Origin of the sequence: Pseudomonas abyssi (genome assembly GCF_003444685.1) — a bacterium.
Lineage (GTDB): Bacteria > Pseudomonadota > Gammaproteobacteria > Pseudomonadales > Pseudomonadaceae > Halopseudomonas > Halopseudomonas abyssi.
In genome coordinates, this window is record NZ_LMAZ01000001.1 from 569,256 (window position 1) to 618,715 (window position 49,460).

Annotated in this window: 47 protein-coding genes; 27 read left to right on the forward strand and 20 right to left on the reverse strand. The window is 62.4% G+C overall.

From position 1 onward, the window contains the following. From ASB58_RS20155 to ASB58_RS02650, 7 genes are all read left to right on the forward strand, one after another. On the forward strand, nucleotides 1-210 hold a 210-nt coding region (locus ASB58_RS20155; RefSeq protein ID WP_235827168.1), incomplete at its 5' end, for a hypothetical protein. Between the two features lie 16 nt (nucleotides 211-226). Then, nucleotides 227-655 (forward strand): 30S ribosomal protein S6, encoded by a 429-nt coding sequence (gene rpsF / locus ASB58_RS02625; protein WP_083723773.1) that lies wholly within the window; start codon nucleotides 227-229, stop codon nucleotides 653-655. A 40-nt stretch (nucleotides 656-695) separates the two neighbouring features. Continuing rightward, the gene (gene rpsR, locus ASB58_RS02630; RefSeq protein ID WP_083723771.1) at nucleotides 696-926 is read left to right on the forward strand and encodes a 30S ribosomal protein S18; all 231 of its coding nucleotides are present in this window, start codon (nucleotides 696-698) and stop codon (nucleotides 924-926) included. A 93-nt stretch (nucleotides 927-1,019) separates the two neighbouring features. After that, nucleotides 1,020-1,859 (forward strand): YybS family protein, encoded by an 840-nt coding sequence (locus ASB58_RS02635; protein ID WP_235827249.1) that lies wholly within the window; start codon nucleotides 1,020-1,022, stop codon nucleotides 1,857-1,859. 18 nt (nucleotides 1,860-1,877) lie between these two features. Beyond that, nucleotides 1,878-2,324, forward strand: coding sequence for a 50S ribosomal protein L9 (gene rplI / locus ASB58_RS02640; RefSeq protein WP_083723767.1), 447 nt, complete (start codon nucleotides 1,878-1,880; stop codon nucleotides 2,322-2,324). Nucleotides 2,325-2,457: 133 nt separating this feature from the next. After that, complete coding sequence (dnaB, locus tag ASB58_RS02645; protein ID WP_083723765.1) at nucleotides 2,458-3,861, forward strand: replicative DNA helicase; 1,404 nt, start codon at nucleotides 2,458-2,460, stop codon at nucleotides 3,859-3,861. A gap of 2 nt (nucleotides 3,862-3,863) precedes the next feature. After that, the gene (locus ASB58_RS02650; protein WP_118129254.1) at nucleotides 3,864-6,098 is read left to right on the forward strand and encodes a YgiQ family radical SAM protein; all 2,235 of its coding nucleotides are present in this window, start codon (nucleotides 3,864-3,866) and stop codon (nucleotides 6,096-6,098) included. A 211-nt stretch (nucleotides 6,099-6,309) separates the two neighbouring features. On the opposite strand, the gene ASB58_RS02655 is transcribed toward ASB58_RS02650, so the two are convergent. The 12 genes from ASB58_RS02655 to ASB58_RS19990 all read right to left on the reverse strand — a co-directional run bounded on the left by ASB58_RS02655 (nucleotide 6,310) and on the right by ASB58_RS19990 (nucleotide 22,742). Further along, a complete protein-coding gene (locus ASB58_RS02655) occupies nucleotides 6,310-9,060 on the reverse strand; it encodes a response regulator (RefSeq protein ID WP_118129255.1) in 2,751 nt (916 codons plus the stop codon). A 250-nt stretch (nucleotides 9,061-9,310) separates the two neighbouring features. Next, complete coding sequence (gene purD, locus ASB58_RS02660; protein WP_118129256.1) at nucleotides 9,311-10,591, reverse strand: phosphoribosylamine--glycine ligase; 1,281 nt, start codon at nucleotides 10,589-10,591, stop codon at nucleotides 9,311-9,313. 91 nt (nucleotides 10,592-10,682) lie between these two features. Further along, nucleotides 10,683-12,290: a bifunctional phosphoribosylaminoimidazolecarboxamide formyltransferase/IMP cyclohydrolase gene (gene purH, locus ASB58_RS02665; RefSeq protein ID WP_118129257.1), complete on the reverse strand. Its 1,608-nt coding sequence runs from the start codon at nucleotides 12,288-12,290 to the stop codon at nucleotides 10,683-10,685. Between the two features lie 169 nt (nucleotides 12,291-12,459). Further along, nucleotides 12,460-12,783, reverse strand: a complete 324-nt coding sequence (fis, locus tag ASB58_RS02670; RefSeq protein WP_096003448.1) for a DNA-binding transcriptional regulator Fis — start codon at nucleotides 12,781-12,783, stop codon at nucleotides 12,460-12,462. Further along, nucleotides 12,780-13,766: a tRNA dihydrouridine synthase DusB gene (gene dusB, locus ASB58_RS02675; protein ID WP_096003449.1), complete on the reverse strand. Its 987-nt coding sequence runs from the start codon at nucleotides 13,764-13,766 to the stop codon at nucleotides 12,780-12,782. The genes fis and dusB overlap by 4 nt, the downstream gene beginning before the upstream one ends. Before the next feature lie 229 nt (nucleotides 13,767-13,995). Then, a complete protein-coding gene (locus ASB58_RS02680) occupies nucleotides 13,996-15,270 on the reverse strand; it encodes a zinc-ribbon and DUF3426 domain-containing protein (protein ID WP_118129258.1) in 1,275 nt (424 codons plus the stop codon). A 71-nt stretch (nucleotides 15,271-15,341) separates the two neighbouring features. Next, nucleotides 15,342-16,220 carry a 50S ribosomal protein L11 methyltransferase gene (gene prmA / locus ASB58_RS02685; RefSeq protein ID WP_118129259.1) on the reverse strand — a complete coding sequence of 293 codons (879 nt, stop codon included), beginning with the start codon at nucleotides 16,218-16,220 and terminating at the stop codon, nucleotides 15,342-15,344. A gap of 155 nt (nucleotides 16,221-16,375) precedes the next feature. After that, nucleotides 16,376-17,716: an acetyl-CoA carboxylase biotin carboxylase subunit gene (gene accC, locus ASB58_RS02690; RefSeq protein WP_083723748.1), complete on the reverse strand. Its 1,341-nt coding sequence runs from the start codon at nucleotides 17,714-17,716 to the stop codon at nucleotides 16,376-16,378. Nucleotides 17,717-17,735: 19 nt separating this feature from the next. Next, entirely contained in the window at nucleotides 17,736-18,191 is a 456-nt protein-coding gene (gene accB, locus ASB58_RS02695; protein ID WP_096003452.1) for an acetyl-CoA carboxylase biotin carboxyl carrier protein, read from the reverse strand. 33 nt (nucleotides 18,192-18,224) lie between these two features. After that, on the reverse strand, nucleotides 18,225-18,668 hold the full coding sequence (gene aroQ, locus ASB58_RS02700; RefSeq protein ID WP_118129260.1) for a type II 3-dehydroquinate dehydratase: 444 nt from the start codon (nucleotides 18,666-18,668) through the stop codon (nucleotides 18,225-18,227). Nucleotides 18,669-18,804: 136 nt separating this feature from the next. Then, on the reverse strand, nucleotides 18,805-20,583 hold the full coding sequence (dsbD, locus tag ASB58_RS02705; RefSeq protein WP_118129261.1) for a protein-disulfide reductase DsbD: 1,779 nt from the start codon (nucleotides 20,581-20,583) through the stop codon (nucleotides 18,805-18,807). Nucleotides 20,584-20,729: 146 nt separating this feature from the next. Continuing rightward, nucleotides 20,730-22,742 (reverse strand): methyl-accepting chemotaxis protein, encoded by a 2,013-nt coding sequence (locus tag ASB58_RS19990; protein ID WP_118129262.1) that lies wholly within the window; start codon nucleotides 22,740-22,742, stop codon nucleotides 20,730-20,732. A gap of 137 nt (nucleotides 22,743-22,879) precedes the next feature. On the opposite strand from ASB58_RS19990, the gene ASB58_RS02715 reads away from it, so the two are divergent. Genes ASB58_RS02715 through ASB58_RS02735 form a run of 5 tightly spaced genes read left to right on the forward strand, consistent with a single transcriptional unit; the run spans nucleotide 22,880 to nucleotide 27,178 of the window. Next, nucleotides 22,880-23,836 (forward strand): DUF2333 family protein, encoded by a 957-nt coding sequence (locus tag ASB58_RS02715; protein WP_118129263.1) that lies wholly within the window; start codon nucleotides 22,880-22,882, stop codon nucleotides 23,834-23,836. A gap of 3 nt (nucleotides 23,837-23,839) precedes the next feature. Then, nucleotides 23,840-24,385, forward strand: a complete 546-nt coding sequence (locus tag ASB58_RS02720; protein WP_118129264.1) for an NUDIX hydrolase — start codon at nucleotides 23,840-23,842, stop codon at nucleotides 24,383-24,385. Beyond that, a complete protein-coding gene (locus ASB58_RS02725) occupies nucleotides 24,382-24,747 on the forward strand; it encodes a translation initiation factor Sui1 (protein WP_118129265.1) in 366 nt (121 codons plus the stop codon). The genes ASB58_RS02720 and ASB58_RS02725 overlap by 4 nt, the downstream gene beginning before the upstream one ends. A gap of 3 nt (nucleotides 24,748-24,750) precedes the next feature. Next, complete coding sequence (locus ASB58_RS02730; protein WP_235827172.1) at nucleotides 24,751-26,103, forward strand: MATE family efflux transporter; 1,353 nt, start codon at nucleotides 24,751-24,753, stop codon at nucleotides 26,101-26,103. 40 nt (nucleotides 26,104-26,143) lie between these two features. After that, nucleotides 26,144-27,178: a sensor domain-containing diguanylate cyclase gene (locus tag ASB58_RS02735; RefSeq protein ID WP_118129266.1), complete on the forward strand. Its 1,035-nt coding sequence runs from the start codon at nucleotides 26,144-26,146 to the stop codon at nucleotides 27,176-27,178. A gap of 10 nt (nucleotides 27,179-27,188) precedes the next feature. On the opposite strand, the gene ASB58_RS02740 is transcribed toward ASB58_RS02735, so the two are convergent. The 3 genes from ASB58_RS02740 to ASB58_RS02750 all read right to left on the reverse strand — a co-directional run bounded on the left by ASB58_RS02740 (nucleotide 27,189) and on the right by ASB58_RS02750 (nucleotide 29,260). Continuing rightward, a complete protein-coding gene (locus ASB58_RS02740) occupies nucleotides 27,189-27,998 on the reverse strand; it encodes a methyltransferase domain-containing protein (RefSeq protein WP_118129267.1) in 810 nt (269 codons plus the stop codon). A 68-nt stretch (nucleotides 27,999-28,066) separates the two neighbouring features. After that, complete coding sequence (ppa, locus tag ASB58_RS02745; protein ID WP_096003461.1) at nucleotides 28,067-28,594, reverse strand: inorganic diphosphatase; 528 nt, start codon at nucleotides 28,592-28,594, stop codon at nucleotides 28,067-28,069. 216 nt (nucleotides 28,595-28,810) lie between these two features. After that, a complete protein-coding gene (locus ASB58_RS02750) occupies nucleotides 28,811-29,260 on the reverse strand; it encodes a GNAT family N-acetyltransferase (RefSeq protein WP_118129268.1) in 450 nt (149 codons plus the stop codon). 517 nt (nucleotides 29,261-29,777) lie between these two features. Here ASB58_RS02750 and mpl point away from each other — a divergent pair. Both mpl and ASB58_RS02760 read left to right on the forward strand, forming a co-directional pair. Further along, entirely contained in the window at nucleotides 29,778-31,139 is a 1,362-nt protein-coding gene (gene mpl / locus ASB58_RS02755) for a UDP-N-acetylmuramate:L-alanyl-gamma-D-glutamyl-meso-diaminopimelate ligase (protein ID WP_118129269.1), read from the forward strand. Then, nucleotides 31,132-31,734: a flavin prenyltransferase UbiX gene (locus ASB58_RS02760; RefSeq protein WP_096003464.1), complete on the forward strand. Its 603-nt coding sequence runs from the start codon at nucleotides 31,132-31,134 to the stop codon at nucleotides 31,732-31,734. The genes mpl and ASB58_RS02760 overlap by 8 nt, the downstream gene beginning before the upstream one ends. A gap of 36 nt (nucleotides 31,735-31,770) precedes the next feature. On the opposite strand, the gene ASB58_RS02765 is transcribed toward ASB58_RS02760, so the two are convergent. Further along, complete coding sequence (locus ASB58_RS02765) at nucleotides 31,771-32,226, reverse strand: MaoC family dehydratase (protein ID WP_096003465.1); 456 nt, start codon at nucleotides 32,224-32,226, stop codon at nucleotides 31,771-31,773. A gap of 223 nt (nucleotides 32,227-32,449) precedes the next feature. Between ASB58_RS02765 and ASB58_RS02770 the strand changes: the two genes are divergently transcribed. Continuing rightward, complete coding sequence (locus ASB58_RS02770; RefSeq protein WP_096003466.1) at nucleotides 32,450-33,034, forward strand: LON peptidase substrate-binding domain-containing protein; 585 nt, start codon at nucleotides 32,450-32,452, stop codon at nucleotides 33,032-33,034. A 31-nt stretch (nucleotides 33,035-33,065) separates the two neighbouring features. Here ASB58_RS02770 and ASB58_RS02775 read toward each other — a convergent pair whose 3' ends face one another. Both ASB58_RS02775 and ASB58_RS02780 read right to left on the reverse strand, forming a co-directional pair. After that, complete coding sequence (locus ASB58_RS02775; RefSeq protein ID WP_118129270.1) at nucleotides 33,066-34,268, reverse strand: VTT domain-containing protein; 1,203 nt, start codon at nucleotides 34,266-34,268, stop codon at nucleotides 33,066-33,068. Continuing rightward, nucleotides 34,253-34,996, reverse strand: coding sequence for a DNA-3-methyladenine glycosylase (locus ASB58_RS02780; protein WP_118129979.1), 744 nt, complete (start codon nucleotides 34,994-34,996; stop codon nucleotides 34,253-34,255). The genes ASB58_RS02775 and ASB58_RS02780 overlap by 16 nt, the downstream gene beginning before the upstream one ends. A 122-nt stretch (nucleotides 34,997-35,118) precedes the next feature. Between ASB58_RS02780 and ASB58_RS02785 the strand changes: the two genes are divergently transcribed. From ASB58_RS02785 to lipB, 11 genes are read left to right on the forward strand one after another with little or no spacing between them, the layout of a single operon-like run. After that, complete coding sequence (locus ASB58_RS02785) at nucleotides 35,119-36,384, forward strand: glutamate-5-semialdehyde dehydrogenase (RefSeq protein ID WP_235827175.1); 1,266 nt, start codon at nucleotides 35,119-35,121, stop codon at nucleotides 36,382-36,384. Nucleotides 36,385-36,394: 10 nt separating this feature from the next. Then, on the forward strand, nucleotides 36,395-37,033 hold the full coding sequence (gene nadD, locus ASB58_RS02790) for a nicotinate-nucleotide adenylyltransferase (RefSeq protein WP_118129271.1): 639 nt from the start codon (nucleotides 36,395-36,397) through the stop codon (nucleotides 37,031-37,033). Between the two features lie 8 nt (nucleotides 37,034-37,041). After that, nucleotides 37,042-37,401 carry a ribosome silencing factor gene (gene rsfS, locus ASB58_RS02795; RefSeq protein ID WP_096003469.1) on the forward strand — a complete coding sequence of 120 codons (360 nt, stop codon included), beginning with the start codon at nucleotides 37,042-37,044 and terminating at the stop codon, nucleotides 37,399-37,401. Nucleotides 37,402-37,407: 6 nt separating this feature from the next. Continuing rightward, nucleotides 37,408-37,875: a 23S rRNA (pseudouridine(1915)-N(3))-methyltransferase RlmH gene (rlmH, locus tag ASB58_RS02800; RefSeq protein WP_083723711.1), complete on the forward strand. Its 468-nt coding sequence runs from the start codon at nucleotides 37,408-37,410 to the stop codon at nucleotides 37,873-37,875. A gap of 3 nt (nucleotides 37,876-37,878) precedes the next feature. Further along, nucleotides 37,879-39,759, forward strand: a complete 1,881-nt coding sequence (mrdA, locus tag ASB58_RS02805; RefSeq protein ID WP_096003470.1) for a penicillin-binding protein 2 — start codon at nucleotides 37,879-37,881, stop codon at nucleotides 39,757-39,759. Further along, nucleotides 39,756-40,889: a rod shape-determining protein RodA gene (gene rodA, locus ASB58_RS02810; RefSeq protein ID WP_096003471.1), complete on the forward strand. Its 1,134-nt coding sequence runs from the start codon at nucleotides 39,756-39,758 to the stop codon at nucleotides 40,887-40,889. Before mrdA ends, rodA begins: the two co-directional genes overlap by 4 nt. Next, on the forward strand, nucleotides 40,889-41,914 hold the full coding sequence (gene mltB, locus ASB58_RS02815) for a lytic murein transglycosylase B (protein ID WP_407920667.1): 1,026 nt from the start codon (nucleotides 40,889-40,891) through the stop codon (nucleotides 41,912-41,914). The genes rodA and mltB overlap by 1 nt, the downstream gene beginning before the upstream one ends. Then, entirely contained in the window at nucleotides 41,911-42,828 is a 918-nt protein-coding gene (locus ASB58_RS02820) for a septal ring lytic transglycosylase RlpA family protein (RefSeq protein WP_407920650.1), read from the forward strand. The genes mltB and ASB58_RS02820 overlap by 4 nt, the downstream gene beginning before the upstream one ends. 48 nt (nucleotides 42,829-42,876) lie before the next feature. Further along, nucleotides 42,877-44,076: a D-alanyl-D-alanine carboxypeptidase family protein gene (locus ASB58_RS02825; protein WP_118129274.1), complete on the forward strand. Its 1,200-nt coding sequence runs from the start codon at nucleotides 42,877-42,879 to the stop codon at nucleotides 44,074-44,076. 11 nt (nucleotides 44,077-44,087) lie between these two features. Beyond that, nucleotides 44,088-44,366: an HP0495 family protein gene (locus ASB58_RS02830; protein WP_096003475.1), complete on the forward strand. Its 279-nt coding sequence runs from the start codon at nucleotides 44,088-44,090 to the stop codon at nucleotides 44,364-44,366. Beyond that, complete coding sequence (gene lipB, locus ASB58_RS02835; RefSeq protein ID WP_118129275.1) at nucleotides 44,366-44,998, forward strand: lipoyl(octanoyl) transferase LipB; 633 nt, start codon at nucleotides 44,366-44,368, stop codon at nucleotides 44,996-44,998. The genes ASB58_RS02830 and lipB overlap by 1 nt, the downstream gene beginning before the upstream one ends. 50 nt (nucleotides 44,999-45,048) lie before the next feature. On the opposite strand, the gene lipA is transcribed toward lipB, so the two are convergent. Then, the gene (lipA, locus tag ASB58_RS02840; protein ID WP_118129276.1) at nucleotides 45,049-46,098 is read right to left on the reverse strand and encodes a lipoyl synthase; all 1,050 of its coding nucleotides are present in this window, start codon (nucleotides 46,096-46,098) and stop codon (nucleotides 45,049-45,051) included. A 128-nt stretch (nucleotides 46,099-46,226) separates the two neighbouring features. Continuing rightward, on the reverse strand, nucleotides 46,227-47,528 hold the full coding sequence (locus ASB58_RS02845) for a lytic murein transglycosylase (RefSeq protein WP_118129277.1): 1,302 nt from the start codon (nucleotides 47,526-47,528) through the stop codon (nucleotides 46,227-46,229). 352 nt (nucleotides 47,529-47,880) lie between these two features. On the opposite strand from ASB58_RS02845, the gene ASB58_RS02850 reads away from it, so the two are divergent. After that, nucleotides 47,881-49,374 (forward strand): SulP family inorganic anion transporter, encoded by a 1,494-nt coding sequence (locus ASB58_RS02850; RefSeq protein WP_407920651.1) that lies wholly within the window; start codon nucleotides 47,881-47,883, stop codon nucleotides 49,372-49,374. Nucleotides 49,375-49,460 lie beyond the last annotated feature (86 nt).

A 49,460-nucleotide genomic window follows, 5' to 3' on the forward strand; every position in this document is an offset into this window, starting at 1 on the left:
CAGCTTCCAGCTTCCAGCTTCCAGCTTCCAGCTTCCAGCTTCCAGCTTCCAGCTTCCAGCTTCCAGCTTCCAGCTTCCAGCTTCCAGGCTTTACCTGCCTACGGGCTGCTGCTGGCATTTCCCTTGCAAGCCGAGCGGCGCTTCACTAGAATGGCCGCCCCAAACCCTATGTTCCACTCCTTGCCAGACTGTTTGGGCAGCTGGCTATAACCCGTAAGGAGCTTATATGCGTCATTACGAAATCGTATTCCTGGTTCATCCGGACCAGAGCGAGCAGGTTAGCGCGATGGTTGAGCGCTACAGCAAAGTGATCGAAGAAGACGGCGGTAAAGTACACCGTCTGGAAGATTGGGGCCGCCGCCAGCTGGCTTACCCGATCGACAAGATCCACAAAGCTCACTACATCATGATGAACGTTGAGTGCAGCGCCAAGGCACTGGATGAGCTGAGCGAAAACTTCCGTTACAACGATGCCGTTATCCGTAACATGGTCATCCGCCGTGACGAAGCCGTTACCGAACAGTCTGACATGCTCAAGTCCGAGGAAAGTGGTCGTGGTGAGCGTCGCGAGCGTCGCGAGCGCAACGACGACAACGATTCCAACGACAATGCTGACAACAGCAACGACGCCGACGACAACGGTGACGACGAGTAAGTTTTTTCAGTTCCCATTCCAGAATTAAGGAGACGCTGCCATGGCACGTTTTTTCCGTCGCAGAAAGTTCTGCCGTTTTACCGCTGAAGGCGTAAAAGAGATCGATTACAAAGATCTCAACACTCTGAAGGCCTATGTCACCGAGACCGGCAAGATTGTCCCGAGCCGCATCACCGGTACCAAGGCCAAGTACCAGCGTCAGCTGGCCGTTGCTATCAAGCGCGCCCGCTACCTGGCTCTGCTGCCTTACACCGACGGCCACGGTCGTTGATTGGTAGCCAAAAGTAATTGATCGGGAAGCCGAATCGGCATGCAGGGGCTCGCTGAATTCATAATGCGCGGTCGCAGGCAAGCTACCCTGGTGGTGGGTTTGTCAGTCGCCGTCCCCCTGTTGTTCTGGTTTGGTGCAGTAGTGCTGGCGCTGGTGTTATTGCGCCGCGGCTGGTCGGAAGGCAAGTCGGTTGTGGTCTGGGGCGCGCTACCCGCGCTGGCCTGGGCCCTGATAGGCGATCCGACCCCGCTGCTGGTACTGCTGGGGAGTGCCGCGCTGGCGCTGTTGTTGCGTCAGCACAGCGAGTGGTCACTGGTGACCATGGCGGCCGCACCGCTGGGGCTGGTATTTGCCCTGGTGCTGATGGCGACACTGCAAGCCCCCTTACAGCAGTTGGCCGAGCAGATCCAGGCGGCTCTGCCGCAGATGCTCAGCGAGCTGGGCGAGGTTGACGAGGCTGCTCTGGCACGCCTTCAGACCATGCTGGTGCCGCTGTTGGCTGGACTGATGGGTGCCACCCATGCAGCCATGACGCTGGTCAGCTTGATGCTGGCGCGCGCTTGGCAAGCCAGGCTGTACAACCCGGGTGGTTTCCGCGAGGAGTTTCACCGCCTGCGGTTGGCGCCCTGGATGGGCCTGGTATTGCTTCTGGCCGTGTTTGGTGCGCCGCAGGTTGATGGCCTGGTGCTGTTGGCGCCGGTGGCCACCGTGCCGCTGCTGTTTGCTGGCCTGGCGCTGGTGCACGGTGTGGTCGGTATCAAGCGCCTGGGTATCGGGCCGCTGGTCGTGCTGTACGTAGCGTTACTGTTCGTGTGGCAAGTGCTGTACCCCCTGATCATGATTTTGGCGTTTATTGATAGTCTGTTTGATTTCCGTTCCCGCCTTCAGCCGGTTTCCGGCGGCGGCAACGATGACTCAAACGGTCAAGGTTGAATTAAAGAGGTCATCGCAATGGAAGTTATCCTGCTCGAAAAGATCGCGAACCTGGGTAACCTGGGCGACAAAGTCGCTGTTAAAGCTGGTTACGCTCGCAATTTCCTGCTGCCCTTCGGCAAGGCCACCCCGGCCACTGCTGATAACGTAGCTGCTTTTGAAGCACGCCGCGCCGAACTGGAAAAGATCGCTGCCGAGAAGAAAGCCGAGGCTGAAGCCCGCGCTGCCAAACTGGCTGATCTGACTGTCACCATCGCCGCTAACGCCGGTGAAGAGGGCAAGCTGTTCGGTTCCATCGGTACTCGTGACATCGCCGACGCTGTGACTGCAGCTGGCGTTGCCATCGAGAAGAGCGAAGTCCGTCTGCCCGACGGCGCGCTGCGTACCGTTGGCGAGTTCGACATCGACGTGCAGCTGCACACCGACGTTGACGCTACCGTCAAGCTGGTTGTTGTGGCCGGCTAATAACGATTGGCCTCGCGCTATCCGCCTTGAGCGGATGATTTGCCGGGGCTTTGTCGTTAGACTTCAACACGGCGCCTGTCTGCGGACAGGCGCCGTGTTGCATTTCTGATCAGGCTGTTTTGAGCGCACTCCCATGACCGAATCACTGTATACCGACCGTCCCGAGCTGGACCTGCAGACCGCAGCCTTGAAGGTGCCCCCGCACTCGATTGAGGCCGAGCAGGCAGTACTTGGCGGCGTGATGCTGGACAACATGGCCTGGGAGCGAGTCGCCGAACAGCTGACTGACAGCGATTTTTATCGCCACGACCATCGGTTGATCTTTCAGGCGCTGGTGCGTCTGGCCTCGCGCAATCTGCCGTTTGACGTGGTGACCCTGGCGGAAGAGCTGGACAAGGAAGGGCTGACCGACCAGGTCGGTGGCCTGGCCTACCTCGGGCAGCTGGCGAAGAACACCCCCTCGGTGGCCAACATCAGCGCCTACGCCCAGATCATCCGTGAGCGCTCCACCCTGCGCCAGCTGATCAGCGTCAGCACCGAGATAGCCGATACCGCCTTCAACCCCAAGGGTATGCAGGCGACCGAGGTGCTCGATGACGCCGAACGCAAGATTTTTTCGATTGCCGAAAGCCGCCCAAAGACCGGTGGGCCGGAAGGGGTCAATGCCCTGCTGACCAAGGCGATCGATCGTATCGACACGCTGTTCAACAGTGAGGGCTCGATTACCGGCCTGTCGACCGGCTTTACCGAGCTGGACAACATGACTTCCGGCCTGCAGCCAGCTGACCTGATTATCGTCGCGGGTCGTCCCTCCATGGGTAAGACCACCTTTGCCATGAACCTGGTAGAAAATGCGGTGATGCGCAGTGACAAGGCGGTACTGGTGTTCTCGCTGGAGATGCCAGGTGAATCGCTGATCATGCGTATGCTGTCTTCCCTCGGGCGTATCGACCAGACCAAGGTGCGCTCAGGTCGGCTGGATGACGAGGATTGGCCGCGCCTGACCTCGGCGGTCAATATGCTCAATGACCGCAAACTGTTTATCGACGACACCGCAGGTCTGTCGCCGATGGAGATGCGTACCCGCGCCCGCCGGATCGTGCGTGAGCACGGGGACCTCGGGTTGATCATGATCGACTACCTGCAGTTGATGCGTATCGGCGGCGCGGCGTCGGAAAACCGGACCAACGAGATCTCCGAGATTTCCCGCTCGCTCAAGGCGTTGGCGAAGGAGTTCAACGTGCCGGTCATCGCGCTATCGCAGCTCAACCGCTCGCTGGAGCAGCGCCCCAACAAGCGCCCGATCAACTCCGACTTGCGTGAGTCCGGTGCGATCGAGCAGGACGCCGACGTCATCATGTTTGTCTATCGTGATGAGGTCTATCATCCGGATACCCAGGACAAGGGGATCGCGGAGCTGATTATCGGCAAGCAGCGTAATGGCCCCATCGGCACGGCACGGATGGCGTTTCTGGGCAAATACACCCGTTTTGAAAACCTCGCGCCCGGCTCGTACTCCGGCTACGGGGAGGAGTGAAGATGGCCGTCTCTATTCCGGTCGCCAAGCATCAGCTGTTCGACTATCCACGTTACTGGGCCGAGTGTTTCGGTCCGGCGCCCTTTATGCCGGTCAGTCGTGAGGAAATGGATCAACTGGGCTGGGACAGCTGCGATGTGATCATCGTTACCGGTGACGCCTACGTGGATCATCCCTCGTTCGGTATGGCGGTGATCGGCCGCTTGCTGGAGGCGCAAGGGTATCGCGTTGGCATCATCAGCCAGCCGGACTGGCACAGCAAGCAGGACTTCATGAAGCTCGGCAAGCCCAACCTGTTCTTTGGGGTGGCTGCCGGCAACATGGACTCGATGATCAATCGCTATACGGCCGACCGCAAGGTGCGGTCCGATGACGCCTACACCGCCGGCGGGCAGGGTGGCAAACGCCCCGACCGCGCCAGCCTGGTTTACAGCCAGCGCTGCCGGGAGGCCTTCAAGGATGTGCCTATCGTGCTCGGTGGCATCGAGGCGTCGCTGCGCCGTATCGCCCATTACGACTACTGGCAGGACAAGGTGCGGCATTCGCTGCTGGTCGATGCCAAGGCCGATATCCTGCTCTACGGTAACGCCGAGCGTGCTGTCGTCGAAGTTGCTCATCGTCTGAGTCGCGGTGAGTCGGTTCAGGACATTACCGATGTGCGTGGTACGGCCTTTATTCGTCGTGACACGCCCGAAGGCTGGTTTGAGCTGGACTCCACCCGCATCGACCGCCCCGGCAAGATCGACAAGATCATCAACCCCTACGTCAACACCCAGGACACTGCCGCCTGCGCGGTGGAGCAGGCCAAGGGGCCGGAGCCCGAGTCGACGGCCGACGAGGTCCAGGTAATCGAGCTGTTGCCGCACCCGCGGCTTGAACGCGACCGTACCGTGATCCGGCTGCCTGCCTTTGAGAAGGTCAAGGGTGATCCGGTGCTCTATGCCCATGCCAACCGCGTGCTGCACCTGGAGACCAACCCGGGGAACGCCCGTGCGCTGGTGCAGCGCCATGGTGACCGCGATGTCTGGTTCAACCCGCCGCCGATTCCGCTGAGCACCGAGGAGATGGACTACGTCTTCGGCTTGCCCTATGCGCGCGTGCCGCACCCGGTCTATGGCGGGGAGCGCATCCCGGCCTACGAGATGATTCGCTTCTCGGTCAATATCATGCGCGGCTGCTTTGGTGGTTGTACCTTCTGTTCGATCACCGAGCATGAAGGGCGCATCATTCAGAACCGCTCGCATGATTCGATCATTCGCGAGATCGAGGATATGCGCGACAAGGTACCGGGCTTTACCGGAGTGGTGTCTGATCTGGGTGGTCCCACCGCCAACATGTACCGTATCGCCTGCAAAAGCCCGGAAATCGAGGCCGCTTGTCGCAAGCCGTCCTGCGTGTATCCGGGCATCTGCGACAACCTCAATACCGACCACTCCTCGCTGATTGAGCTGTACCGCAAGGCGCGCGCGCTGCCAGGGGTGAAGAAAATCCTGATTGCCTCGGGTTTGCGCTATGACCTGGCGGTAGAGTCGCCGGAATACGTGAAAGAGCTGGTGACCCACCATGTCGGCGGCTATCTGAAGATTGCGCCGGAGCACACCGAGGAAGGGCCGCTCAGCAAGATGATGAAGCCCGGCATCGGCAGCTATGACCGCTTCAAGCAGATGTTCGAGAAGTTCTCGAAAGAGGCGGGCAAGGAGCAGTACCTCATCCCGTACTTTATCGCCGCCCACCCGGGTACCACCGATGAAGACATGATGAACCTGGCGCTCTGGTTGAAACGTAACGGCTTCCGTGCGGATCAGGTGCAGGCATTCTATCCCTCGCCGATGGCGACTGCGACGGCCATGTACCACTCGGGCAAGAACCCGCTGCGTAAGGTGACCTACAAGAGCGATGCTGTCGGTACCGTCAAGGGCGAGCGCCAGCGTCGTTTGCACAAGGCGTTTCTGCGTTACCACGACCCGAACAACTGGCCATTGCTGCGTGAGGCGCTCAAAAGCATGGGACGCGCCGACTTGATCGGTAATGGCAAGCATCAGTTGATTCCCAGCTTCCAGCCGGCGGTAGGCAGCTACCAGAGTGCGCGGCGCAAAAACTCTACGCCAACCGGCAGCAAGAAGGCCGGCCGCATGCTGACTCAGCACACCGGCTTGCCTCCGCGTGAAACAGGTGCAGGCAAGAGCCAGAGCAAGCGCTCGCGCACCGGCAGCGGAGCAGGGCGCAAGAGCCGCTGAAGACCGCCGCTATTGCACCTATAGCGGCTTTCAAATGGCTCGAGTTGTCCTATGCTTCTAGAGTGGTGTCTGTAAAGCGTGGCCAGAGGGCCGTGCTGCAGACCTGGTCTGGAGGTGGCTTATGTGGAACGAAACCTGGCTGAACTGGTGGGCAGACTACGCTGGCGCAAGCGCCGCGTAGCGATCCTGTCGGTCTGTGCAGCCTGCTGCATTACAGCAGGCTGAGGGTGTCGTTTTTCAATGCGCGCCAATGCTGCAGTTGCTCGCGCAGCTGATTGAGCTCGACCGGCTTGGCCATGTGTCCGTTCATGCCGGCTTTGCGGGCGCGCTCGCGGTGCTCCGGCAGGATATGAGCCGTCAGCGCAATCACCGGAATGGGCTGAGCGCCGCTGCGTTGCTCCCAGCGACGTATCTGTTCCGCTGCAGTGAAACCATCCATCTCGGGCATCTCGCAGTCCATCAGCACCAGATCAAAGCTTTGCTGTTGCACGGCCTCGACCGCCCGGGCGCCGTTGTCTACTGCCGTTGCCGACACACCCAGCTTTGCCAGCATGCCGAGGATCACCTTGGTGGAAATGGCGTTGTCTTCGGCAATCAAAACCCGGTACTCCCCATCCATGCCGCTGTCCTGCTCGGTTTCCTGCTGATCGCGATCAGCAGTGTCGCCGGAGGCGGCGCGGCGCTGACTCCATTCGTCAATCAGGGTCGTGCGCAGGGTGTAGCCGGCGACCGGTTTGCTGAGAATGCGGCGGATGCCGGCATTTCGCGCAATCACGCGGCTGGGCACCTGATTGATGCCGGTCAGCATGATGATCAGCAGGTCGTTGCCCAGCACGGGGTCATCCTTGATGCGGCTGGCCAGCTCCACGCCACTCATACCTGGCATCGACTGATCCAGCAGAATGATGTCGAAGGGATTCCCCAGGTTGGCCTGGTTGCGCAGCGTCGCCAGTGCCTCACGGCCGCTTGACGCGCTCTGGGCGCGCATACCCCAGGCGGTGGTTTGCTGCTGCAGCACCTTGCGGCAGGTGGCGTTGTCGTCAACGATCAGAATGCTGCGGTCAACCAGACTGCGGCCCTCGGCGGAGGCTTCTTCTGCCGGGTTGTCCAGATGGGTTGCCGGCAGGGTAAACCAGACCGTGTTGCCCTGCTCACCGCTGGCCTTGATGCCGATCTGGCCCTGCATCATGCCGATCAACTGGCGGGTGATGACCAGCGGTAGCTTGCCGTCGGTGTCGGACTGGTCGAGGAAGCGGGTGACCTTGAAGTCGCTGTTGAGCAGGCTGTCTCGCGCCTCTTCCGGCATGTTCTCGCCGGTGTCCTGCACGGCAAAGCGCAGCTGCGGGGTGTTGTCGCGTTTCTCCAGTCCGACGACCAGCAGTACTTCACCTGAGTCGGTCTGATGCAAGGCGTTGGCCAGCAGGTTCATCAGCACCTGCCGCAGGCGGGTAGGATCGCCCTGCAGTGTGCGCGGAACCTCCGGATGCACGAAGCCGATCAGCTCGACGCCCTGCGCCTCGGCGCGTATGCGGTAGATGTCGAGGCAGTCGTTGACCAGTGCATGCAGGTCAAACTGTACGCGCTCCAGCGTCAGTTGACCTGACTCCAGTCTCGACATGTCGATAATTTCATTGATCAGGTTGAGCAGATCATTGCCCGAGCCGTGAATGGTTTGTACGTAGTCGCGTTGCTTGGCCGAGAGAGCGGTGTCCAGCAGCAGTTCACTCATGCCCAGCACGCCGTTCATAGGGGTGCGTATTTCATGGCTTATGCGGGCCAGAAACTCGGCCTTGGCGCGCTGTTCGGCGCGAGCCGTGGCGCTATCCTGCCGCTCGCGAATGCGGCGTGTGAGCTGCAGTTGCAGGCGGCGGTACAGGCTCCAGCTGAAGCTGACCAGCGCGCTCCAGAGCAGCAAATCAGCCAGGTAGGCGTGTGGCAGTTGCTTGCCAATGTACTCGGCAACCAGGCCCTGGCCGAGCAGTAGCACAGCGCCCAGGCTGAAGGGGCGGTCCCATTGCTGTTGCGTGGTATGCAGAAGGCCGAGAATGACCAGCATGCAGGCCGGCAGGCCGATCAGCATCAGGTTGGAGATAAAGCGGAACAGGGGCGGGAACGCAGCGGCGATGGCAACCAGCAGAGCGCTGGCGATGGCCAGGCCATACACAGCACGTTGCAGCCCCTTGGTCTGTCGGGCGTTGAGCTGGCTGAGCAGCAACAGGGCCAGTAACGGATAGGCGCTTAGCAGCAGTATCTGTCCGGGTTGGCCATGCAGTTGCGGCAGCAGACTGACGATCCAGTTCAGCGCCGTGACATTGCTGGCGGCAAGCACCAGGCCAGCGGCCGCCAGCAGCAGATGAAATGGGTCGCGACCAATCAGACCGTGCAGCATGCCATGCAGGAACAGGGCAAGCAGCAGCCCCACCAGAATCCCCTGTACGGTCTGCTGCATGGAGTGCTCTGCAGCGGCCGCCGCAATATCCTGCAACACGATGCGGGCAGCCAGTGGGTAGTCGTTCTTCAGGCGCAGCAGCAGGGTGTCGCCTGCAACGCTGCTGCCGTCGAGTGGGAACGCGTAGCCGTGAAAGGGTAGCGGACGGCTGCTGAAGGGTTGGCTGGTGCCGGTGCGGTAGAGCTGGCGCGGCTCGTTCTGGGTCAGGCGGTAGACTTCGATCAGGCCGATGGCCGGGTTGTCGATGGTCAGTAGTTTGTCCTGTACCGAGTCGAGGGTGAATTCGACCCACAGGGTGCCGTTGTTGCCGGGCAGACGCAAAGGACCTTCCGGTGCGGGGATAAAGCGGTTCGCGTAGCGATTGGAGAGAATGTCCTGCAGCGTCAGATTGCCACCGGGGTCGACGAAGGTACGGTAGGCAGGCGTGCTGCTTTCCACCGTATCAACCCAACTGGTGAACGTGAAGGCGATGCCGAGCAGCAGGGCGAGCAGCAGTGAACTGACTGGCTTCACGTGGGGTCCTGTCCTTGGTTTGGATATCCGGTTTCAACGATTCGTGGGCCAGTATAGCCCAGTGTGGACTCGCTCGAAACGGATCAAGCGGACAGTCTTCTGTCCGTCCGGACCCTGATGCCCGGGCGGATGAAGTTTTGCGGCTAATGCCCGCGCGCCGAGCCAAAATCCCGGCCTGGGCATCCTGTGTGCTTGCTTGTGGCCATGCCTGGGCTCCCTAGTGCGGGGCCCCAGGCATGCCCGATGACGCCTAGCTTTCGCGGGCAATGGCGCGGTAGCCGATATCCTTGCGGTAGAAACAGCCGTTCCAGCTGATCTGTTCGGCCAGTCGATAGGCACCCTGCTGGGCTTCGCGCACGCTGTTGCCTAGTGCGGTGGCGCACAGAACGCGGCCGCCGCTGGTGGTCACTTGACCGTCCTTCAGCGCGGTGCCGGCGTGGAAGACCTTGCCGCTGTCGCTGACAGCGACATCCAGGCCGTTGATGACGTCACCTTTGGCGTAGTCAGCCGGGTAGCCGCCGGCAGCCAATACGACGCCCAGGCTGCAACGCGGGTCCCACTTGGCGTCAACTTGATCCAAGGTGCCGGCGTTTGCTGCTTCGACCAGCGCAACCAGGCTGGATTGCAGGCGCAGCATGATCGGCTGGGTTTCCGGATCGCCGAAGCGGCAGTTGAATTCGATCACCTTGGGGTTGCCTGCGGCATCGATCATCAAACCGGCGTAGAGGAAGCCGGTGTAGACGTTGCCTTCGGCAGCCATGCCACGCACGGTTGGCCAGATGACCTGTTCCATGACGCGCTGATGAACCTCGTCGGTGACCACTGGAGCGGGAGAGTAGGCGCCCATGCCGCCGGTATTGGGGCCGGTGTCGCCGTCGCCAACGCGCTTGTGATCCTGGCTGGTGGCCATCGGCAGCACGTGTTCGCCGTCGACCATGACGATGAAGCTGGCTTCTTCGCCGTCGAGAAACTCCTCGATGACTACGCGTGAGCCTGCTTCGCCGAAGGCGTTGCCGGCCAGCATGTCGCGCACGGCATCCTCGGCTTCCTGCAACGTCATGGCAACGATCACGCCCTTGCCCGCAGCCAGGCCGTCGGCCTTGATGACGATCGGTGCGCCTTTCTCGCGCAGGTAAGCCAGCGCGGGCTCGATCTCGGTAAAGTTCTGGTACTCGGCGGTCGGAATCTGGTGACGGGCCAAAAAGTCCTTGGTGAAGGCCTTGGAACCTTCCAGCTGCGCGGCACCGGCGGTCGGGCCAAAGCAGGGCAGGCCGTGCTCGCGGAAGCGATCAACGACACCCGCTACCAGTGGTGCCTCGGGACCGACGATGGTCAGGCTGACGTTGTCCTTGGCAAATTCGACCAGCTTGTCCAGCTCCAGCACGTCGATGGCGACGTTTTCGCACTTGGCCTCGATCGCAGTGCCGGCGTTGCCCGGGGCGACAAAGACCTTCTCGACGCGCTCATCCTGCGCCACTTTCCACGCCAGCGCGTGCTCACGCCCGCCGCTGCCGATAATCAGTACATTCATGTAACTCTCCTGTGGAGAGAGCTTCAAGCTTCAAGCTGCAAGCGGCGCTGTGGGGCGCTCTGCTTGCGGTTTGCGGCTTGCGGCTCAGGGATTAGTGGCGGAAATGGCGCATGCCGGTGAAGACCATGGCCATGCCGGCTTCGTCGGCGGCGTCGATCACTTCCTGGTCGCGCATCGAACCGCCGGGCTGGATAACGGCGCTGATGCCGACCTTGGCGGCATTATCGATGCCGTCGCGGAACGGGAAGAACGCATCGGATGCCATGACTGCGCCGGCGACCTGCAGGCCGGCGTGCTCGGCCTTGATGGCGGCGATGCGGGCGGAGTTGACGCGGCTCATCTGGCCGGCGCCGACACCGATGGTCTGGCGGCCTTTGGCGTAGACGATGGCATTGGATTTGACGAACTTGGCGACTTTCCAGGCGAACACCAGGTCGTGGATTTCCTGTTCGGTCGGTGCGCGCTTGGTGACGATCTTCAGGTCGTCTGCGGTGATCATGCCGATGTCGCGGCTCTGCACCAGCAGACCGCCGTTGACGCGCTTGAAGTCCCAGTCGGCCTGGCGTTCACCGCTCAGCTCACCGCATTCGAGCAGGCGTACGTTGGCTTTGGCGGCGACTGCGGCGCGGGCTTCGGCGCTGATGCGCGGGGCGATGATGACTTCAACAAACTGACGCTCAACGATGGCGGCAGCGGTGGCGCCGTCCAGCTCGCGGTTGAAGGCGATGATGCCGCCGAAGGCGGATTCGCTGTCGGTGGCCCAGGCCAGATCGTAGGCCTTGCGGATACCGCCTTCGTCTTCCGGCACCACGGCCACGCCGCAGGGGTTGGCGTGCTTGACGATGACGCAGGCCGGCTTGGTGAAGCCCTTGACGCACTCCAGTGCAGCATCGGTATCGGCGACGTTGTTGTAGGACAGTTCCTTGCCCTGCAGCTGAATCGCGGTGGCGATGCTGGCCTCGCTCGGAGCGGCTTCCTTGTAGAAGGCGGCGGCCTGGTGCGGGTTCTCGCCGTAGCGCATGTCCTGCACCTTGATGAACTGGCTGTTGAAGGTGCGCGGGAAGGCGGCGCGGTCCTCGGTGCTCAGGGTGTCGCGGGTCTGCTCGATGGTGCCGAGGTAGTTGGCGATCATGCCGTCGTAGGCAGCGGTGTGCTCAAACGCCTTCAGGGCCAGGTCAAAGCGCTGGGCGTAGGTCAGGCCGCCGCTCTTCAGGGCTTGCGCGATGCTGCTGTAATCGCCGGCATTGACGACGATGGCAACGTCCTTGTGGTTCTTAGCGGCGCTGCGAACCATGGTCGGGCCGCCAATGTCGATGTTTTCAATGGCATCGGGCAGGGTGCAGCCGGGCTTGGCGACAGTGGCGGCGAAGGGGTAGAGGTTGACCACGACCATGTCGATGGGCTGGATGCCATGCTCGGCCATGACGTCACCGTCGATATCGCGACGACCGAGGATGCCGCCATGGATTTTCGGGTGCAGGGTCTTGACCCGGCCGTCCATCATTTCCGGGAAGCCGGTGTAGTCAGCGACTTCAACGGCCTTGATGCCCTGCTCGCAGAGCAGCTTGTAGGTGCCCCCGGTAGACAGGATTTCAACGCCTTGGGCGCTCAGCTCGCGGGCAAAATCGACGATACCGGTTTTGTCAGAAACGCTGATCAGCGCACGGCGTACCGGCAGGCGGGTAGTTTGGTCGGTCATCTTGGATCCAGGCTAGGAGGTTGTCGTGTCGAGTCATTCATGGTCGGGTTGGGCTGAACGCTTTAGGCTGGGAGGTCTGGCTCGTTGTGCCAAAAGAGGCCGGCTGCCCGGCTCACCTCTGACTGCTGCTAACTTCCAGCTTTCAGCTTCTAGCCTTCAGCCAGCTGTTTCAGAGCAATCCGTACTGCTTGAGCTTCTTGCGCAGGGTGCCGCGGTTCAGGCCCAGCACTTCGGAGGCGCGGGTCTGGTTGCCCTTGACGTAGTTCATCACGCTTTCGAGCAGCGGCGCTTCGACTTCGGACAGCACCATGTTGTAGACGTCGGTCACGTCCTGCCCCTCAAGGTGCTGAAAGTAGTTGTGCAGGGCGTCCTCGACGCTGTCGCGCAGCGTTCTTTGATCGCGGGTGTCGTTGATCCCGCTGGCGGGAAGGGTGGATTGACTGCTGTCGCTCACAGTGGGGTTTCCATCAGGTAGGGTTGTGTCGAAATTCATGCTGCCAGATCTCCGTCCAACAGGCGGCTGAAGTAGCCGGCAATGGCGCTTGCCTGCTGGTCAGCGTCGGTGATGCGGTTGAAGTCGCGGCGAAACTCGCCGGCACCTGGCAGGGTCTGCAGGTACCAGCTGACGTGCTTGCGGGCGATACGGGCGCCGTGTTCAGCGCCATAGAAAGTATGCAGGGCCTTGAGGTGCTGCATTAGTATTTGCTCCTGCTCGGCTAGCGGCGGCTCGGCCAGCAGCTCTCCGCTGCGCAGGTAGTGGTCGATTTCGCGGAAGATCCAGGGGCGGCCCTGGGCGGCGCGGCCGATCATCACCGCATCGGCTCCAGTATGCTGGAGTACCTCGGCGGCCTTTTGCGGGCTGTCGATGTCGCCGTTGGCAAACACCGGAATCGAGATGCTTTGCTTTACTGCGGCGATGGTGTCGTACTCGGCATGGCCGGTGTATAGCTCGGAGCGGGTTCGGCCATGCACGGCCAGCGCCTGAATGCCGCTGTCTTCGGCAATACGCGCGATGCGCAGGGCGTTGCGGTTCTCGGGGTCCCAGCCGGTGCGGATTTTCAGGGTGACGGGAATGTCCACCGCCTGCACCACTGCCGCACAGATGGCGGCCACCAGCGGTTCATCACGCAGCAGCGCGGAGCCGGCCGCCTTGTTGCAGACCTTCTTGGCCGGGCAGCCCATATTGATGTCAATGATCTGGGCGCCGAGCTGGGCGTTCATGCGCGCGGCCTCGGCCATCATCTCGGGATCGCCGCCGGCAATCTGTACCGAACGGGGTTCGGGTTCGCCGTCGTGCTGCAAGCGCAGGCGTGATTTGCGGCTGTTCCACAGACGGGTATCGCTGGTCACCATCTCGGATACCACCAGACCGGCACCCAGGCGGCGGCACAGCTGCCGGAAGGGCTGATCGGTAACCCCGGCCATAGGGGCCAGAATGACACGATTGGCTAACTGGTAAGGTCCGATACTGATCACTGCTGGTCCATCCCTGTAATGCCCGGTGGTCTGTGCTGTAACAACAGCACGGCAGCCCGTCCGGTGTCCCGGTCAGGGTGATGAAGTGCGAAAAGGGTCGCCATGATACCCGCAAAGTATGGCCGGTTAAAGACTGTGCTGGGCGTTTTTTGTACAGCCAGTTTAGGTCAGCTGCGCGCAAATGTGCTCGGGTACTCGACGAAAGGATGACGCTTTGACCGCGGAATCATCAGGGCGCCACAAAGTCCAGCTGGTAGCTGACGGCCGCGCTGCCTGGCGCGACCATGTTCAGGGCTATATGGATGGGCGTTTGTGACGGCATCAGGTTGCGCCCGGCCAGCTCGCCCGCCAGGTACTCTTCTGGGCGGAAGTCCTTGCTGCTGACCGTCTCGCCTCGGCTGTTGCTGAACTGCATGCGGATAACCGGGAAAGGTTGCGAGTAGTCTGCCCGGTTATAGATGATCACGTTGATATCCAGACTGTTGGGGAACTCCGGATGCGGCCTGACCAGCAGGTTGCTGCTGCGGATCTGGCTGATATCAACGCGAGCCGGCAACTGGCAGCCGGCAACCAGGCAGATGTCCTGCATGACTGGGCGCAGCTGGTTGTCGCGTGCCCAGGCGTCAAAGTTGTAGTACACGGCCTGCGCTGCCAGGCCGAGAACGGCGAGCAGGCATAGCGCGCCCCAGAGCAGGTTGCTGCGGGCTCGGCGGCGGCTCAGCGGGGCGGCCAGTTGCAGTGGCTCATCTTCCAGCTCAGGCAGAACACGGCGGGTGTCCAGGCGGGGTTCGGTGCGCCCGCGTTCGTCGTCGGTGTTTTCCTCCGACTCCGGCTGCTTGGCGGTATCGGTCGAGGCGTCATCGGCGTAGAGCGGGCCTTCGGGCTGGCCACGGCGGAAAATGGCGCTATTGTCCGTGTCCTGCAGCGGCACCTGATGGGCGCGCGCGGGTTTGGCGGGCGGCTCTGCTTCAGGCTCTGGCTCGTCTTCTGGCTCTGGGCGCGAGGCAAAAACCGGCGCAAAGTCGCGGGCCTTCGGTGTCGCCATAAAAGCCTCGTTCAGCTCCAGTTCGTCATCGCTGTCTAGGCTGCTGAAGCCGGGTTCGACGCGCTCGTCGTCCCGGCGGGCCGTCTCGGCCAGGGTCAGCTCGGACTCCTCATCATCAAGCAGTTCAAAACTGGCCGGCTTGGGCTCAGGGGTGGCTGGCTTGGGCGGGGCCTCGCGCGGCGTCAGCTCGTCCAGAATCGACTCATCCAGGCCGAGGGCTTCCAGGTCGAGCTCATCCAGTTCCAGATCGTCGTGGATCAGCAGGGTTTGCTGTTTGTCGACAGCTTGACTGGCAGCAGCGGGCTCGGCAGCGGACCGGGCCTGCCCGGCAGGCAGAGCGTTGAACACCTTCAGGCAGGCACCGCAGCGCACATTACCGGCAGCAGCCTGCAGCTGCTCCTGAGTGAGGCGAAAGTGGGTCTTGCAGAAGGGGCACTGGGTGACCTGCAGTTCGCTCATGTCTGGCCGGCTGTCCTGTTACGTGGAGTAAGTGGCGAAAGGGCTATTTTGCCCGTATTAGCGACGCGCTGTCATCGCCGCTTGCCGCTCACCCGGATCCAGCCATCCTGTTCTGCGACGGGGTCCAGCTCAAAGTCGCCCTGGTAGGCCTGCAGGATCTCCTCGGTCTGCTCTGCGAGGATGCCGGACAGCGCCAGCAGTCCGCCGGGTTTGACCAGGCTGGCGAGCTGCGGCGCCAGGCTCACCAGCGGACCGGCGAGGATATTGGCTACCAGCACATCCGCAGGAGCTGCGGGCATGTGCTCGGGCAGATAGAGGTCGAAGTGTTCATCGGCAATCTGGTTGCGCCGGGCATTGTCGCGTGAGGCTTCCAGCGCCTGAATGTCGATGTCGGTGCCCACCGCATGCTTTGCACCCAGCAGCAGGCCGGCGATGGCCAGGATGCCCGAGCCGCAGCCAAAATCGATCAGTGTCTTGCCCTGCAGCTGTTGGGCGTCGAGCCACTGTAGGCACAGGGAGGTCGTCGGATGCGTGCCGGTACCGAACGCCAGGCCCGGGTCCAGCAGCAGGTTGACTGCATCGGGGTCGGGCGCGGCGTGCCAGCTGGGAACAATCCACAGGCGCTGGCCAAAGCGCATGGGGTGGAAGTTGTCCATCCAGCTGCGTTCCCAGTCCTGATCCTCGATCTGTTCCAGCTCATGTGCCGGCAGCTCGGCCTGCCATAGCAGATGCAGGTGTTGTAACAGGGCCTCACCGTCGGTGTCGGCCTCGAACAGCGCCAGCAGGTGGGTGTTGGACCAGAGCGGCGTGGTGCCCAGGTCAGGTTCGAAAATCGGCTGATCTTCGGCGTCCATGAAGGTGACCGATACCGCACCCAGCGCCAGTAACTGGTCCTCCAGTGCAGGGGCCTGTTCGGGGGTAATGGCAAGACGCAGTTGCAGCCAGGACATAGGGGGGCTCCTTCGGAGCAGCTGCAAGCGACAAGCTTCAAGCTGCAAGATCAGCGGAAAAACAAAGGGAGCGATAATTCGCTCCCCGAATGGTGCAGATAATACGCTGTGAGCTTGCAGCTTGCAGCTTGCAGCTTGCAGCTTGCAGCTGGGGCTTACTTCAACCCCAGCTTGTGCTCAAGATAGTGAATGTTGACGCCGCCCTTGCAGAAGCCGGGGTCGCGTACCAGTTCACGGTGCAGCGGGGTGTTGGTCTTGATGCCGTCGACTACCAGTTCGTCGATTGCGTTGCGCATGCGCGCGAGCGCTTCGTCACGGCTGGCGCCGTAGGTGATCAGTTTGCCGACCAGCGAGTCGTAGTTCGGCGGGACCTTGTAGCCGCTGTACAGGTGCGAATCAACGCGTACGCCATTGCCGCCGGGTGCGTGATAGAAGGTCACGGTGCCAGGGCTGGGCATGAAGGTGCGTGGGTCTTCGGCGTTGATGCGGCACTCGATGGCGTGGCCACGGATGACAACGTCGTCCTGAGTGATGCTCAGCGGCTGGCCGGAGGCGACCAGGATTTGCTCTTTGACGATGTCGATGCCGGTGACCATTTCGGAGACCGGGTGCTCGACCTGAACGCGGGTGTTCATCTCGATGAAGTAGAACTCGCCGTTCTCGTACAGGAACTCGAAGGTGCCGGCGCCACGGTAGCCCAGGTCGATACAGGCCTGAACGCAGCGGGCCTGAACCTCGGCACGGGCCTTCTCGTCGATGCCGGGTGCAGGTGCTTCTTCAATGATCTTCTGGTGACGGCGCTGCAGCGAGCAGTCGCGATCGCCCAGATGAACAGCGTTGCCCTGACCGTCAGACAGTACCTGAACTTCCACGTGACGCGGGTTGGTCAGGAACTTCTCCAGGTACACCATCGGGTTGCCGAAGGCGGCGCCCGCTTCAACCTGGGTCAGCTTGATCGACTTGATCAGCTCGGACTCTTCATGCACGACGCGCATGCCGCGACCACCGCCGCCACCGGCGGCCTTGATGATCACCGGGTAGCCAACGCGCTGGGCAATCTTCAGGCATTCGGCTTCATCTTCGGGCAGCGGGCCGTCGGAGCCGGGCACTGTGGGCACGCCGGTTTCCTTCATGGCGGCAATGGCCGACACCTTGTCACCCATCAGGCGGATCACGGCGGCGCTGGGGCCGATAAAGGTGAAGCCGGAGTTCTCGACCTGCTCGGCGAAATCGGCGTTCTCGGCCAGGAAGCCGTAGCCAGGATGAATGCCGTCGGCGCCGGTCACTTCGGCGGCGCTGATGATCGCCGGAATATTCAGATAGGACAGCGTTGCGGGCGCCGGGCCGATACAGACGGATTCGTCAGCCATGGCCAGGTGCATGAGTTCACGGTCGGCGGTAGAGTGCACCGCCACGGTTTTCAGACCAAGTTCCTTGCACGCGCGGATAACCCGCAGGGCAATTTCACCTCGGTTGGCAATAAGTACTTTTTGCATCGCAGCCTCCAGGTTGGGCTCAGGCGATGCTGAACAGCGGTTGATCGAATTCGACCGGCTGGCCGTTGTCGACCAGAATCGATTGCACTACGCCGCTCTTGTCAGCTTCGATGTGGTTCATCATCTTCATGGCTTCGACGATGCACAGTACGTCGCCGGCCTTGACGCTCTGGCCAACTTCAACGAATACCGCGGCAGTCGGTGACGGCGAGCGGTAGAAGGTGCCGACCATCGGCGAGCGAACCAGGTGACCGCTGGGCTCGGCCGGGGCGGCCGGTGCATCGGCTGCAGCCGGGGCTGCCGCCGGTGCGGGGGCTGCGGCAACCGGAGCCGGAGCGACCTGATATTGCGGAGCGGCGACCTGCTTGCTGTGGCGGCTGATGCGCACAGACTCTTCGCCTTCATGAATTTCCAGTTCGTCGATACCGGACTCTTCCAGCAGTTCGATCAGCTTTTTGACTTTGCGAATGTCCATTGATGCATGCACTCCAGATCAGGTTTGCGTAATTCAGTGTTGTTCGATCTTCTCGATGGCGGCCTGCAGAGCCAGCTCATAGCCCTGGGCGCCGAGACCGCAAATCACTCCTTCGGCAACGTCCGAGAAATAGGAGTGATGACGGAAAGGTTCGCGCTTATACACGTTGGATAAGTGAACTTCGATGAATGGGATGCTCACTGCGAGCAATGCGTCACGTATTGCCACGCTGGTATGGGTAAAAGCGGCGGGATTAATGATGATGAAGTCGATGGCTTCATCGCCGGCAGCGTGAATGCGCTCGATCAGCTCGTGCTCGGCGTTGCTTTGCAGGCTCAGCAGGTGGTGACCACGCTGGCTTGCCCGCTCGCGCAGGTGCTGGTTGATCTGCTCCAGGGTGGCGGCGCCGTAAACACCGGGTTCGCGGCTGCCCAGGCGGTTCAGGTTAGGTCCGTGCAGAACCAGGATGCTGGCCATGGTACGTAAGTTCCGTTGTATGACGGGTGACCCGTCAGTCGCATTTTTTTGGCAGTTTGCCGCAATCCGTCCGGCCTGTCCATAAGTGGAATATTGACCTCAGATGTCAGCATGATGGCTGCATTATAGCGCAAACTTATTTTTGGCTGGCGCGTTCGGCGAGTGCGGCGAATTCGTCCTTTGAGACTTCGCCTTGAATGCGCAGGTCACGTTGTTCGTTGCCATCGGCGGCGAAAAACAGGTAGGCCGGTGGTCCGAACAGCTGCTGGCGTGTGAGCCACTCGCGCTGGGCGGGGGTATTGTCCGTCACGTCCAGCTTGAGCCGCAGGTGATTGCCCAGCAGCGTCTGGATCTCAGGCTGATTGAGGATGGTGCGCTCCATGACCTTGCAGCTGATACACCAGTCGGCATACAGGTCGACAATGGCGGGCTGGCCCTGTTTTGCTGCCTGGTTGAGCGCCTGTTGCAGTTGCGCGGGGTCGTCCACGGTGGTGAAAAATGCGCTGCTAGCGCTATTGCCTCCCCCGGTCAGTGGCTGCAGTGGGCGCAATGGATCCTCGCCTCCGGCCAGGGCGCCAAACAGCGCGGCGGCTGCATATAGGCCCAGCAGCAGAGCGATGGTCTGGCGCAGATAGTGACCGCTTTGCAGCGCCGCCAGGCGCACGGCCAGACCCGCGGCGAGGGCGGCCCACAGCGCCAGGCTGACGGGGCCGGGCAGTACCCGCTCCAATAGCCAGATGGCGACCGCCAGCAGACCAAAGCCGAACAGATGTTTGACCGTTTCCATCCAGGGGCCGGAGCCGGGCAGCAGGCTTTTGCCGAACAGGGTGATCAGCAGCAGCGGGGTGCCCATGCCCAGGCCCAGGGCAAACAGGTTGATGCCGCCGCCAAGGGTGTCGCCGGTACTGCTGATATACACCAGTGCACCGGCCAGCGGCGCGGAGATACAGGGCGATACCACCAGCGTAGAGAGGGCGCCCATGGCCGTGGCGCCCGGCAACGAGCCCCCGTGTGCGCGGCGATTCAGGCGTTCCAGCGGCTCGCGAACAAACTCGGGAAGGCGCAGCTCGAAGACGCCAAACATGGCCAGCGCGAACAGAACAAAGAACACCGCGAACGTGCCCAGCAGCCAGGGTGATTGCAGGCGCGCCTGCAGGTTCAGTGCGGCGCCAAAGCTGCCGATCAGGGCGCCGACAATCGCGAGTGTCACGGCCATGCCCAGCACATAGCCCAGGGCCAGGGTCATGGCGCGGCCGCGGCCGATCTGACTGCGACCTAGCACCATGCTGGAGAGGATCGGCAGCATCGGCAGCACGCAGGGGGTGAAGGTCAGGCCAAGGCCGGCGGCAAAGAACAGCAGCAATGCAACCAGCCAGCCACGCTCGCTTGCTGGCGTGCTGTCGGTGCTGGGGGCGGTCGGGGCGGCGGGCGCGACGCTGGCTGAGCTGCCTGGCGCTGAGGGCAGCTGCAGCGTGACGGTTTCGGGTGGATAGCACAGGCCGGCGTCGGCGCAGCCCTGAAAACCGAGACTCAGGCTGCGGGTGCCTGCGGGCAGCGTGGCGGGGTCGAGCTGAATCTGCAGCTGGTTGTAGTACACCTCGACATCGCCAAAATACTCGTCGGTCTTGTGGATGCCCTCAGGTAGTTGCATCTGCAGGACGCTGCCGTCGTCGGTGCCGACTTGCAGACGGTGGCGATAGAGGTAGTAGCCGGGGGCGATGTCAACGATCAGGGCCAAAGCGTCGGCGCTGGCGTCCAGAACGCCCGGCTTGAACGCCTGGTGCACCGGGAGAAAATCAGCCTGATTGCTGCTGCCTTGCAGCAGGCTGGCGCTGGCGCGGTTATCGGCGAACTGCGCGTGGGCACCGCCAGCGCACAGCAGGAGCAAAAGCAGGACGAGGCGAAACGCAGACATGGGGTGACCGGCCAGATAAACGGAGGGTCATCATAAAGGCTGGGGTCAGCAGGCGAAAGGGCGCGGTACCTTGGGCAGGTTGCAAGCTGTGTCAAACGCCCGGCACGCGTCAGCGCTGCGCCGGGCGTGCCAGAGCAGGGCTCAGCTCAGATACGAAATGCCGAGACGGCTGACAGCAAGGCGCGACTGCGCTGGCTGATTTGCTGGGTGTGCTGGCGCGTGTGGCCGACCATACTGAGGTTGGCGTCGCTGAGCTGATGGATCTGCTGGCTGTTTTCGCGGATGGTACGCACCCGGTCTGATTGCGCGTCGGTGTGGGTGGCGATGTGTTCGGCCAGTTCGGTAATGCGGTCGATGGCATTGACGATACGGCCCAGCGCCGCATCGGCCAGTTGGCCCTGCTCGGCGGTATGGCGTGCCTGCTTGACCTGTTCCTGCATCTGGCCGGCAGATTGGCGGGCAACCTCCTGCAAGCGTTCGATCAGTTGGCGAATCTCCTGGGTCGAGCCTGCGGTGCGCTGGGCCAGGCCGCGCACCTCATCGGCGACCACCGCAAAACCGCGCCCGGCTTCTCCGGCCCGCGCTGCCTCGATGGCGGCGTTGAGGGCCAGCAGGTTGGTCTGTTCGGCAATGCCCTGAATGACCTGCAATACGCCGCCGATGGTATCTGATTCGGCGACCATGCGGTCGATGGTGCGAGCGCTGGCCTGAACTTCCTGCACCAACTGTTGCATCTGCGCGATGGTGCCACCAATGACCTCCTGGCCGTCGCGCACCTCGCGATTGGCTTCGCGAGCCAGTTCGGCGCTTTCGCCGGCGTTGGTGGCGACCAGGCGGATCGCTTCGTCCATCCCGCCAATATCCTGATTGATCGACTGGGTGTCGCGCTGTTGTTGTGCCGCTCGGTCGTGGGTGTCTGCGGACAGTCGCTCCAAGTCGTCGCTGGTGCCGCTCAGCGCCTCGGCCTGCTGATTGATGGTGGTGACCAGTTCGATCAGGTATTGGCGCAGCTGGTTGGCCGCCAGCTCCAGCTGCTTGAGTTCGCTGATGCGCGAACTGGATTCCAGCGGCTGCGTGAAGTCGCCCTCAGCGTAGGTAGACAGTACCGGTGCAAAGCGGGCGATCGCCTTGGACAAGGCCCGTTGGGAGCGCTCGATCAGCAGCGCTATGACAATAATCAGACCGATGATGCCTAGCTGGACGTTGCGCACCTGATTGGTGATGCCGTCACGCGCGGCAGTCAGCGCCGGGCGCATCTGGGCAGCGCCGTGCTGCAGGCTGTCGATACGTTCGCCAGTGATGCTCTGCAACTGGGCGCGCTCGACGATCAGGGCGCTGGTGCGTTCCAGCTCGCCCGGGTAGCGGTTGAGCAGCGACAGCAGGCTGCGCTTGTAGTCGGCGCCGGGGTCAACGGCTTCGCTGCTGTTCCTGGTGGTCACTCCCAGCAGGGAGGCGAAGGGGTCGTTGCTGCTGTCCTGTTCCTCGACTACGCCGAGCAGGGGCAGGGCCTCCAGCGCCGCGGCGCGGTCCTGGGCACCCTTGACCAGGCGTTGCAGGTTGGCCAGCAGGGTCGGGTCGTTCTGGCTGAACAACTTGCCTCGCGCCAGGCTGATGCGCAGCAGGTCACCTTGCAGTTCATCGGTCAGGCGCACGTACTCCATCGCCTGACGGGCCCCCTGCTGCTGGCCGTCGCGCGCATAGCTGGCCAGATGGTCCAGCTCAGCCTGCATTTCACGCTCGGCCTGGGTCAGCAGCCCCTGCGGATCGCCCGACAGCTTGCCGACCGCCAGCAGATCGGTCTGCATAAATTCGATAAAGGTGGTCAGTGGTGCTGCCAGCGGCTGACGGATATCATCCGGAAAGGCCTGCAGGCTCTGCTGCAATCCCTCGGCAGTATGTTGCGCCTGCTGCAGGCGCACCGCGTCGCCGCTCAGCCGGTAGGCCTCGGTGTCGCGCTGCAAAGCCTGGGTCTGGCTGACAATATTGAGGTAGGCGTCCATCAGGGTATAGGGCACCTTCAGCGCCTGCTGTGCCCACCATAGACTCGCGGCCAGCGCGATGCCAACGGCAGCCAGCAGGCAGGTATTGAACAGGGTCAGGGTTTTCAGGCGCATGAGCGAGCCCTCGGCAGGACGAGACAGCAGTGATTTTAGTGTCATTTATGTGACAGCTTGATGAAGGGTGGCACTGTGCCTTTATCCTCAAGTCGCAAGATAGGCGCTTTGACTGGATCGGGCGGGCAGCCATGGGGCGGCGATGATATGCTGGTGCGCATGACAGCTACAGGAGTCTGGATATGGCATTTGGCAAAGGACGATCTTCGACACAAGGCACCGACCGCCGCTGGCTAAGCAGGCTGCTGCTGGTGCCGGTACTGCTGCTTGTGGTGATTCTGACGCTGGTGGGGTGGTACTGGAGCATGGAGCCAGGGCTGGAACCGGTGGCTGGTCCGCCCAAGGCTGAACAGGTCGCTGGTGAGTACACCGCCAGAACCCTGCGTGGGCTGGTGCTGACGCTGTTGGACAAGCCCGGCGGATACCTCAGTAATGACATCATGCCACCCGGTGTGCTGATGGATAACATGCCGCGCTGGGAGTATGGCGTGCTGGTTCAAGTGCGGGACATGACCCGTGCGCTGCGCCGTGACATGGCGCGCTCCCAGTCGCAATCGACCGAGGACCGTGATCTGGTCAAGGCCGAGCCGCGCTTCCACTTCGACAACGACAGCTGGGCCATGCCGGCGAGTGAGAGTGAGTACCGCGACGGCGTCAAGGCGCTGGATAGCTACATTGCTCGTCTGCGTCAGGGTGACGCCAACTTCTATTCGCGTGCCGACAACCTGTCCAGCTGGGTCAGCGATGTAAGCACCCGCCTGGGCTCGCTGTCACAGCGTTTGTCCGCCAGTGTCGGGCGTGCGCCGTTGACTGACGGTGGCAAGCTGGGTGAGACCACCCCTTGGCTGGAAATCGACAATGTCTTTTACGAATCCCGTGGTACTGCCTGGGCTCTGGTACAGCTGCTGCGCGCGGTTGAGCATGACTTTGGCGATGTGCTGGAGAAAAAGAATGCACTGGTGAGCCTGCAGCAGATCATTCGCGAGCTTGAAGCGACCCAGCAGACCCTGTGGAGCCCGATGGTGCTCAATGGCGACGGCTTCGGTGTGCTGGCCAACCATTCCCTGGTCATGGCCAATTACCTGTCGCGCGCCAACGCCGGCCTGATTGAGCTGCACCGTTTGCTGGAGCAGGGCTGATACGTGGATCAACAACAGGTTGAGGCTTATTTGCAGGCCTCCGGCGCCGAACGGGTGGTGCATGTCGACGAATATGACCGTCCGCTTGGCGAGGTAGCCCGCGCCGAGGCTCAGGCGCGCGGCCTGATTACCCGCTGTACCTTCATCTTTGTGTTCAACAGTCGTGGCGAGCTGTGCGTGCATCAGCGCACGGCGCATAAACGCCTCTACCCGGCCTTCTGGGATGTCGCCGCCGGTGGTGTGGTCGCCGCCGGCGAGAGCTACCTGCAGGGCGCAGAGCGTGAGTTGGCCGAAGAGCTGGGGGTCGAGGGCGTGCCGCTGACCGAGCACTTTCGGTTTTACTTTGACTCCCCCGACAGTCGTCTGTGGGCGGGGGTATTCAGCTGCTGCTGGGATGGTCCGCTGCGGTTGCAGCCCGAAGAGGTCCAGGCGGTACGCTGGGTGGATCTGCAGAGTGACTGGCAGCGCCCGGGTGAGCAGTATGCGCCTGACTCGCAGGAAGCACTGGCACGGCTGCTGAAGCACCCCTCATTGGAATCCTTTGCATGAAAAAGACCGGTTTGCAGGCCCTGGGTGGCCTGGTGTATTCGACCGATGCCGGGCGCCTGTGCCCGGGGTGTGAGCAGCCAGTGGCGCAATGCTGCTGTGCTGAGCAGGCGATACCCGAAGGCGACGGCATCGCACGGGTACGCCGCGAGACCAAGGGGCGCGGCGGCAAAACCGTGACCACGGTAACCGGCGTGCTACTGAGCGCGGATGATCTCAAAGCGTTGGCCAAACGTCTGAAGAACCGCTGTGGCTGCGGTGGGGCGGTCAAGGACGGGGTGATCGAGATTCAGGGAGACAAGGCTGAGCAGGTCTGTGAACTGCTGATTGCCGAAGGCTACAAGGTCAAGCGCGCAGGGGGCTGAACCTTGGCACATTCCCGGCGCTGGCTGGCTTACTGGCAGGATCGCGCCGCCCAGCGTCGCGTCTGGGCCATTGCCTTTCCGCTCATTCTGTCGAATATCAGCGTGCCGCTGGTCGGTCTGGTCGATACGGCGGTGATCGGCCATCTGGACGCGGCCTATCACCTTGGCGCGGTGGCCGTCGGCAGCACCCTGTTCACCTTCGTTGTCTGGTTGGCGGGCTTCCTGCGCATGGGCACCACCGGGTTTGCGGCGCAGGCCTGTGGCGAGGGAGATGGCGCCGAGCTGCGGCGTATCTTGCTGCAGTCGGCCTGGCTCGCCGTGTTGATCAGCCTGCTGGTGTGGCTGTTGCACGCGCCGCTGCTGGAGCTGGGGTTGCGCTACCTGGACAGCAGCGCCGAGTTGCTTGAGTACGCACGTGCCTATTTCCAGATACGCTTGAGCAGCTTGCCGGCTGCGCTGATCAACTTTGTGCTGATTGGCTGGTTTATCGGCGCCCAGAATAGTCGCGCGCCGTTCGCCATCTTGCTGATGGTGAATCTGGTCAACATAGCGCTGGATTTGCTGCTGGTCGCGTTGCTGGGCCTGGGTGTGGAGGGCGCCGCCTGGGCCAGCGTGTGTGGTGACCTGTGCGGGCTGTTGCTGGGGTTGACGCTGCTAGGCCCGATACTGCGTCAGTACCCCGGCCGTTTTGACTGGCTGCGGGCCGCGAAGCTCAAGGGCGCGGCGCCCTTGCTGCGGGTCAATCGGGATATTCTGATTCGTTCGCTGGCGCTGCAGTCCGTGTTTTATCTGCTGGTTGTGCAGGGCGCGCGCCTTGGTGATCAGGTGGTGGCTGCCAACGCCGTGTTGCTCAACTTTCTGCTGATTGCGTCCCACGGGCTCGATGGGCTAGCGCACGCTCTGGAGGCGCTCGGTGGTCATGCGCTGGGCAAGCGGGATAAGGATGCGCTACGCCGTGTGCTGGTTATCACGACCGGTTGGGCGGTGCTGCTGAGCCTGGTGTTCGTGCTGGTGTTTCTCGGCGCTGGGGACCTGGTGGTCAGAGTGCTGACTGATTTGCCTGAGGTGCGAGCTGAGGCAATCCGCTACCTGCCCTGGGTTGCGGTGATGCCGCTGGTGGCGGTGTGGAGTTATCTGCTGGACGGGCTGTTCATCGGCGCCTCGCGTGCGCTCGCGATGCGTAATGCCATGCTGCTGGCGCTGGCCTGTTATCTGCCCCTGGCCTGGGCCTTGCGGGGGCAGGGTAACCACTATCTCTGGTTTGCGTTCTTGATGTTCATGGCGTTGCGCTCGGTGTTTCTTGGTGGCTGGTTTGGTTGGCTCTGGCGCACTGGCCGCTGGATGAAAACGGATTAGACTGATCCGTGGGGTTAGCCCTGCGGCGTGAGGGGGAAATATGATCGAAGCAGCCATTCCGGTGAACGAGCAGCAGCGCCTGGCGGCGCTCAAGTCGATGCAGTTGCTTGACACGCCACCGGATCCGCACATTGATGCTTTGCTGCGGATCGCGCAGCGTCTGTTCGGCGTCGGCAGTGTGCTAATCAGTCTGATTGATGCGCAGCGACAATGGTTCAAGGGGCGCATCGGCGCCAACAATCTTGAGGGGCCGCGCAGCACCTCGTTCTGCGGCCATACGATTTTGTCCGATGAGATTCTCTATGTGCAGGACGCACTTCGTGATGAGCGTTTCTCCGACAACCCTGTCGTCACCGGATACCCCTTCGTGCGCTTCTACGCCGGGATCCCGCTGCGCGCACCGGACGGTAGCCGTATCGGCTCATTTTGTGTGCATGACAGCGCACCCAGGGAGCTGAGCAAGTCGGAACGCGAGGCGATGAGCGATTTTCGTCAGTTGTTCGAGGGGCTGTTTGTCGCGCATCAATTACGCATGCAGGCGGCCTGGTTGCAGGAGGCTCTGGGTGAAGCCGAGCGACGTGCGCTGATCGACCCGCTGACCCAGCTATGGAATCGCCAGGGGCTGCGCACCATGCTGCCGGCGACGGTGCGCCGTGCCCAGCGCGAAGGCTTGAAGGTCGCCTTTATTTACGGTGACCTGGATCACTTCAAGCGTATTAATGATAAATACGGCCACGCCGCTGGCGATCAGGTGCTGATTCAGGCCGGTCAGCGCATGGTGGCGGCGATTCGCCCGAATGATATGGCGCTGCGTCTGGGTGGGGAAGAGCTGGGGGTGCTGGCGCTGGTCGCTGATGAGCGGGAGCTCGAGCTGATGGCCGAGCGCTTGCGTCTGGCCTTCTGTCGTCAGCCGTTCGAGCTTGCTGCAGGGGCGCTGGATGTCACCATCAGCCTGGGTACTGCGCTGGCCGAGCCGGCTGAGGTTGGCGACGAAGGGCATACGCTGGTTGAGCGTGCCGACGCTGGCCTGTATCAGGCCAAGCGAGAAGGGCGCAATCGGGTCGCGCGCGGCTAGGAAGCACGGATCAACTGCACCCTCCTTTGCGAGCGCTTCCCTGGTTGTCGGCGCGGCGCAGCCACCAATGCAGGTAACGGCCCAGGTGCTGATAGGCTGGGTGCTGGCTGTATTGCAGCTCAAATGCGATCAGGTCCTCAATACTGCTGTTGCTGCAGAATGGCTCCGGCATGTAGTCGTAAAACACCCTGACGCCGCTGGTGTCCAGGCATTTCAGTCCGGCGGCCTGGGTCCAGAGCTGCACCTCGCGTGGGTCCAGTGGTTGCTGCGGTGTCAGGCCGCTCTTGCCCTGGCCGGACAGCGGTTTCTTGCGCAGCTTCTTGAACTGTCCCTTGACCAGATTCTTGTAGATCAGCGCATCGCGGTTGTAGAACGCCAACGACAGGGCGCCGTGCGGCAACAGTAGTGAGGTCAATTGCTGCAGCGCTGCTGCCGGTTCAGCCAGCCACTCCAGTACCGCATGAAAGACCACCAGGTCGTACTGGTCCCCTTGCTCGGCGAGCGCCTGCAGCGGTGCTTGCAGGTAGCGCACCGGCTGCGGGGGATTGCTCGCGTCGATACGCTCGCGGGCGCGAGCCAGCATCACGTCCGATGGCTCGGCGACGGTCAACTGATGCCCCAGCCCGGCCAGCCAGCCGCTGATTTGCCCAAGCCCGGCACCAATATCGAGAATGCGCAGCGGCGTGTCCGCTTGCATAAGTGCAGGCATCCATTGCTGCAGGTCGCGTTGCAGTACGGCAAGGCGGATGGCGCCCTTGGGGCTGTCATAGATGCGCTCGGCAAAGCGTGCGCCGAGGTGGTCGAAATAGCGATCAGTCATGCTCAGACTCTGCCGTGCAGGCATAAAAAAAGCCAGCTTGTGGCCGGCTTTTTAGCGGGGCGAAACGCTTATTTTTGGTAAGCGTTTACAGCCTTGACGATTTCCGCGCGGGCTTCATCAGCGCCGCCCCAGCGGTCAATCTTGACCCACTTGCCGGGTTCGAGATCCTTGTAGTTCTCGAAGAAGTGCTGGATTTGCTGGATCAGCAGTTCCGGCAGGTCGGTGTATTCCTTGATGTCGCGGTACAGCACGCTCAGCTTGTCGTGCGGTACGGCGATCAGTTTGGCATCTCCGCCGCCATCGTCGGTCATGTGCAGCACGCCAACCGGACGTGAGCGAATGACCGAGCCCGGAGCGACCGGGTGCGGGGTAACGACCAGCACGTCCAGCGGGTCGCCGTCGTCTGCCAGCGTGTTCGGGATGTAGCCGTAGTTGGCCGGATAGAACATCGGGGTAGCCATGAAGCGGTCAACAAACAGCGCGCTGCTGTCCTTGTCGATCTCGTACTTGATCGGCGCGTGGTTGGCTGGGATTTCGATGGCGACGTAGATGTCGTTGGGAATGTCTTTGCCGGCGGGGATCTTGTCGTAGCTCATGGGTTACCTGAGAGGCCGTAGTGGAAATTTGGCCGGCATTATAGGCGTATCGGGCCAGTGATACCAAGCAAAAACAGGGTGAACCTTGGTCGTAGTTCGGCAGGGGCGGGGCTGCCTGGCGTAACCCCCTTCAGATCTGCCAGCGCAGAGGCCGCTGGCATGTGAGGGTATTCTGAGGCAGGTCGCCGGCTTGCGGCGCCTGCCCGGGACGCAGGTTTACTTCAGCTTGAGCGCGAAGTACATGAAGTCGTGGTCGTTGCTGAAACCGAGCGAGCGATACAGGCTTTGTGCAGCCATGTTGTCTTCGCCGGTCATCACGGTCATACGCTCAATCCCTGCTTCGCGTGCCAGGTTCTTGGCGTGATTGATCAGTTTGTCGGCCACCAGCTGGCGGCGAGCTTCTTCAATCACATAGATGCCCTTGAGCACCCAGCTGGCTGACAGCGTCAACGCGGAAAAACTGGGGATGAACTGGCAGAAGCCCAGTGCCTTGCCGCTGTCGTCGTCTTCGGCGATCAGAATAATCGCCTGCTCGTGCACAAGACGCGCTTCAAGAAAGCGTCGGGAGGCTTCCGGCTTGGGCAGTTGTCCGTAGGTTTCGCGGTACTTGATGAACAGCGGGGTTACTTCGTCGAGGTGGTCCACATCGGCCTGTACTATGCGCATACGAATACCCTGATAGTGGTCATTAAATGGCTGGCAGGTTTTTGGAAGTCATTCTCTGCATCCTGCATCAGCGCTGTTCAATCTGCAATCGCAGGGCGCATAAAAAACCGCCGAGGCCTCGGGGGGCGGCGGTTTTTTATTGTCATTTGCTCTGAGTATGGAGGTGAGACCGAGAAGGCGGGGGCTTTTTCTCGACCGTCTGTCGCTTCAGGCTGCCTGCTGCGGCAGGCCCTGGTTCCGCAGCCGCGCTCTGTGTTGGGTATATGCGTTCTTGGCAGCAGGTGAACTCCCCCTTGCAAGACGTGATCTAAGTCAGCCGGGCTGCATCTCTCGCAATGGGCTGGCGGCGGATGGGGCGCAGAATAGCGGCATACCCGTTGCTCGGTTTCGAGTGCTTGGCATAATGACCGCCGCCCTCATCCTGTTTCAGCTTTCAGCTTTCAGCTTTCAGCTTTCAGCTTTCAGCTTTCAGCTTTCAGCGTAAGCTGTAGCCCTACGACCGTAACAAGGAATTTTCATGCACCTCCACATTCTCGGTATCTGCGGCACCTTCATGGGCTCGCTGGCCCTGCTGGCCCGTGAGCTGGGCCATGAGGTCAGCGGCTCCGATGCCAACGTCTACCCGCCCATGAGCACGCAACTGGCCGAGCAGGGGATCGTGCTGCAAGAAGGCTATGACCCGGCGCATCTTACGCCGGCGCCGGATATGGTCATCGTCGGCAATGCCATGGCCCGGGGTAACCCGGCGGTGGAGTTCATGCTGGATCAGGGGATGCCCTACATGTCCGGCCCCGAATGGCTGGCTCGGCATGTCCTGCAGGATCGCTGGGTGCTGGCGGTGGCCGGCACCCATGGCAAAACCTCGACGTCCAGCCTGCTGGCCTGGCTGCTGGAAGACGCGGGCATGTCGCCCGGCTTCCTGATCGGTGGTGTGCCACAGAACTTTGGTATTTCCGCGCGCCTGGGTGGCACGCCCTTCTTTGTGGTGGAAGCAGACGAATACGACAGCGCTTTCTTCGACAAGCGTTCCAAGTTTGTTCACTACCGTCCGCGCACCGCTGTGCTGAACAACCTGGAATTTGACCACGCGGACATCTTCTCTGATCTGGCAGCCATCGAGCGTCAGTTCCACCATCTGGTGCGCACCGTTCCCGCGTCCGGCTTGATCATCCACCCGGCTCAGGACGAGGCGCTGCAGCGCGTCATCAAGATGGGCTGCTGGACGCCCCGTCAGACCACCGGCGAGGGCGGCAACTGGCAGGCACGTCTGCTCAGTGACGACGGTTCGCGCTTTGAGGTCTGGCTCGACGGTGAGCTGCAGGGTGTGGCCGAATGGCAACAGACCGGCCAGCACAACGTGGCGAACGCACTGTCGGCGCTGGCGGCTGCGCGGCATGTGGGGGTGACCCCGGCGCAGGGTATTGCCTCGCTGGGCGGTTTCCGCAATGCCAAGCGGCGCATGGAGAAACTGGCCGAGGTCAACGGCATTACGGTGTACGACGACTTCGCCCATCACCCAACCGCCATTGCCACCACGCTGGCTGGCTTGCGCGCGCAGATCGGTGATGCGCCGCTGATTGCGGTGATTGAGCCGCGCTCCAACACCATGCGTCTGGGCAGCCACATGGCCGCGTTGCCCACCAGTGTTGCCGATGCATCGCAGGTGTTCTGGTATCAACCGGCCGGCTTGGACTGGTCGCTTGACGGGGTGGTGGCCGACAGCCCGGTCCCGGCGCAGGTGAGTGACGATCTGGACGCCATCGTCGAGCAGGTGGTGGGCTCGGCAACGCCGCAGACGCGCGTTGTGGTGATGAGCAACGGCGGCTTTGGCGGTATTCATCAGCGGTTGATTCAGGCACTGGAGGCGCGTCATGGTTGAGCGGGTCACGCTGGCGGTGACCGGCGCATCGGGCGTTCAGTACGCGATGCGGCTGCTTGGTTGCCTGGTCGAGGCTGGGGTAGAAGTGTCGTTTCTGATTTCTCAGGCGGCGCAGCTGGTGGTTGCAACCGAGACCGAATGGCAGTTGCCGCCCAAGCCGCAGGCGCTGGAGCAGTATCTGACCGAGCAGTTCAAGGCGGCAGAAGGGCAGATCAGGGTTTACGGCAAGCAGGACTGGATGGCGCCGGTGGCCTCAGGTAGCGGCGCGCCCGCTGCCATGGTGGTGTGTCCGTGTTCGACCGGCACCTTGTCTGCGATTGCGACCGGTGCCAGCAACAACCTGATCGAGCGGGCGGCCGATGTGGCGCTGAAGGAGCGTCGCAAGCTGATTCTGGTGCCACGCGAAACGCCGCTGTCCAGCATTCATCTGGAAAACATGCTGAAGCTCAGTCAGATGGGCGCGGTGATCATGCCGGCGAGCCCCGGCTTTTATCACAAGCCGCAGTCGATTGATGATCTGGTCGATTTTGTGGTGGCGCGGATTCTGGGGCAGTTGGGGATGGAGCAGGCGCTCATGCCGCGCTGGGGTGAGTAGCAGGCTGCGGCTATCCCGCCGCAGCCTGGCAGCCGGTCAGACGAAGTACAGCGACAGGCCTTCGGAGATGAACGCCGGCTTGTCGACACCTTCGATTTCCAGGGTGTTGCGGGCTTTCAGCAGCCACTGCCCCGGGTTCTTTTCGGTAACGTCAATGATGGTGCTGTGCAGGCGTACGCGCGAGCCGACGCGCACCGGCTGGATGAAGCGCAAGCTGTCCATGCCGTAGTTGACGGCCATTTTCAGACCTTCCGGGCGCGGCAGCAGGCCTGCGGACAGGGTTGGTACCAGTGACAGCGACAGGAAACCGTGGGCAATGGTGCCGCCGAACGGCGTCTGCTTGGCCTTTTCTTCGTCGATGTGAATGAACTGGTGGTCGCCAGTGCACTCGGCGAATTGATTGACGCGCTCCTGGTCGACCAGCAGCCAGTCAGAATGCCCCATGTCCTTGCCGATGAGGGAGGTAAGTTCCGATACGGGAATGGCTGTCATATTGCTCTCCGTGACTCTTATTGTGTGGGGTGCGCCCGGCAGTGTTACCCTGCGGCGCGAAGGTGTCTACGCCAGCATGTTTGCAAGGGGCGGGTGGAGGGTCAATGCGATGCAGGCTTTCATTGGTTTGCTGAATGATCCAACCACCTGTCGGCAGGCTATGTCGGGCGGGCGAGATTGACAAGGGGCGCCGAGCAAGTGTGGCGACCTCCGGGGGAAATGCATGAGCGAAGCAACAGCACTCTTTCCGTTGAAGTCCTTGCTGGTACCTGGCTGTCATCTGGATCTGCAGATTTTTGAGGCACGCTATCTGGATATGGTCAGTCGCTGTTTTCGCCAGCAGCAGGGGTTTGTGGTGGTCGGGCTGGAGTCCGGCTCGGAAGTGGGCTCGGGTAATCTGCGCTTTGGTGCCATCGGCTGCGAAGCGCGGATCGTCGACTGGCAGCAGCGTGATAACGGCTTGCTGGGTATTCGCGTGCTGGGCGGTCGGCGCGCTCGCCTGAGCGAGGTAGAGGTGGCCGAGGACGGGTTGGTGACCGCGCAGGCGCAGTGGATCCCCGAGCAGCTGGATGCAGCCCTGCTGGCTGATCACGACGAGCTGCTGAGTTTGCACCAGGCGTTGTTGCAGCATCCGCTGGTACAGCGCCTCGACCTGCCGCCGGTTGAGGATAGCCAGCAACGTCTGGCCTGGCAGTTGACCAGTCTGTTGCCGCTGCCGCTGGAACAGAAGAATCAGTTGCTCGCCATTGATCGTCCGGATGAGCGCTTGCAGCGCATTGGCGACTGGCTGCAGCAGGTGCAGGCCTGAGCGCTAATCGATAGCGCGCGGAATCAGCAACTCACCACAGTAGCCAGATAACCACCAGGTAAGGCCATAGCGCGCTGGCCCAGCGGGCCGCGCGGGGCGGCCTTGGCAGCGGGCCAAAGCGCTCGATCAGCCAGCAGGCCAGCAGGCTGGCGCTGGCGGCGCACAGCAGGGCACGCAGCAGCTCCAGCGGTTCCAGTGCCTGATACTGCAGCAGGTTACCCAGCAGCAAGGCCAGAAACGGCAGCGGATAGAGCAGCCAGCTGGCGCGCCACCAGAACGGGCGTTCGCGGTTACAGATCACCAGCAGGGCACCCAGCACTGCCAGCACCAGTGAGCTGGTGGCGGCGACCAGACTCAAGCCGATAATCCAGTCCAGCAGCAGTGCGAACGCCAGGGTCAGCAGCAACAGGCTGACGGCGCCCCACTGGCGCAACAGCAGCAGCAAGGCGGCAACAGGCAGGGTGACGATCAGCAGGCTGGGGTGCAGCGGGGCGAGTCGTTCGCTGCCGGGCAGTTGCAGGAACTGTCTGCTGTTGATCAGGGTGTCACTGAAAATGGCCAGCGCGCTTTGGTTGGCGGTGAGTACCAGCAAAGCCAGCAGGCAGAGTGCCGCTGCGGCCAGCGCGCTCCAGCGGCGCTGCAGACGCAGCAGATAGAGGCTGCCACCGACTACGATGACCGCACCCACGGCGATGCTCAGCGCCTGATTCCAGAACAGCGGCGGCACTGCCCAGCGCGCGGCACGTCCTGCCGAGTAGCCGGGTATCAGGTAGGCCGGGGCCCAGGCCAGGGCTGACAGCAGATTGATGACAACAAAGCGCCAGGCGGGCATATCGAACATGCCGGCTACCAGCGGGATGATCGGTCGGATCGGGCCGATGAAGCGACCCAGGACGACGCTGACCCAGCCGTAGCGGCGGAAAAAGCGTTCGCCGCGGTCGATCCATTGCGGGTGGCGGCGAAACAGGGACAGGCGGCGGATATCCTGGTGAAACCAGCGCCCCAGCGCAAAACTGAGCAGGTCGCCGATGACCGCGCCGCAGAACGCCCAGGCAATGGCTTCCAGCAGAGGCATGTCGGCACCGGCGGCCAGTGCAGCGAAGGCAAACAGAAGAAACACCCCAGGCACCACCAGACCGGCGACCGCCAGCGATTCGGTCAGCGACACCAGAAAGATTGCCAGCCCCAGCCACTGACTGTGGGCGCCCAGCCACTGAGTCAGGTCGCTGAGCATGTCTGGCTCTCCTGATACGCCTGTCGTTGTGCCGCTTCCAGTTCGAGGCTGTGGTAGTGCAGACCCTCAACCTGGCCACGCCTGGCCGGGTTGCGGGTGCAATGCCGGCTGTAGGCCGCGTCGACCCAGCGGTAGAACAGGTGCTCGTCGCGGCCGCTGGGAATGCCCAGGCGCGGGGCGCGCAGTACCTGATCTGGCTGGTAGCCGTCATCTTCGAGCAGCAACTGGTCAGCGGCAAAGCGCTGTGCATTCCAGTCCGGCACGCGAATCTGCAGCGAGCGGCACAGCAGCGTTTGCCCGGCGCACAGGCGCTCTGGCGCGCGAATGCCGCCGCTGGCGTTGGGGTTGAGTGCTTGCATCCGGGCCAGGCTGGCGGCCGGGCTGAGCGCGTCGACCACCGGATGCCCCGACTTGAGCAGCACGCCGCAACCCGCGCCCAGTGAACTGCAGTTCATCGAGTCGCCGCCCCGAGCGTAGTACATGTAGATGGTGCCGGGAGCCATAAACAGCGCGCGTCGGGCCTCGGTGTAGCCGAGGGAGGCATGGCTGCCGCGCTCCTCCAGCAGGTAGGCCTCGGTCTCGATGATGCGCGCCGCCAGCCACTGGCCGTTCAGTCGGCGGCGAATCACCTTGCCCAGCAGGGCAACCGCCAGCTGGCGGGCGTCTTGCTGGAAAAACTGCTCTGGCAAGGGGATCGGGGAGGGCAGGCTGGTACGGGTATCGGGCATGGGCTTATGGTAGCAGGCGGTGGATGACACATTGAATTGCACAGCGACCGCAGGCGGCGCTGTCATGCCATTGGTGACCCGGCTATAATGCCGCATTTGGTCAACCGGTGGCAGGAGTTAGCATGAGTGCGGAACAGGTAGCGGTATACATGACGACGCTGGGGCAGCAGGCCCGTAAGGCCTCGCGCGTGATCGCCCGTGCTCCAACCGCCGTCAAGAATGCTGCCTTGCTGGCGACTGCCGAGGCCGTCGAGGCCGCCACCGAGCAACTGGTTGCGGCCAACCAGCTGGACCTGCAGGCTGGCCGTGACAACGGCCTGGACGACGCGATGCTGGATCGTCTGGCACTCACGCCGGCCCGCCTGGCGTCCATGGTCGAAGGGTTGCGTCAGGTCGCGGCCCTGGACGATCCGGTCGGTGCGTTGCGTGACATGAAGTTTCTGCCCTCCGGTATTCAGGTTGGCAAGATGCGGGTGCCGCTGGGTGTGATCGGTATCATTTACGAGTCGCGCCCGAACGTGACGGTCGAGGCGGCCAGTCTCTGCCTGAAATCGGGTAATGCCTGCATCCTGCGTGGCGGCTCCGAGTCCATCCATTCCAACCGTGCGATTGCCGAGTGCCTGCGTCAGGGCCTGGCGGCCGCCGGTTTGCCGGATGACGTCGTGCAGGTGGTAGAAACCACAGATCGCGCGGCGGTTGGCGCGCTGATCACCATGCCCGACTACGTCGACGTGATCGTGCCGCGCGGCGGCAAAGGGCTGATCGAGCGTATCAGCCGTGAGGCACGGGTGCCGGTCATCAAGCATCTGGACGGCATCTGCCATGTCTACGTGGATGACCGCGCCGATTTTGACAAGGCCGAGGCCATCGTCATCAACGCCAAGACTCACCGTTATGGCGTGTGCAATGCGATGGAGACCTTGCTGGTCAATGAGGCCATTGCCGGGCCGTTTCTGCAGCGCGTAGCACCGCTCTACGCGGCCAAGGGCGTTGAGTTGCGTGGCTGCGAGGCCACTTGCGCGCTGCTGCCCGATGCCGTCGCGGCCACCAAGGAAGACTGGTCGACCGAATATCTGGCGCCGATTCTCTCGATCCGCGTGGTCGCCGATATGGATGCGGCCATCGAGCATATCAATACCTATAGCTCGCAGCACACCGACGCCATGGTGTCCGAGGATTACACCCGGGCTCGCCGCTTCATTGCCGAGGTGGACTCCAGTTCGGTGATGATCAACGCCTCGACCCGTTTTGCCGATGGCTTCGAGTACGGCCTGGGTGCGGAGATCGGTATCTCCACCGACAAGATTCATGCCCGCGGCCCGGTTGGTCTGGAAGGGCTGACCAGCGAGAAGTACGTGGTCTTCGGCGACGGTCATATTCGTCAGTGAGCCGCCGCTGATGCGCCGCGTTGGTTTGCTGGGCGGCACCTTTGACCCGATTCACTTCGGTCATCTGCGCAGCGCCGTAGAAGTCCGGGAGCAGTTGCAGCTGGATGAGCTGCGGCTGATCCCCAGCGCCCGGCCACCCCATCGCGATCAGCCCGGCGCCAGCGCCGATGCGCGTCTGCGCATGGTGGAGCTGGCGGTAGGGCAGCAGGGTGACTTGCAGGTGGATGACCGGGAGCTGCGACGCGAGCGTCCGTCTTACACCGTAGAAACCCTGGAGACCCTGCGCGCCGAACTGGGCGCAGAGGTCGCGCTGTTTATGGTGCTGGGCTGGGATGCCTTTTGCGGATTGCCAAGTTGGCACCGCTGGGAAGAGCTGCTGCAGCTGGCCAACCTGGTGGTGCTGCAGCGGCCCGATTACGACCTGGAAGTCCCCGAAGTACTGAAAGACCTGCTGGCAGCGCGCAGCGCAAGCCAGCCCGAGCGTAGCCATGGGCAGATCATCTGCCTGTCGCAGACGCCGCTGGCGATTTCCGCCACCCATATTCGTGCGCTGGTGACAGCGGGCGCTTCACCGCGCTTTCTGTTGCCGGACGCGGTGCTTGACTATATTGACAACGAAGGGCTGTACCGGCCCTCAACCGAGGATTGAAAACCCCCATGCAGATTGAAGAACTGGTCCAGCTGGTCGTGGATGCCCTGGAAGAGCTCAAGGCCAAGGACATCGTCCAGATCGATGTACGTGAGCACACCAGCGTGACCGACTACATGATCATCGCCAGCGGTACCTCCAACCGCCAGGTCAAGGCGCTGGCAGACAACGTGGTCGAGAAAGCCAAAGAAGCCGGTCGCCAGCCGATGGGTGTCGAAGGCAAGGAGTCCGGCGAGTGGGTGCTGGTCGACCTGGCCGATGTGGTGGTCCACATCATGCAGCCGGCCACCCGTGAGTTCTATGACCTGGAACGCCTCTGGCAGAGTGCCGAGTCGCGTCGCGCCGCCCAGCAGCAACCGACCGAGTAGGCCGGTTTGCGCATTCGCCTGATCAGCGTGGCTTCGCGCATGCCGCGCTGGGTCGAGCAGGGCTATCAGGAGTACGCCAAGCGCCTGCCGCCAGAGCTGCCGCTGGAATTGGTGGAAATTCCCCTGACCACGCGTGGCAAGAACGCTGACGTCGCGCGTCTGATGCGGCGCGAGGGCGAGCAGATGCTGGCCGCCGTTCAGCCCGGGGAACGTATCGTGACCCTGGAGGTCAATGGTCGCGCTTGGTCTACCGAGACCCTTGCCGAGCAGCTGGAGAGCTGGCGCCTGGACGCGCGCACCGTCAATCTGATGGTGGGTGGCCCGGAGGGGTTGCCGGACGAGGTGACGGCGCGCAGCGATCAGCGCTGGTCGCTGTCGCCATTGACCCTGCCGCATCCGCTGGTGCGCATCCTGCTCGCTGAGCAGCTGTACCGGGCCTGGACCATTCTCAATCGTCATCCCTATCACAAGTGATTCATGGCCAAGCCGATTCACCTGAAAGACCACAATATTGATGCCCGCATTGTGCAGCGCCGTCTGGCGCTGGCAGCGGTGTTCGTGGTCGCGCTGGTGGGCGCCCTGGTGGCGCGCATGTACTACCTGCAGGTGACCCAGTACGAGCACCACTCGACCCTGTCGGAAAACAACCGGGTCCATGTGCAGCCGATTCCGCCCACCCGTGGCCGTATCTACGACCGTAACGGTGTGGTACTGGCGGAAAACCGGCCCAGCTACAGTCTGACCATCACCCGTGACCGGGTTGAGGATCTGCCGGCTACCTTTGAGCTGCTGCGTTCGCTGCTGGCGCTCAGTGAGGAGGATCTGGCTCAGGCTGAGCGTCGCCTGTCTCAGGCACGTCGGCCCTTCGAGTCGGTGCCGGTGATGTTCGAGCTGACCCAGGAACAGATTGCCCGCATTGCCATCAACCAGTTTCGCTTGCCCGGTGTCGAGGTGCAGGCCAGCTTCGTGCGCTACTACCCCTATGCGGACCATTTCGCCCACGCGCTGGGCTATGTCGGACGCATCAACGAGCAGGAACTCAAATCCATTGACCCGGTGGCCTATGCGGGCACTCACTACATCGGCAAGACCGGCATCGAGCGTTTCTACGAGCAGTTGCTGCACGGCACCGTGGGTTATGAAGAGGTGGAGACCAATGCCCGTGGTCGCGTGCTGCGCGTGCTCAAGCGCACCGAACCGGTATCCGGGAGCGATTTGACGCTCGAACTGGACGCCGAGTTGCAGGCCGTTGCCGAAGAGGCGCTGGGGGACCGGCGTGGCGCGGTAGTGGCGATTGATCCGAACACCGGCGGTGTGCTGGCCTTTGTCAGCAAGCCCGGCTTTGACCCCAACCTGTTCGTCACCGGTATCAGCTACGCCGATTACGGCGCGTTGCGCGACTCGCCCGACCAGCCGCTATTTAACCGGGTGCTGCGTGGCCAGTACCCGCCGGGATCGACCATCAAGCCGGTTATCGCTCTGGCCGGCCTGGATGCCGGTGTGGTCACTCGCACCAGTCGAGTCTACGATCCAGGCTTCTACCAACTGCCGAATGTCAGCCACAAATACCGCAACTGGAACCGCGCCGGTGACGGCTGGGTGGACATGCCGTATGCCATCGCGCGCTCCAACGACACCTATTTTTATGATCTGGCGCACAAGCTGGGCATCGACCGATTGCACGATTTCATGATCAAGTTCGGCATCGGTCAGCGGGTGTCCATCGACATGTACGAAGAAGCCGCCGGCCTGATGCCCTCACGTGACTGGAAACGGACGCGTTACCGCCAGCCCTGGTATCCGGGCGAGACGCTGATTGCCGGTATCGGCCAGGGTTACATGCTGGCAACACCGCTGCAGCTTGCTCAGGCCACGTCGCTGATCGCCAGTCGCGGCGTTTGGCACCGGCCGCGGCTGCTCAAGGAGGCGGAAGGGTTGCTGCCCGACGAATCCGATACGCCGCCGGACATCCAGATCCGTAACGACAGTGACTGGGACTTCATCACCCAAGCCATGCAGGATGTGATGCAGTCACCGCACGGCACCGCCCGTGCAGCGGCTGCCAACGCGCCCTACAACATGGCCGGTAAAAGTGGCACCGCGCAGGTCGTGGCGATTGCGCAGGGTGAACGCTACGACTCGGCGGCGCTGCGCGAGCGGCACCGCGACCACGCCCTGTTTGTCGGCTTTGCGCCGACGGAAAAGCCGATGATTGCGGTGGCAGCGCTGGTTGAGAACGGCGAGTCGGGTGGGCGCGTGGCCGGGCCAGTGGTGCGTGCCGTCTTTGATGCCTGGGTGTTGCCGCGCCTGCCGCCGGAGCCGGAAGAGGGCACAGCCGAGCAGGAGGACGCACCATGAAGTCGATGCCGGTTTCCGGGCAGTCATTGCGCAGCCGCGAGTCGCTGTGGACACGTATCCATGTTGACCCCTGGTTGCTGTTGCTGATCCTCGCGCTGGCTGCGGTCGATGCCTTCGTGCTGTATTCGGCCAGCGGCAAGAACCTGGGCATGGTCTATCGCCAGTTGGCCTACTTTGCCGTGGGTATTGCTGCGATGATCGTGGTGGCGCAGTTTCAGCCACGTTTCATGGAGCGCTGGGTGCCCGTGGCCTATGTCGGTGGCGCCCTGCTGCTGGTGGCGGTGCTGGCGGTCGGTACCGAGGCCAAAGGCGCGCAGCGCTGGCTGACGATTCCGGGCGTGATGCGTTTTCAGCCGTCAGAAATCATGAAGCTGGTGATGCCGATGAGCGTCGCCTGGTACCTCGGGCGGCGCACCTTGCCGCCGAGTTTCAAGCATGTGGTTGGTTCGCTGGCGATTGTTCTGGTGCCTACGGTGCTGATCCTCAAACAACCGGACCTGGGCACCTCGCTGCTGATTGCCGCCTCGGGTATCTTTGCCCTGCTGTTGGCGGGGCTGCGCTGGCGCTACATCATTGGTGCCTTGCTGGCGCTGGCGCCGGCGGCGGCGGCGATGTGGTTCTTTGTCATGCACGGCTATCAGAAACAGCGGGTGCTGACCTTCCTCAACCCGGAGAGTGATCCGCTCGGCTCGGGCTGGAACATCATCCAGTCCAAGGCCGCTATCGGCTCGGGCGGGGTGTTCGGCAAGGGCTGGCTGCAGGGCACCCAGTCGCACCTGGATTTTCTGCCGGAAGGGCACACGGATTTCATTATTGCGGTGCTGGCCGAAGAGTTTGGCATGGTGGGCGTTTGCCTGTTGCTGGGCATGTACCTGCTGGTCATCGCCCGTGGCATGGTGATCACGTTGCAAGCCCAGGATGCATTCTGCAAACTGCTTGCGGGCAGCATCACGCTGACCTTTTTCGTCTACGTATTCGTCAACATCGGCATGGTCAGTGGTCTGCTGCCGGTGGTGGGAGTGCCGCTGCCATTTATCAGTTACGGGGGTACCTCGCTGGTGACCCTGTTGCTGGGCTTCGGGATTCTCATGTCAATCCAGACTCACAGGAAATGGATGGCACAAAGTTGATTGCATTTTCACTGTTTCGCCGCAGTCGCGCGGCTCTGTTTTCCCGCTCTGCTGCGCTATTGCTGGGGGCTGCTTGCGTGCTACCTGCCCAGGCGCGTGATTACGGCCCCGAGCATCCGGGTGTACCGGCCTTTATCGAGCAGATGCAGCGTGAGCATGGCTTCAGCGCCGAGCATGTGCAGGCGCTGCTGGATCAGGCTGAGCATCAGGACAACATCATCAAGGCTATCTCGCGCCCGGCCGAGCGGGTCAAGCCCTGGCACGAGTACCGGGCCATCTTTATTACCGACCAGCGTATCGAGCGGGGGCTGGCCTTCTGGGCCGAGCACGCCGACACCCTGGCGCGCGCCGAGAAGGAGTACGGCGTAGAGCCTGAGGTGATCCTCGCCATTATCGGTGTCGAGACCTTCTACGGCCGCAACATGGGTTCCTATCGGGTGCTGGACGCGCTGGCGACCCTGGGCTTTGACTATCCGCCGCGTGCCGACTTTTTTCGCAAGCAACTGATGAGCTACATGGTGCTGACCCGTGAGCAGCAGATCGATCCGCTTGAGCTCAAGGGCTCCTACGCCGGCGCCATGGGTTACGGTCAGTTCATCCCCTCCAGCTATCAGGCGTACGCGGTCGACTTCGACGGCGACGGCAAGGTCGATATCTGGAATAACCCGGTCGATGCCATCGGCAGTGTTGCCAATTATTTCCACCAGCACGGCTGGACCCACGGTGCCCAGGTGGCGATTGCTGCCAATGTGGCGGGCGATCGCGTCAAGGAAGGCATCACTGAAACCCAGGGGCTTGAGGCACGGCGCACTGTCGCCGAGCTTAAATCCCTTGGCTGGACCCCCGAGAGCCCATTGCCTGATGAGCAAGAGGTGATGGCGTTCGAGTTTGATAATGGGGAACGAATGCAGTACTGGGTCGGTCTGAACAACCTGTACGTCATTACCCGCTACAACCGCAGCGTCATGTATGCCATGGTAGTGCACCAACTCGCAGATCTGTTACGTGAGGCCAGGCCCGAATGATGCCCGCTGCCAAGTTCCCGATGCGTTGCCTGCTGCTCAGCAGCCTGGCAGGCCTGCTGGTGGCCTGTTCTTCTGCGCCGCAAACCGGCAGTGGCGCTGGCAATGCCGGCGGGTCTGCTTCGAGTGCGCCGCGCCCGCTGCATGACGGCCCGCCCAGTTATATGCAGGATGTATCGCAGATTCCCGACGCGGTGCCTACGCCGCACACCGGCGCCTACAAGGCATCGCCCTATACCGTGCTGGGCCAGCGCTACCATCCGATGCAGGACGGACGCAGCTATCGCGAAGAAGGGACTGCCTCCTGGTATGGCACCAAGTTTCACGGCCAGAACACCGCCAATGGCGAGCTGTATGACCTGTACGGCATGACCGCCGCGCACAAGACGCTGCCGTTGCCGAGCTATGTCGAGGTCACCAACCTGGAAAACGGCCGCAAGGTGATCGTGCGGGTGAATGATCGTGGCCCGTTCTATTCCGATCGGATCATCGACCTGTCCTTTGCCGCCGCCAAGAAGCTTGGTTACTCCGATCAGGGCACAGCGCACGTGCTGGTGCAGGGTATTGATCCGGTGGCCTGGCAACAACAGAACAACCCGAATTACCTGGTAACCCGCGAGGCCGTTAGCGAAGCGCCAGTAGCTGCAGCCCTGCCGCCCGAGCCGGTTGAAAACGTGCAGACCGGCCTCTATCTTCAGGTCGGCGCCTTTTCCTCCAATCAGGCGGCCGAGGCCCTGCGCCAGCGTGTGCAGGGCGTCGTCGGCGGCACTGTATGGGTTAGCCCCGTGCAGGTCGACACCCGTACCCTGCACCGTGTGCGGGTTGGCCCGCTGGCCAGCCAGGACGAGGCTCGGCGCATGATTGAGACGCTGCGCGTGGCTAACCTGGGCACCCCCACGCTGGTTACCGTTAACTGATTAGCTGTATCTGAAAAACAACGCACTTCACCACCAACTGTGAGCACCATGTTGAAAAAACTGATTTCGACCCTGCTGATTTCCTCCGCCGTTGTCCTGACCGGCGCAGCCCATGCGCAGAGCCCGGCTACACCGACGCTCAATGCGCCCTCAGCGGCTGCGCCGATCGTGCCGTCGGCGCCGGATCTGGCGGCCACCAGCTACCTGCTGATCGACGCCAACAGTGGCGCAGTTCTGGTCGAGAACAATGCCGATAACCCGCTGCCGCCGGCCAGCCTGACCAAGATGATGACCAGCTACATCGTCAGTCAGGAGATCAAGCGCGGCCAGATTGCCGAGAACGACCCGGTGCTGGTCAGCGAGAAGGCCTGGCGTATGGGTGGCTCCAAGATGTTCATTCGCGTGGGCAACCAGGTGCCGGTCATTGACCTGCTGCGCGGCGTCATCATTCAGTCCGGTAACGACGCCAGTATTGCCCTGGCCGAGCATGTTGCCGGCAGCGAAGACGCCTTCGCCGACCTGATGAACGCCCAGGCCCAGCGTTTGGGCATGACCAATAGCCACTTCGTCAATGCCACCGGCTGGCCGGCGGAGGACCATTACGCCTCGGCCCGTGACCTGGCCATCCTGGCGCAGGCGATTATCCGTGATGATCCCAAATCCCACTACGCCATCTACGGCGAGAAGGAATTTGTCTGGAACGAGATCCGCCAGCCCAACCGCAATCTGATGCTCTGGCGCGACAGCACGGTGGACGGCCTGAAAACCGGTCATACCGAAGAAGCCGGCTATTGCCTGGTGGCCTCTGCCAAGCGTGATGACATGCGTCTGATCTCGGTGGTCATGGGCACCACCAGTGAAGCGGCGCGTGCCGCTGAAACCCAGAAGCTGCTGACCTGGGGCTTCCGCTTCTTCGAAACCAAGACCTTCTACCAGCCGGGCCAGGTCCTGGCTGAAGAGGCTGTCTGGAAAGGTGCGCAGGACAAGGTCGAGCTGGGCCTGCAAGATGGCCTGATGCTGACGCTGCCCAAGGGGCAAGCCGACAAGCTTGAAGCAGGGATTACCTTGAACAAGCCGATCATGGCGCCGATTCAGGTTGGCGATGTACTGGGTGAGGTAGAAGTGAAGCTGGGTGACGAGGTGGTACACAAGGCGCCGTTGGTGGCCCTGTCGGCCGTCGAAGAGGCTGGCTTGCTGGGTCGTCTGTGGGACAGCATCCGCCTGTTCTTCTATGGCCTGTTTGATTGAGGACAACGTCCATGGCTGATGTAAACGAGCCGCAGGCTCCGAAAATCGAGTTTCCCTGCCAATATCCGATCAAGGTGATCGGCACGGCGGCCGACGACTTTGCCGAGGTAATCTGCGAGGTTGTGGAGAAACACGCTCCCGGTGTTGATACCACCACCATCGACATCAAGGACAGCAAGAATGGCCGCTTCCTGTCCTTGCGCCTGGTTATCACCGCGACCGGCCAGGACCAGCTTGAAGCGCTGCATCGAGATCTGAAGGCGACCGGTCGCGTACACATGGTGCTTTGATGGAGTCGTCGCCAGAGCTGGTGATTCGCCACCTCGGGCTGGTGGATTACCAGCCCACCCTGGAGGCCATGCGGCGTCTGACCGAAGAGCGTGGCCCCGACACCCCTGATGAAATATGGCTGCTGCAGCACCCCCGGGTCTTTACCCAGGGGCAGGCCGGCAAGGCCGAGCACGTGCTGGCGCCGGGCGATATCCCGGTCATCAAGGTCGAGCGTGGTGGTCAGGTGACCTATCATGGCCCGGGCCAGCTGGTGGGCTACCTGATGCTGGATCTGCGCCGCAAGAACCTCGGTGTCCGCGAGCTGGTGACGGCGATGGAGCAGAGTCTGGTTGATCTGCTCGCGCTCTACGGCGTGGACGCCGCGCCCAAGGCTGATGCCCCCGGCGTCTATGTTGGCGCAGACAAGATCGCGTCGCTGGGCCTGCGGGTGCGCCGCGGCTGCTCATTTCATGGCTTGGCGCTGAACCTGGATATGGATCTGGAGCCATTCCGGCGGATCAATCCCTGCGGCTATGCCGGCCTGCGCATGACACAACTGAGTGAGCACGTCATTGAGCCGGTCGATGTCGCGCAGGTGGAACAGCAATTGGCTGCCGTGCTGCGCAAGCGTCTGGGCTACGATTCAGAGTAAAGCGGGACGGGCGCGCCAGCCTGGCCGTGCGCTCGTGTCTGCTGTGCAGCTTAGCCGAGGTTGAGCGTCGGAATCAGACTGGCGTCGACCGCCTGGCCCGGTACCGGTGCCGGGGCTGCCAGGCCCAGGTTGTTCTTCTCGAATACCCGGTCGGCGCGATAGCTTGAACGTACCAGCGGGCCTGCTGCCACTTCCATAAAGCCCATTTCCAGCCCCACTTCGCGGTAGCGGTTGAATTCTTCCGGGCTGACCCAGCGCTGCACCGACAGGTGGTTGCGGGTGGGTTGCAGGTATTGGCCGAGGGTGACGATGTCGACGCCGATCTCACGCAATTCCTGGAAAGTCTGCAGGATCTCGTCGTCGGTTTCGCCCAGGCCGACCATCAGACTGGTCTTGGTCAGCACCTCGGGGCGGTGCTTCTTGGCGTGGGCCAGCACGTCCAATGTCTTGCGGTAACCCGCGCGAGGATCGCGCACTTCATGGGTCAGGCGCTCGACGGTCTCGACGTTCTGGGCAAAGACTTCAAGGCCGGAATCGACTACCGCTTCGATAGCGCTCAGTTCACCGTCAAAATCCGGGGTCAGGGCTTCAACCACCACCTGCGGGGTACGTGCCTTGATCGCGCGGACGCAGGCTGCGTAATGCGCCGCACCACCATCATCCAGGTCATCACGGTCAACCGAGGTGAGCACGATGTAGCGCAGTGCCATCAGCTCGACCGATTTTGCGGTGTTTTCCGGCTCTTCCTTGTCCAGCCAGCCGTTCGGGTTGCCGGTATCCACGGCGCAGAAGCGGCAGGCGCGGGTGCAGACCGAGCCCATCAGCATGATGGTGGCGGTGCCGTTGGACCAGCACTCACCCATGTTGGGGCAATGGGATTCCTGACAGACAGTACTCAGACGGTGTTCGCTGACGTTGCGCTTGACTGCTTCAAAGCGGTCGCCGCCGGGTGCCTTAACGCGCAGCCACTTGGGTTTGGGGCTGAATACCTGAGGCTCGGCGTTGTTACGGCGCTTCTGGCCGTCTTTGATGGCGGCAATGCCTTGGGCGTTGCGGAACTTCTCGCCGCTGGCAACAGACTTCTGCGAACTGTCGGACATGGGGGCAGGACTCCTGGTAGGGCTCCACAGGGTGCCGGTCGGCACGGGCGGCTTTTGGCCGTCGCGAAGTTTACCATAGCGTGCGGCCCTGCGGGACCTGCAGAGCAGGGCAGGGCCGGCCCGATAGGCTACTGCTTGCGCAGTTGCTCAAGCAGTGCGGCAGAGGCGTAGCCGTCAGCCGGTACGCCTTGCTGCTGCTGGAAGCGACGGATGGCGTTGCGGGTGTTGGCGCCGATGATACCGTCGATGCCGCCCGGCTCAAGGCCGCGATCAGTCAGCAATTGCTGCAGCTCCAGGCGCTCGCTGCGCGACAGCGGTCGGTCGGCGGTAGGCCAGTCACCCTGGATCTGGCCACCACCCTGGAAACGGTCGGATAGCAGGCCGATCGCCAGCGCGTAGCTGGACGAGTTGTTGTAACGCATGATGGTGCTGAAGTTGTGCTGCAGCAGGAACGCCGGCCCCTTGTGCCCGGCGGGCAGCAGCAGGGCTGCGCGCTGCTCGGCCATGGTAGCGGCGAAGCTGTTCTGATTGGTCGGACGTACACCCAGTGCCTGCCACTCGGCGACGGATTTCTTTACGCCGGGATCGGCCAGCGCGTAGTCAAAGTTGGCGGGCAGGCGGACTTCTTGCCCCCAGCGCTGCCCGCTTTGCCAGCCGGAGGCCCTGAGATAGTTGGCGGCGGAGGCAAGCGCGTCGGCCGGGGAGTTCCAGATATCCCGGCGACCGTTACCGTCAAAGTCCACTGCGTACTGGTTGTAGGTGGTGGGGATAAACTGCGTCTGACCCATGGCGCCGGCCCAGGAGCCCAGCATGCCACTGGGTTCGATGTCCCGGTGCTGCAGGATATCCAGTGCGGCCAGCAGTTGGTCGTGCGCAAAGCCCGGGCGCCGGCCCTCGTGGGCCAGGGTGGCCAGCGAGCGAGTAACCTGCCGGCTGCCCATATTCTGGCCGTAGTTGCTCTCCAGTCCCCAGATCGCCGCCAGGATGTGACGGTCGACGCCGTAGCGCTGCTCGATGGCATCCAGTGTCTGTTGCTCTGCGCTCAGGCGGCTGCGCCCGGTAGCCACGCGCTGGTTCGACAGCGCGCTGTCCAGGTAGGCCCAGACCGGGCGCGAGAATTCGGGTTGGCTGCGATCGGCCTTGATGACGTCTGCATCTGGCGTGACGCCGTCGAACGCGCGATCAAACAGGCTGGCATCAATGCCCTTGCTCAGCGCTTCCTGGCGGAAGGCGTCACGCCACTGGATAAACGTCTGTGCCTGCGCTGCAGGTGCTGGCGGTGCCGCTGAGGTGCTCGCTGCTGCGCTGAGCTGCGCGGGAGCGGCTTGCGCCGTTGCTGCCGTGGGGATGTCGGCGCAAGCGCTGAGGCTGATCAGGCTGAGTGAGGCGAGCAGGTGCAGTTGGGCCTTGCGGCGTGCGGGTGTGGGCATGCAAATTCCCTGAGGTCTTGTCTGTTCTGTCGGGCGCTGCGTAAGCCCCGTGCTTGAGCGGTTGGAAATCCAAGCACGGCAAAGGTTCCGGCAGCAGACCACGACAATGACAGGTGCGGCCTTGCTCGGCAAGGCCCGCAAATGGCTTCATCCAGCCAATTGTGCTAGAGTTCGCGGCCTCTAACGGACCCCGCCCGGAATGCCCATGCTGCAGCAAAACGGCGTTACGCCACCGTAGACCTTTGCCCCTCGACCAGCCCTGCGCGTGCTGGCGCAGTGCGCGCGTGCGCACCCTCTTTGCATACCTTGCTTATGCTTCGTTTTCTTCGTTTTTGTACAGGCAACACATCCTATGAATCTGATTGAAACCGTCCGCCGCGAGTGGTTCTCCAACGTGCGCGGTGATCTGCTGTCGGGCCTGGTCGTGGCGCTGGCCTTGATCCCGGAAGCGATCGCCTTTTCCATCATTGCCGGCGTAGACCCCAAGGTCGGGCTGTATGCTTCGTTCTGCATCGCGGTAGTCATTGCCTTTACTGGCGGCCGGCCCGGGATGATCTCGGCCGCTACCGGCGCCATGGCGCTGCTGATGGTGACGCTGGTGCGCGAGCATGGCCTGCAGTACCTGCTGGCTGCCTCATTGCTATGCGGTGTGCTGCAGATTGCGGCCGGTTATCTGCGCCTGGGGTCGCTGATGCGCTTTGTCTCGCGCTCGGTGGTAACTGGTTTCGTCAACGCACTGGCCATTCTGATCTTCATGGCACAGTTACCGGAGCTGACCGGTGTTACCTGGCACGTCTATGCCATGACGGCGGCGGGGTTGGGCATTATCTATCTGTTTCCGCTGTTGCCCGGGGTGGGCAAGGTTATTCCGTCGCCGCTGGTGTGCATCCTGCTGCTGACGGCGGTGGCGATTTATCTGGGCCTGGATATCCGTACCGTTGCCGACATGGGGGAGCTGCCCGATACGCTGCCGGTCTTCCTGTGGCCGGATGTGCCGCTGAACCTGGAAACGCTGACAATCATCCTGCCGTACTCAGCGGCGATGGCGGTGGTGGGGTTGCTTGAGTCGATGATGACCGCAACCATCGTTGACGACCTGACCGACACCAGCAGTGACAAGAATCGCGAGTGCAAGGGACAGGGCGTGGCCAATATCGCCTCCAGCCTGATCGGCGGCATGGCCGGCTGTGCGATGATCGGCCAGTCGGTGATCAACGTAAAATCCGGCGGCCGCACCCGCCTGTCCTGTTTTGTTGCCGGCGCCGTGCTGCTGGTGCTGGTGGTGTTTGCCAGCGACTGGGTGGGGCAGATCCCGATGGCGGCACTGGTCGCGGTGATGATCATGGTCTCCATTGGCACCTTCAGCTGGGATTCGATCATCAACCTGAGCCGTTACCCGCTGTCGACCAACCTGGTGATGCTGGCCACGGTCGCGGTTGTTGTCGCCACCCATAACCTGGCCTACGGCGTGTTTGTCGGCGTGCTGCTGGCGGCCATGTTCTTTGCCAACAAGATTGGCCACTACCTGCACATCGGCAGCGAGTCGAATGCTGACGGCAGCGAGCGCCGCTATCAGGTAGTCGGACAGGTCTTCTTCAGCTCCTCGGACAAGTTTGTCGCGGGCTTTGATTTCAAGGAGGCGCTTGATAGGGTGGTGATCGACCTGCATCGCGCACATTTCTGGGACATCACCGCGGTGGGGGCGCTGGACAAGGTCGTCATCAAATTCCGCCGTGAGGGTACGGCGGTGGAAGTGATTGGTCTGAATGAGGCGAGTGCAACCATCGTTGACCGCTTTGGCGTGCATGACAAGCCGGATGCCGTCGATCACCTCGGTGGCCACTGAGACTAGGGTCTGTTGACGTTTCGTTCAGCCGCCTGTTGCTGCCTATCAGGCCGCCAATCAAGAAGCGAGGAACGCAGTTTGTTCAG

Excerpts from the sequence above, each read along its gene's own strand:
- ASB58_RS02750 (WP_118129268.1), bottom strand. The coding sequence starts at position 29,260 with ATGCGCATAGTACAGGCCGATGTGGACCACCTCGACGAAGTAACCCCG.
- purD (WP_118129256.1), bottom strand. The coding sequence starts at position 10,591 with ATGAATGTACTGATTATCGGCAGCGGCGGGCGTGAGCACGCGCTGGCG.
- rodA (WP_096003471.1), top strand. The coding sequence starts at position 39,756 with ATGAAGTCGATGCCGGTTTCCGGGCAGTCATTGCGCAGCCGCGAGTCG.
- ASB58_RS02845 (WP_118129277.1), bottom strand. The coding sequence starts at position 47,528 with ATGCCCACACCCGCACGCCGCAAGGCCCAACTGCACCTGCTCGCCTCA.
- ASB58_RS02820 (WP_407920650.1), top strand. The coding sequence starts at position 41,911 with ATGATGCCCGCTGCCAAGTTCCCGATGCGTTGCCTGCTGCTCAGCAGC.
- prmA (WP_118129259.1), bottom strand. The coding sequence starts at position 16,220 with ATGTCCTGGCTGCAACTGCGTCTTGCCATTACCCCCGAACAGGCCCCT.
- aroQ (WP_118129260.1), bottom strand. The coding sequence starts at position 18,668 with ATGGCCAGCATCCTGGTTCTGCACGGACCTAACCTGAACCGCCTGGGC.
- accB (WP_096003452.1), bottom strand. The coding sequence starts at position 18,191 with ATGGACATTCGCAAAGTCAAAAAGCTGATCGAACTGCTGGAAGAGTCC.
- ASB58_RS02680 (WP_118129258.1), bottom strand. The coding sequence starts at position 15,270 with ATGAGCGAACTGCAGGTCACCCAGTGCCCCTTCTGCAAGACCCACTTT.
- mpl (WP_118129269.1), top strand. The coding sequence starts at position 29,778 with ATGCACCTCCACATTCTCGGTATCTGCGGCACCTTCATGGGCTCGCTG.
- ASB58_RS02770 (WP_096003466.1), top strand. The coding sequence starts at position 32,450 with ATGAGCGAAGCAACAGCACTCTTTCCGTTGAAGTCCTTGCTGGTACCT.
- ASB58_RS02725 (WP_118129265.1), top strand. The coding sequence starts at position 24,382 with ATGAAAAAGACCGGTTTGCAGGCCCTGGGTGGCCTGGTGTATTCGACC.
- lipA (WP_118129276.1), bottom strand. The coding sequence starts at position 46,098 with ATGTCCGACAGTTCGCAGAAGTCTGTTGCCAGCGGCGAGAAGTTCCGC.
- ASB58_RS02825 (WP_118129274.1), top strand. The coding sequence starts at position 42,877 with ATGTTGAAAAAACTGATTTCGACCCTGCTGATTTCCTCCGCCGTTGTC.
- ASB58_RS19990 (WP_118129262.1), bottom strand. The coding sequence starts at position 22,742 with ATGACACTAAAATCACTGCTGTCTCGTCCTGCCGAGGGCTCGCTCATG.
- ASB58_RS02740 (WP_118129267.1), bottom strand. The coding sequence starts at position 27,998 with ATGACTGATCGCTATTTCGACCACCTCGGCGCACGCTTTGCCGAGCGC.
- ASB58_RS02785 (WP_235827175.1), top strand. The coding sequence starts at position 35,119 with ATGAGTGCGGAACAGGTAGCGGTATACATGACGACGCTGGGGCAGCAG.
- ASB58_RS02650 (WP_118129254.1), top strand. The coding sequence starts at position 3,864 with ATGGCCGTCTCTATTCCGGTCGCCAAGCATCAGCTGTTCGACTATCCA.
- fis (WP_096003448.1), bottom strand. The coding sequence starts at position 12,783 with ATGAATTTCGACACAACCCTACCTGATGGAAACCCCACTGTGAGCGAC.
- dsbD (WP_118129261.1), bottom strand. The coding sequence starts at position 20,583 with ATGTCTGCGTTTCGCCTCGTCCTGCTTTTGCTCCTGCTGTGCGCTGGC.
- dnaB (WP_083723765.1), top strand. The coding sequence starts at position 2,458 with ATGACCGAATCACTGTATACCGACCGTCCCGAGCTGGACCTGCAGACC.
- ASB58_RS02760 (WP_096003464.1), top strand. The coding sequence starts at position 31,132 with ATGGTTGAGCGGGTCACGCTGGCGGTGACCGGCGCATCGGGCGTTCAG.
- ASB58_RS02715 (WP_118129263.1), top strand. The coding sequence starts at position 22,880 with ATGGCATTTGGCAAAGGACGATCTTCGACACAAGGCACCGACCGCCGC.
- mrdA (WP_096003470.1), top strand. The coding sequence starts at position 37,879 with ATGGCCAAGCCGATTCACCTGAAAGACCACAATATTGATGCCCGCATT.
- ASB58_RS02830 (WP_096003475.1), top strand. The coding sequence starts at position 44,088 with ATGGCTGATGTAAACGAGCCGCAGGCTCCGAAAATCGAGTTTCCCTGC.
- nadD (WP_118129271.1), top strand. The coding sequence starts at position 36,395 with ATGCGCCGCGTTGGTTTGCTGGGCGGCACCTTTGACCCGATTCACTTC.
- ASB58_RS02735 (WP_118129266.1), top strand. The coding sequence starts at position 26,144 with ATGATCGAAGCAGCCATTCCGGTGAACGAGCAGCAGCGCCTGGCGGCG.
- rpsF (WP_083723773.1), top strand. The coding sequence starts at position 227 with ATGCGTCATTACGAAATCGTATTCCTGGTTCATCCGGACCAGAGCGAG.
- ASB58_RS02765 (WP_096003465.1), bottom strand. The coding sequence starts at position 32,226 with ATGACAGCCATTCCCGTATCGGAACTTACCTCCCTCATCGGCAAGGAC.
- rplI (WP_083723767.1), top strand. The coding sequence starts at position 1,878 with ATGGAAGTTATCCTGCTCGAAAAGATCGCGAACCTGGGTAACCTGGGC.
- rsfS (WP_096003469.1), top strand. The coding sequence starts at position 37,042 with ATGCAGATTGAAGAACTGGTCCAGCTGGTCGTGGATGCCCTGGAAGAG.
- purH (WP_118129257.1), bottom strand. The coding sequence starts at position 12,290 with ATGACCGACCAAACTACCCGCCTGCCGGTACGCCGTGCGCTGATCAGC.
- ASB58_RS02775 (WP_118129270.1), bottom strand. The coding sequence starts at position 34,268 with ATGCTCAGCGACCTGACTCAGTGGCTGGGCGCCCACAGTCAGTGGCTG.
- accC (WP_083723748.1), bottom strand. The coding sequence starts at position 17,716 with ATGCAAAAAGTACTTATTGCCAACCGAGGTGAAATTGCCCTGCGGGTT.
- ppa (WP_096003461.1), bottom strand. The coding sequence starts at position 28,594 with ATGAGCTACGACAAGATCCCCGCCGGCAAAGACATTCCCAACGACATC.
- lipB (WP_118129275.1), top strand. The coding sequence starts at position 44,366 with ATGGAGTCGTCGCCAGAGCTGGTGATTCGCCACCTCGGGCTGGTGGAT.
- ASB58_RS02780 (WP_118129979.1), bottom strand. The coding sequence starts at position 34,996 with ATGCCCGATACCCGTACCAGCCTGCCCTCCCCGATCCCCTTGCCAGAG.
- rpsR (WP_083723771.1), top strand. The coding sequence starts at position 696 with ATGGCACGTTTTTTCCGTCGCAGAAAGTTCTGCCGTTTTACCGCTGAA.
- ASB58_RS02850 (WP_407920651.1), top strand. The coding sequence starts at position 47,881 with ATGAATCTGATTGAAACCGTCCGCCGCGAGTGGTTCTCCAACGTGCGC.